General features: G+C 35.9%; 45 protein-coding genes and 1 pseudogene. 16 read left to right on the plus strand and 30 right to left on the minus strand.

Annotation, left to right across the window (positions count from 1 at the left end):
- Positions 1-80: 80 nt before the first annotated feature.
- Both ptsG and glcT read right to left on the minus strand, forming a co-directional pair.
- Positions 81-2120: a glucose-specific PTS transporter subunit IIBC gene (gene ptsG, locus QNJ52_RS06735; protein WP_219494753.1), complete on the minus strand. Its 2040-nt coding sequence runs from the start codon at positions 2118-2120 to the stop codon at positions 81-83.
- A 114-nt stretch (positions 2121-2234) separates the two neighbouring features.
- Positions 2235-3086 carry a glucose PTS transporter transcription antiterminator GlcT gene (glcT, locus tag QNJ52_RS06740; RefSeq protein ID WP_219494752.1) on the minus strand — a complete coding sequence of 284 codons (852 nt, stop codon included), beginning with the start codon at positions 3084-3086 and terminating at the stop codon, positions 2235-2237.
- A gap of 98 nt (positions 3087-3184) precedes the next feature.
- Between glcT and QNJ52_RS06745 the strand changes: the two genes are divergently transcribed.
- The gene (locus QNJ52_RS06745; RefSeq protein WP_219494751.1) at positions 3185-4156 is read left to right on the plus strand and encodes a DUF1002 domain-containing protein; all 972 of its coding nucleotides are present in this window, start codon (positions 3185-3187) and stop codon (positions 4154-4156) included.
- Positions 4157-4188: 32 nt separating this feature from the next.
- Here the strand turns inward: QNJ52_RS06745 and alsT are convergent, their stop codons facing one another.
- The 3 genes from alsT to parE all read right to left on the minus strand — a co-directional run bounded on the left by alsT (position 4189) and on the right by parE (position 10175).
- Complete coding sequence (gene alsT, locus QNJ52_RS06750) at positions 4189-5625, minus strand: glutamine transporter AlsT (RefSeq protein ID WP_283722179.1); 1437 nt, start codon at positions 5623-5625, stop codon at positions 4189-4191.
- A gap of 130 nt (positions 5626-5755) precedes the next feature.
- Positions 5756-8167, minus strand: a complete 2412-nt coding sequence (parC, locus tag QNJ52_RS06755; protein ID WP_219494750.1) for a DNA topoisomerase IV subunit A — start codon at positions 8165-8167, stop codon at positions 5756-5758.
- Complete coding sequence (gene parE, locus QNJ52_RS06760) at positions 8160-10175, minus strand: DNA topoisomerase IV subunit B (RefSeq protein WP_481817293.1); 2016 nt, start codon at positions 10173-10175, stop codon at positions 8160-8162. The genes parC and parE overlap by 8 nt, the downstream gene beginning before the upstream one ends.
- Before the next feature lie 217 nt (positions 10176-10392).
- On the opposite strand from parE, the gene plsY reads away from it, so the two are divergent.
- Entirely contained in the window at positions 10393-10980 is a 588-nt protein-coding gene (plsY, locus tag QNJ52_RS06765) for a glycerol-3-phosphate 1-O-acyltransferase PlsY (protein WP_219494827.1), read from the plus strand.
- 109 nt (positions 10981-11089) lie between these two features.
- Here plsY and QNJ52_RS06770 read toward each other — a convergent pair whose 3' ends face one another.
- The 3 genes from QNJ52_RS06770 to QNJ52_RS06780 form a co-directional block, all read right to left on the minus strand.
- Positions 11090-11527: an acyl-CoA thioesterase gene (locus QNJ52_RS06770; protein WP_219494748.1), complete on the minus strand. Its 438-nt coding sequence runs from the start codon at positions 11525-11527 to the stop codon at positions 11090-11092.
- 86 nt (positions 11528-11613) lie between these two features.
- Positions 11614-14322, minus strand: a complete 2709-nt coding sequence (gene acnA, locus QNJ52_RS06775) for an aconitate hydratase AcnA (RefSeq protein WP_219494747.1) — start codon at positions 14320-14322, stop codon at positions 11614-11616.
- 173 nt (positions 14323-14495) lie between these two features.
- On the minus strand, positions 14496-16046 hold the full coding sequence (locus QNJ52_RS06780; protein ID WP_219494746.1) for a glycine betaine uptake BCCT transporter: 1551 nt from the start codon (positions 16044-16046) through the stop codon (positions 14496-14498).
- A gap of 194 nt (positions 16047-16240) precedes the next feature.
- Between QNJ52_RS06780 and mscL the strand changes: the two genes are divergently transcribed.
- Positions 16241-16603 carry a large conductance mechanosensitive channel protein MscL gene (gene mscL, locus QNJ52_RS06785; protein ID WP_219494826.1) on the plus strand — a complete coding sequence of 121 codons (363 nt, stop codon included), beginning with the start codon at positions 16241-16243 and terminating at the stop codon, positions 16601-16603.
- A 28-nt stretch (positions 16604-16631) separates the two neighbouring features.
- Here mscL and QNJ52_RS06790 read toward each other — a convergent pair whose 3' ends face one another.
- From QNJ52_RS06790 to QNJ52_RS06810, 5 genes are all read right to left on the minus strand, one after another.
- On the minus strand, positions 16632-17255 hold the full coding sequence (locus QNJ52_RS06790; protein WP_219494745.1) for an SCO family protein: 624 nt from the start codon (positions 17253-17255) through the stop codon (positions 16632-16634).
- 92 nt (positions 17256-17347) lie between these two features.
- Complete coding sequence (locus QNJ52_RS06795; RefSeq protein ID WP_219494744.1) at positions 17348-20374, minus strand: AAA family ATPase; 3027 nt, start codon at positions 20372-20374, stop codon at positions 17348-17350.
- Positions 20361-21479 (minus strand): exonuclease SbcCD subunit D, encoded by a 1119-nt coding sequence (locus QNJ52_RS06800; protein WP_219494743.1) that lies wholly within the window; start codon positions 21477-21479, stop codon positions 20361-20363. Before QNJ52_RS06800 ends, QNJ52_RS06795 begins: the two co-directional genes overlap by 14 nt.
- A 78-nt stretch (positions 21480-21557) precedes the next feature.
- Positions 21558-21776: a DUF2922 domain-containing protein gene (locus tag QNJ52_RS06805; RefSeq protein WP_120786749.1), complete on the minus strand. Its 219-nt coding sequence runs from the start codon at positions 21774-21776 to the stop codon at positions 21558-21560.
- Positions 21777-21799: 23 nt separating this feature from the next.
- On the minus strand, positions 21800-22000 hold the full coding sequence (locus QNJ52_RS06810) for a DUF1659 domain-containing protein (protein ID WP_041635982.1): 201 nt from the start codon (positions 21998-22000) through the stop codon (positions 21800-21802).
- Between the two features lie 93 nt (positions 22001-22093).
- Between QNJ52_RS06810 and QNJ52_RS06815 the strand changes: the two genes are divergently transcribed.
- Positions 22094-22579, plus strand: a complete 486-nt coding sequence (locus tag QNJ52_RS06815) for a DUF2621 domain-containing protein (protein WP_012656908.1) — start codon at positions 22094-22096, stop codon at positions 22577-22579.
- 10 nt (positions 22580-22589) lie between these two features.
- Here QNJ52_RS06815 and QNJ52_RS06820 read toward each other — a convergent pair whose 3' ends face one another.
- The gene (locus QNJ52_RS06820) at positions 22590-23069 is read right to left on the minus strand and encodes a CcdC family protein (RefSeq protein ID WP_283722180.1); all 480 of its coding nucleotides are present in this window, start codon (positions 23067-23069) and stop codon (positions 22590-22592) included.
- An 11-nt stretch (positions 23070-23080) separates the two neighbouring features.
- On the minus strand, positions 23081-23755 hold the full coding sequence (locus QNJ52_RS06825) for a cytochrome c biogenesis CcdA family protein (protein WP_147404560.1): 675 nt from the start codon (positions 23753-23755) through the stop codon (positions 23081-23083).
- Positions 23756-23907: 152 nt separating this feature from the next.
- Between QNJ52_RS06825 and QNJ52_RS06830 the strand changes: the two genes are divergently transcribed.
- Positions 23908-24441 (plus strand): hypothetical protein, encoded by a 534-nt coding sequence (locus QNJ52_RS06830; RefSeq protein ID WP_219494742.1) that lies wholly within the window; start codon positions 23908-23910, stop codon positions 24439-24441.
- 85 nt (positions 24442-24526) lie between these two features.
- Here QNJ52_RS06830 and QNJ52_RS06835 read toward each other — a convergent pair whose 3' ends face one another.
- The 4 genes from QNJ52_RS06835 to QNJ52_RS06850 form a co-directional block, all read right to left on the minus strand.
- Positions 24527-24757, minus strand: coding sequence for a YneF family protein (locus tag QNJ52_RS06835; RefSeq protein ID WP_041635981.1), 231 nt, complete (start codon positions 24755-24757; stop codon positions 24527-24529).
- A 102-nt stretch (positions 24758-24859) separates the two neighbouring features.
- Positions 24860-26845: a transketolase gene (tkt, locus tag QNJ52_RS06840; protein ID WP_219494741.1), complete on the minus strand. Its 1986-nt coding sequence runs from the start codon at positions 26843-26845 to the stop codon at positions 24860-24862.
- Between the two features lie 23 nt (positions 26846-26868).
- Complete coding sequence (locus QNJ52_RS06845) at positions 26869-27105, minus strand: DUF896 domain-containing protein (RefSeq protein ID WP_219494740.1); 237 nt, start codon at positions 27103-27105, stop codon at positions 26869-26871.
- An 84-nt stretch (positions 27106-27189) separates the two neighbouring features.
- Entirely contained in the window at positions 27190-27411 is a 222-nt protein-coding gene (locus QNJ52_RS06850; protein ID WP_219494739.1) for a hypothetical protein, read from the minus strand.
- A gap of 144 nt (positions 27412-27555) precedes the next feature.
- Between QNJ52_RS06850 and lexA the strand changes: the two genes are divergently transcribed.
- Positions 27556-28176: a transcriptional repressor LexA gene (lexA, locus tag QNJ52_RS06855; protein WP_219494738.1), complete on the plus strand. Its 621-nt coding sequence runs from the start codon at positions 27556-27558 to the stop codon at positions 28174-28176.
- A 315-nt stretch (positions 28177-28491) separates the two neighbouring features.
- Positions 28492-28701: a PspC domain-containing protein gene (locus QNJ52_RS06860; protein WP_219494737.1), complete on the plus strand. Its 210-nt coding sequence runs from the start codon at positions 28492-28494 to the stop codon at positions 28699-28701.
- Positions 28702-28727: 26 nt separating this feature from the next.
- Here QNJ52_RS06860 and QNJ52_RS06865 read toward each other — a convergent pair whose 3' ends face one another.
- A complete protein-coding gene (locus QNJ52_RS06865; protein WP_219494736.1) occupies positions 28728-28868 on the minus strand; it encodes a hypothetical protein in 141 nt (46 codons plus the stop codon).
- 123 nt (positions 28869-28991) lie between these two features.
- On the opposite strand from QNJ52_RS06865, the gene QNJ52_RS06870 reads away from it, so the two are divergent.
- Positions 28992-29696, plus strand: coding sequence for a ZinT family metal-binding protein (locus tag QNJ52_RS06870; RefSeq protein WP_219494735.1), 705 nt, complete (start codon positions 28992-28994; stop codon positions 29694-29696).
- Between the two features lie 336 nt (positions 29697-30032).
- Here QNJ52_RS06870 and QNJ52_RS06875 read toward each other — a convergent pair whose 3' ends face one another.
- The 4 genes from QNJ52_RS06875 to QNJ52_RS06890 all read right to left on the minus strand — a co-directional run bounded on the left by QNJ52_RS06875 (position 30033) and on the right by QNJ52_RS06890 (position 32203).
- Positions 30033-30413 (minus strand): VOC family protein, encoded by a 381-nt coding sequence (locus QNJ52_RS06875; RefSeq protein ID WP_219494734.1) that lies wholly within the window; start codon positions 30411-30413, stop codon positions 30033-30035.
- 8 nt (positions 30414-30421) lie between these two features.
- Positions 30422-30835 (minus strand): hypothetical protein, encoded by a 414-nt coding sequence (locus tag QNJ52_RS06880; RefSeq protein WP_219494733.1) that lies wholly within the window; start codon positions 30833-30835, stop codon positions 30422-30424.
- A 119-nt stretch (positions 30836-30954) separates the two neighbouring features.
- Complete coding sequence (gene rpsN / locus QNJ52_RS06885) at positions 30955-31224, minus strand: 30S ribosomal protein S14 (RefSeq protein ID WP_041635978.1); 270 nt, start codon at positions 31222-31224, stop codon at positions 30955-30957.
- 13 nt (positions 31225-31237) lie between these two features.
- On the minus strand, positions 31238-32203 hold the full coding sequence (locus QNJ52_RS06890) for a metal ABC transporter solute-binding protein, Zn/Mn family (protein WP_283722173.1): 966 nt from the start codon (positions 32201-32203) through the stop codon (positions 31238-31240).
- Between the two features lie 179 nt (positions 32204-32382).
- Here QNJ52_RS06890 and QNJ52_RS06895 point away from each other — a divergent pair, with 179 nt between their 5' ends.
- The 4 genes from QNJ52_RS06895 to QNJ52_RS06910 all read left to right on the plus strand — a co-directional run bounded on the left by QNJ52_RS06895 (position 32383) and on the right by QNJ52_RS06910 (position 35750).
- A complete protein-coding gene (locus QNJ52_RS06895) occupies positions 32383-33576 on the plus strand; it encodes a GTP-binding protein (RefSeq protein WP_283722174.1) in 1194 nt (397 codons plus the stop codon).
- Positions 33577-33604: 28 nt separating this feature from the next.
- Entirely contained in the window at positions 33605-33754 is a 150-nt protein-coding gene (gene rpmG / locus QNJ52_RS06900; protein ID WP_283722175.1) for a 50S ribosomal protein L33, read from the plus strand.
- A 176-nt stretch (positions 33755-33930) separates the two neighbouring features.
- Entirely contained in the window at positions 33931-35370 is a 1440-nt protein-coding gene (locus QNJ52_RS06905; RefSeq protein ID WP_219494728.1) for an amino acid permease, read from the plus strand.
- Positions 35371-35432: 62 nt separating this feature from the next.
- Positions 35433-35750: a hypothetical protein gene (locus QNJ52_RS06910; protein WP_219494727.1), complete on the plus strand. Its 318-nt coding sequence runs from the start codon at positions 35433-35435 to the stop codon at positions 35748-35750.
- A gap of 136 nt (positions 35751-35886) precedes the next feature.
- Here QNJ52_RS06910 and QNJ52_RS06915 read toward each other — a convergent pair whose 3' ends face one another.
- Genes QNJ52_RS06915 through QNJ52_RS06930 form a run of 4 tightly spaced genes read right to left on the minus strand, consistent with a single transcriptional unit; the run spans position 35887 to position 39902 of the window.
- Complete coding sequence (locus tag QNJ52_RS06915) at positions 35887-36696, minus strand: Cof-type HAD-IIB family hydrolase (protein WP_219494726.1); 810 nt, start codon at positions 36694-36696, stop codon at positions 35887-35889.
- Positions 36697-36722: 26 nt separating this feature from the next.
- Entirely contained in the window at positions 36723-37625 is a 903-nt protein-coding gene (gene thrB, locus QNJ52_RS06920) for a homoserine kinase (protein WP_219494725.1), read from the minus strand.
- Positions 37625-38686 (minus strand): threonine synthase, encoded by a 1062-nt coding sequence (gene thrC / locus QNJ52_RS06925; RefSeq protein WP_219494724.1) that lies wholly within the window; start codon positions 38684-38686, stop codon positions 37625-37627. The genes thrB and thrC overlap by 1 nt, the downstream gene beginning before the upstream one ends.
- A 1-nt stretch (position 38687) precedes the next feature.
- A complete protein-coding gene (locus QNJ52_RS06930) occupies positions 38688-39902 on the minus strand; it encodes a homoserine dehydrogenase (RefSeq protein WP_283722176.1) in 1215 nt (404 codons plus the stop codon).
- Between the two features lie 191 nt (positions 39903-40093).
- On the opposite strand from QNJ52_RS06930, the gene QNJ52_RS06935 reads away from it, so the two are divergent.
- The 3 genes and pseudogenes from QNJ52_RS06935 to QNJ52_RS06945 form a co-directional block, all read left to right on the plus strand.
- Positions 40094-41440 (plus strand): aspartate kinase, encoded by a 1347-nt coding sequence (locus QNJ52_RS06935; RefSeq protein ID WP_219494722.1) that lies wholly within the window; start codon positions 40094-40096, stop codon positions 41438-41440.
- A gap of 117 nt (positions 41441-41557) precedes the next feature.
- Positions 41558-42085, plus strand: coding sequence for a hypothetical protein (locus QNJ52_RS06940; protein WP_219494721.1), 528 nt, complete (start codon positions 41558-41560; stop codon positions 42083-42085).
- 95 nt (positions 42086-42180) lie between these two features.
- Positions 42181-42432, plus strand: a pseudogene (locus QNJ52_RS06945) (IS3 family transposase); the annotation flags it as partial.
- 153 nt (positions 42433-42585) lie between these two features.
- Here the strand turns inward: QNJ52_RS06945 and QNJ52_RS06950 are convergent.
- Together QNJ52_RS06950 and QNJ52_RS06955 are read right to left on the minus strand one after the other, a co-directional pair.
- The gene (locus tag QNJ52_RS06950) at positions 42586-42936 is read right to left on the minus strand and encodes a hypothetical protein (RefSeq protein ID WP_219494719.1); all 351 of its coding nucleotides are present in this window, start codon (positions 42934-42936) and stop codon (positions 42586-42588) included.
- A 101-nt stretch (positions 42937-43037) separates the two neighbouring features.
- A complete protein-coding gene (locus tag QNJ52_RS06955; protein WP_219494718.1) occupies positions 43038-43541 on the minus strand; it encodes a hypothetical protein in 504 nt (167 codons plus the stop codon).
- Positions 43542-43809: 268 nt separating this feature from the next.
- Here QNJ52_RS06955 and QNJ52_RS06960 point away from each other — a divergent pair, with 268 nt between their 5' ends.
- Positions 43810-44199 (plus strand): hypothetical protein, encoded by a 390-nt coding sequence (locus QNJ52_RS06960; protein ID WP_219494717.1) that lies wholly within the window; start codon positions 43810-43812, stop codon positions 44197-44199.
- Positions 44200-44272: the final 73 nt, after the last annotated feature.

Consider the following 44272-nt stretch of genomic DNA (forward strand, 5'->3'; position numbering starts at 1 on the left):
ATTTATACAATATAAAGAAATTTAACCACATATAACAAAAAAAATCAAGGAACATCGTTACAGATGTTCCTTGATTTTACTTATTTAACTGAAAGTAAACGTTCTCCAGATTGAATTTTTCCATAGTTGACATCATGGATCATTTGATTATTCAAATTAGTGAAGATAATTGGTGTAATATCACTATCCGCATTTGCTCTGATATAATCCAGATCTACTTTTAACAACGACTGACCTTTAGTGATTTTATCACCAGGCGCTACGAGCATTTCAAATCCGTTACCTTTTAATCCAACGGTTTCTAATCCGAAGTGGATTAAAACTTCAAGACCGTTCTCATCTTCAAGTCCAATCGCATGTTTCGTCGGGAAATCCATCTTCAAGACTCCATCGAATGGTGCTACCACTTCACCGACAGAAGGTATGATTGCAACCCCATCTCCCATTAGCTTCTGGCTGAATACTTGATCTGGTACTTGAGATAAATCTACTACCTCACCAGTAATCGGAGCATATACAATATGTTCCTCTATTGCTGGTACAGCTTCGATTTGTTCTTCAGCTTTAACCGTATTCATCTCTTCAGTGACAGTCGTTTGTTCTGGACGCGTTATGTCTCCTGAAATGATTCGAGCCATATCATGTTTAATCTGATCTGACTTAGGCCCAAAGATTGCCTGCATATTGTTTCCTACCTCTAACACGCCAGCTGCACCTAATGCTTTTAACTCGCCGACATCTACTTTGGACTTATCGTTAACTTCAACTCTAAGTCTTGTAATACAAGCATCTAGATGTTTGATGTTCTCTTTACCACCCATTGCATCAAGCACGTGAAATGGAAGTTCATTAGTAGACGTTTCTTTAACTGTAACTTCTTCATCTTCACGACCAGGTGTTTTTAAGTTAAATTTAGTAATACAGAATCTAAATACTGTGTAGTAAATCAATGCATAGACTAATCCGACAGGGATTACTAACCACCATGGAGTTCTGCCTTGTAACATTCCAAAAGTGAAGAAATCAATAAATCCTCCTGAAAATGTATAACCGAGGTGTAAATCCATTAGATATAGTATTAAGAATGATAATCCATCTAACACTGCATGAACAAAGAATAAAATTGGTGCTGCAAATAAGAATGAAAATTCTAAAGGTTCAGTTATACCTGTTAAGAATGAAGTTAATGCAGCTGATGCCATTAATCCTCCTACAAATTTTTTCTTTTCAGGTTTTGCTGTATGATAGATGGCTAACGCCGCCGCTGGCAAACCAAACATCATAACAGGGAATTCACCTTGCATAAATGCTCCAGCTGTTAAAGGTACTTTATCTTGTATTTGAGCCATAAAGATATTTAAATCACCATGTACAACTTTTCCGGCTGCATTCGTATATGTACCAAATTCAAACCAGAAAGGTGCATGGAAGATATGATGCAAACCAAATGGAATTAATAATCGTTTAATCATTCCAAAGAAGAATACGGCTAATGCCTTGTTTTCTTCCATCAAGAACAATGATAAACCATTCATACCACTTTGAATTACTGGCCAGATAAAGAACATTATTATCCCTAATATAAACGAACTAAATGCCGTTACAATAGGCACGAATCTTTTACCAGCAAAGAAACCTAAAAATGGCGGTAAATTAATATTATAGAACTTATTATAAGCCCATGCGGCTAAAATACCTATAATTATTCCACCAAAAACACCCGTCTGCAACGTTGGAATTCCTAAAATTGTAGCGTATCCTGGACTTTTTGTAACATTCTCAGCAGTGATACCACCAATCTGACCCATAGTTACATTTAAAACTAGATATCCTACAAAGGCTGCTATCGCTGCAACCCCATCGCCACCTGCAAGTCCTACGGCCACTCCCAAAGCAAAGAGTAATGGTAAGTTATCAAAGATAACTCCACCTGCAGCTTGTAACATTGAAGCAATTTTTACGACAATGTCATTCGCTAAAAACGGGAAAAAATCTACTAATGATTCTGTTTGTAATGCTGCTCCAATTCCTAGCAGTAACCCTGCAGCTGGAAGGATTGCCACCGGAAGCATCAATGCTTTACCGATACGTTGTAATTGACCGAAAAACGTTTTCCACATACTGTATTCCTCCTAAATAGTTTTTTGATGTAAAGTGATGCAGTGTCCCATATAAAAAGGCATGAGTATACACTGGTCCCATGTACCAGTGATAACTCATGCCTGCATTATCAGTTACACGTTATCAACTTCAGTATTAAATGCTTGAATATGCATCGTAAGATATACCAATTCCGAGTCATAGACAGGCTTATTTAAATAAGTCTGCATCATCTTCACGATCTTTACAGATGTATTGTAACACAGAGGATACTGCTGTTTCAATAGGATTTCTAATGTTTTTTGTTCCGGCATCCTCTCATCAGACATCACACGTTGCACAGTAAATGTAATATGTCTTAAAAATCTTGAATATGTAATAGAATCTCTATCAACAGTAACCTTTAGATCCTGCTCAATAATCGTTATTGCATGTTGAACAACTTCAGTCATCAGACGCATATCTCTTAACGAGTGATTGTTCACCGACGAATGGATATGCAGTGCAATAAAACCTACTTCTGTCTTCGGGAATTGTACCTGCAGTCTGTCATTCAGCATTGCTACGACCTGTTCAGCAATCAGAAACTCCTGTCTGTAGAGACTTTCAGTTTCTTTCAGGAAAGGATTGGCCACAATAATACCTTCCTGATAACGTTTTAATGCAAAAATGATATGATCCGTAAGAGATAAAAGAATATTATCATTCATCTCTCCATTCGTTTTATGATCGATAAATTCGATCACTTCTATGACTGTCTGGATTACTTCATCATTTGTTAGAGTTAATAATGACTTATATCTTTCCTGCTCAGAAGATGACTTAAGTTCAAATATCTTCTCTATACGTTCAAGTTCACTATCCTTTAAAACTGCCCCACTTTTCTTACCAAAGCCTATACCTTTGCCTATCAGGATAGTTTCTCCTTCATGTCCTTGAGTTATCACAACATTATTATTCAATACTTTAATCACATGATATTTCAAAAATAACACCTCATTCCAAAGACCTATGTCACAATAAACATGCTCATGATAATATAAAGGTATATACTAATATATATAGATTATCAGGAGGATTATATATGAAAAAACTTATTATTTTAATCTTAACAGTATTTCTTTCGTTAATGCTCATGATCCCTCAGCGTGCCCATGCGGTAACGCAAGAAGCATGGTCTGAAGCAGTGACGGTGTATGGTGCAGCATTAGAACAGAATAACGTCCTTAAAGATAAGACGAGTGACCTGCTTCAAACGGATGCCCAGGATAAAACGACGTATGTCTATGCCGAAGACTTAAGAAAGTACTTAAATCTGCAATCAAGTAACGATGTATTAAAGTCTAGTATTCGTATCAAAAAGCTATCTGCTGGTAGTGGTCTCACTTTAAATATAAACCAATCTGCCGGTAAAATCACTAAAATCACTGAGGATACTTATAAGAATGCTTTACTTACGGCAGGTGTAACAGATGCTAATGTTACTATTGCAGCCGCTGAAGATGTTACCGGTGAAAGTGCACTCGCTGGTGTCTATAAAGCATTCGAAACACAAGGTGAGCCAATCGATCAGTCGAAGACACAAGCTGCTCAGGATGAACTTAATTCTATCTCTAACATTAACGAACAAAATACAGGTGTCAATGGTTACTCTCAAGAACAGCTCAATAAAGCGATCGCTGAAGCGAAAGCAGAGATTGCAAAGCAAGGTGCCAATCTAAATACGACAGAAATCAAAAACATTGTTCTTCAGAAGATTGAGAATAATGGTCTGACAAATATCATTAATGACAATCAGATTAATATTATCGTTAACTTTATAGAAAATGCACAAAATAACGGCGTTTTCAGTGGTGAAAATAAAGATAAATTTATTGAAGGCACAAAAAATTATGTAGATGATATCAAAAATTCTGAAGGCTTTAAAAAAGCTACAGATAAAGCAAAGGAACTTGGTAATAATATTAGTGACACACTGAAAGATGAAGGCTTCTGGGACAAGATTATGAACTTCATCCAATCTATAATCGACTGGATAGCGAGCCTTTTCAAATAAAAATACTAAGCTGCAGCTGCAGCTTAGTATTTTTATTTATGATTTATTTCTTTATCTCTAAAGTGATACGGGTTATCTCCCCAAGTCTCAACGTCTGATAAATCCGCTTTAACATTCTCTGTTCTAAATACAGGATTAAGCCCTTTCTTACGCTGTTCTCCGTAATCTTTAGCAACTTCAAATACGACATGTGCTAATCCGATAAGCGCAGTAATATTCAAGATCGCCATAAGCCCCATAAATAAATCTGCAGTCGCCCAGACCGTCTCTACTTTAACTACTGCACCGAAAAATACCATGAGTACGACAATAAATCTGAAGATAAACATGACTACTTTGTTAGTCGTTAAGTATTCAATATTTGATTGCCCATAATAATAGTTACCAATCACTGAAGAATACCCAAATAAGAATACTGCTACTGTCAGGAAGAAACCACCGAAACTACCGACATGGTTATTTAGCGCAGCTTGTGTAACTGCTACACCTTGTGGTACTTTCTCCCCAAACTCTAATCCTGAGTATAATAAGATCATAATTGCAGTTGCAGTACATACAATCATCGTATCAAAGAATACACCTAATGACTGAATTAAACCTTGCTTTACCGGATGGCTAACAGCAGCTGTTGCAGCAGCATTAGGTGCTGATCCCATACCAGCTTCATTTGAGAATAATCCACGCTTAATCCCCTGCATAATAGTAAAACCTAATGCACCGCCAAATGCCTGTTCCATACCGAATGCGCCTTTTATAATACTGATTATCATCGGAATTACATCACCAATATGCATAATTAAAATAAAGAGCACAAGCAGAATATAAAAAATTGCCATAACAGGTACGACAGCAGAAGTTACATTTGCAATCCATCGTACACCACCGAAAATTACAATCGCTGTAATGATTGCTAGAACTACTCCTGTAATCCATGCAGGTGTATTATATTGTGTATTTAAACTTTCGGCAATCGTATTTGATTGCACAGTATTGAAGACAAATGCAAACGTAACAGTTATTAAAAGCGCAAAAGTTGTTCCTAACCACCTCTGTCCAAGCCCCTGTTCCATATAATATGCCGGACCTCCACGAAAGCCACCCTTTTCATCTTTAACCTTATAAACTTGCGCTAACGTCGCCTCAAAGAATGCACTTGCTGCACCAAAAAAAGCAATAATCCACATCCAGAATACTGCACCAGGTCCGCCAAGAACAATAGCAGTGGCAACACCTGCAATATTTCCGGTACCTACACGACTCGCTGCACTAATAGCAAACGCCTGGAAAGAAGATATGCCTTTTTGTCCATCATCCAATGTCTCTGGTTTCTCACCGATGACTCTAAACATCTCTGGTAACCAGCGAAGCTGTATAAATCTAGAACTTAAACTAAAGAAAAATCCAGCAAGCAATAATAATCCAATTAAAAATTGCGACCAAATCATATCATTTCCGGTAGATACTATCATCTTAAACCATTCCGGAATCCACGCATCAAAATTTACTTTTGATATATCCAAAATAAAAACCCTCCACTATTCAAAGTAAAATAAGACTAAAACTATTTTACCATAGATAGTGTAAGGGTCTACACAAACTTTATAAATCCACAGAATTTATATAAAGTTTAACAACTTCACCAAAAGCTTTCTCATCAATGATAAAGCTGCCATTAGTATAACGATCTGTTTTTCTGATTGCTTTTGTTATTCCATGTTTTTCATGGTGTTCCGATACGAGTGTATATGCCATATCTTCAGTGATGATGTATGCACCGATAATCTGGTGAGGATTATTTTTTAATTCTTTTAGTATCATCAGACCGCGTTGGGCACGTTTTCCTTCTTCAAATAATTGAATATCCATTTTTTTCATTGCACCACGTTGTGTTGCGATCAGCAATGAACTTTCTGGATAGATGATTTCCGTTGTTATGACAACATCATTATCTTTAAGATTGATTGATTTAACACCTGCAGCTTTAAGTCCTGTATCATTAAGTTCCGTTAATGAATAATGCAGACTCATGCCTTGCTTCGTAACGACAAGAATATGTTCACTGCCCGTTACTACATGAATAGTATTCACAACATCATTATCTTTTAGCTTCATATTAATGAGCGGTCTAGAATATCTTGTAACTTCAAAGTCCTTCAACGAAGATAATTTTATCATACCATTTCTTGTAGCGGCTAAAATTTTCGCGTCTGAATTGAAGTCCGTGACCGTAATCATATGAATCACGCGCTCATCGCCATCTATTGGTACAATTTGAGAAATATGCGTTCCAAGATCTTTCCATCTTATTTCAGGCAACTGATGATTTGGAATATACATATATCGTCCTTTATCTGTAAATACTAACGTTATATGCTGAAGATTGCTTTCACGATAAGCTAGTAATTGATCGTCTTCTTTCATACCAAGCTCGGTTACACCACTAGCACTAAAACTACGTGGAGATGTGCGTTTTATGTAACCTTCCCTTGTAATACTGATCACTGTTTCTTCATTGGGAACAAGGATTTCCTTAGAAATCTTAATTTCTGCAATTTTTTCTTCAATATTGCTCAGGCGCACTTCTTTAAATTCCTTTTGGATTGCTTTTAATTCCTTTTTGATCACTTTTTTCAGATGCGTCTCATCATTCAATATAAGTGATAACTGCTTGAGTCTATCTTTTAATGCTTCATGCTCTGCTTCTAATGCCACAATATCTGTATTGGTTAATCGATAGAGTTGAAGCATAACGATTGCTTCAGCCTGTGCTTCAGTAAAATCAAACTTATGTACCAGGTTGTGTTTTGCATCAGCTTTATTTGACGAATTACGGATGACTTCAATTACCTGATCTAATATAGAAAGTGCTTTGATCAATCCTTCAACAATATGCATACGCTTCTCTGCGTGATCATAGTCATATTGACTGCGTCTTGTAACAACTTCTTTTTGATGACTGATAAAACTGTTAAGCATATCACGAACCCCTAGCAGTTTCGGGCGACGATCGCTAATTGCTACCATATTAAAGTTATATGCAACCTGTAGGTCTGTATTTTTATAAAGGAAATTAAGAATGCCTTCACTATTTGCATCTTTCTTCAACTCGATAGCAATCCTTAATCCGTTTCGATCCGTTTCATCACGCACCTCGATAATTCCGTCGACCTTCTTATCTGCACGGAGTTCATCAATACGCTTAACAAGATTACTCTTATTCACTTCAAATGGAATTTCTGAGATAATAATCTCTTCTCTCCCACCACGTAGTTTTTCAATATCTACTTTTCCGCGAACCTGTATCTTACCTTTTCCTGTCTCGTATGCCTGTTTAATACCTGATTTACCCATTATTATGCCGCCTGTCGGGAAATCGGGTCCTGGTAGTACCTGCATTATTTCATCAGTAGATATATTCGGTTTATCTATGACTTTTAACGTCGCATTAATCACTTCATCCAGATTGTGCGGGGGTATATCCGTAGCATATCCAGCTGAAATACCAGTCGACCCATTAACGAGTAGATTCGGGTAGTTCGCCGGTAATACCATCGGCTCCATCGTAGTATCATCAAAGTTCTGTACAAAATCAACGGTCTCTTTATTAATATCTTCAAGCAAGATGTTAGCAAGCTTAGATAACTTAGCTTCAGTATAACGCATTGCTGCAGGCGGATCGTTATCGATACTTCCGTTATTACCATGCATCTCAACAAGGACATGTCTCAGTTTCCAGTCCTGACTCATACGGACCATTGCATCATACACGGATGAATCCCCGTGCGGATGATAGTTTCCGATGACGTTACCAACCGTTTTTGCGCTTTTTCTGTAGTTCTTGTCGTATGTATTTCCTTCTGCGTACATCGCAAATAAAATACGGCGTTGAACGGGCTTAAGCCCGTCACGTACATCCGGAATCGCTCGATCCTGTATAATATATTTACTATAGCGACCAAAACGGTCACCGATTACATCTTCAAGCGGAAGACTTTGTATATTCTCATTCATTATCCTCACCCTTTTCATCATCCTGAATTGTTTCGATATCCTCTACTTCTGTTAAGCGTTCGACTTCATCGTTTTCCAGGATGCTTACATCTTCCTGCATACCGAACTCAACATGGCGTTCAATCCAGTCACGTCGTGGTTCAACCTTGTCTCCCATTAATGTTGAGACACGTTTAGCACTTCTAAGTTCATCATCGATTTCAACACGAATTAAAGTTCTCGTCTCAGGATTCATCGTCGTATCCCATAGTTGATCTGCATTCATTTCTCCAAGCCCTTTATATCGCTGTAGAATAAAGCCCTTACCTACCTTCTTTTGAACCCCTTTAAGTTCATCATCTGTCCAGGCATATTCAATGACTTCGTTCTTCCCTTTACCTTTAGAAACTTTATATAACGGTGGTAACGCAATATAAACTTTGCCAGCATCAATCAAAGGTTTCATATATTTAAAGAAGAATGTCAGAAGCAGCACTTGAATATGTGCACCATCTGTGTCCGCATCTGTCATTATAATGACTTTGTCATAGTTTGCATCTTTAATTTCAAAATCATTTCCGACACCTGCACCAATCGTATGAATAATGGTGCTGATTTCTTCGTTTTTTAGAATATCTTCGAGCTTTGCTTTTTCTGTATTGATAACTTTACCACGTAACGGAAGAATCGCCTGAAACTTACGATCCCGCCCAAGTTTAGCAGAACCACCTGCTGAATCTCCTTCGACTAGGTAAAGTTCGTTACGGCTCGTATCCTTACTTTGTGCAGGTGTGAGTTTACCTGACAATAATGTTTCTTTACGTTTATTCTTCTTACCATTTCGCGCTTCTTCACGTGCTTTACGTGCAGCATCTCTTGCCTGAGCTGCTTTTACCGCTTTCTTCACTAATTTCTGACTTAATACTCCGTTTTCCTCAAAATAGAATGGAAGTTGTTCACTTAATACACTATCCACTGCACTACGCGCTTCACTCGTTCCAAGCTTCGACTTCGTCTGTCCTTCAAACTGCAGTAGATTCTCGGGAATCTTAACCGAAATGATTGCAGTCATCCCTTCACGAATATCATTACCATCGAGATTCTTATCCTTAGCTTTCAACTCTCCGATTTTTCTGGCATATTCATTGAATACTCGTGTGATAGCAGTCTTCATCCCAACCTCATGTGTACCACCATCTTTCGTTCTCACATTATTAACAAATGAAAGAACGGTCTCTGAGTACTGATCGTTAAACTGAAATGCGACTTCAATTTCGATATCATGTGACTTACCGCTAAACTTCGCCACTTCGTGTAACGTTTCTTTACCTTCGTTGACAAAGTTGACAAAATCTTTTAATCCATCCTCGTAATAGAACACTTCCTGACGTTCCTCATTATTTCTAAGATCAGTGATCTTGATTTTAAGGTTGTTGAGTAGAAATGCAGATTCACGTAACCTTTCACTTAACGTATCAAAATTAAATTTAACTGTCTGTTTAAAGATAGATGGGTCAGGTTTAAATGTCACAGTCGTCCCTGTCTTTTTTGATTTCCCGATTTCTTCTAACGTTGTAGCGGGTACTCCACCATCTTGAAAGCGCTGCTTGAATATCTTTCCATTATTATATATTGTCACCTCGAGCCAGCTGCTTAAAGCATTAACAACAGAAGCTCCAACTCCGTGCAGTCCTCCAGTTGTCTTATAGCCCCCTTGACCAAATTTCCCTCCTGCATGCAGCACAGTAAATATTACCTCTGGCGTTGGCTTTCCGGTCTTATGCAGCCCTGTTGGCATACCACGACCATTATCTGTTACTGTTACAGAGTCATCTGCATTGAGAACAACGTTAATTTCATTACCGTGACCATTCAATGCTTCGTCAATTGAATTATCAAGAATTTCATATACAAGATGATGTAATCCTCTTGAATCCGTAGATCCTATATACATCCCTGGTCTTTTTCTAACTGCTTCAAGACCCTCTAAGACTTGAATGGATTCATCATTATACTGATTATTTGCCAAGTGCTTACCTCCTACAAACATACGTTCGAAAATTTATATACATTCATTATTTTAAATGAAACCCTTAAAAATGCAAGCTTTTACAAATCGTTATTATTTAAGTTTACATAATAATATTATTTATTTTTTATAATATTTTTCTACACAACTATTTTTGTATGCGTTATAATAGATATAGTTATGAATTACTATTAGTACCTACCCATAAAGGAGAAAAATTATGCAGATTGCATTATTACTAGCAATTGCCTATCTACTTGGTGCAATTCCAACAGGTTTGATTGTAGGCAAACTATTATTTAACAAAGATATTCGTAAGTTTGGCAGTGGAAATTTAGGTGCAACCAACACTTTTCGAGTATTAGGTAAGAATGCCGGTATATTTGTCACGATATTCGATGTTGCGAAAGGGGTTCTTCCTGCAATATTTCCAATTATATTTGACCTTGATATTCATGGTATATGGTTTGGACTTGCAGCAATAATTGGTCATGTTTACCCTATTTACTTGAAATTTAGAGGCGGAAAGGCAGTAGCAACAAGTGCCGGTGTGATTCTTGGAGTAAATCCATTGATCTTCCTTATCATCGCTGTAATATTCTTTGCCTTACTGTTTACAACACGAATGGTATCGTTAACAAGTATTTTGACGAGCATCGGAAACTTTATTACTACATTATTTTTCGAAGATATCATTTTGAAGATCATCTCATTTCTGATTATGTTGATTATTATTATTCGTCACAGCAGCAATATCAGGAGAATTATTTCAGGAACAGAGCCTAAGATACAGTTTAAAAAATAATATATCCCTTTTATAGCAGAATTAAAAATCCGAACACTGTAGTCAAACGATAGACTCCCCACAGTGTCCGGATTTTTATATTCCAACTTTTCTTAATTAAGCTGTATAATCAATTGATATTATCGTTATCATCAGATGAAAGTTCAATATATTTCTCATGCCATTCAGGATAGTAACGATCAAGTCGGATAGGGATTTCACTACCTCTTTTTATAACGACATGCGTTGTTCTACCAGTCGCTGCGATGGCTCCATCCTCTTTAACAATCTCGTATGCATAAATGGTCTTAAGCTTACTATATCGTTCAATCCATGTTCTTACAGTAATTGTCTCTGGATAAGTAATCGATTTCCTATATTGTACCGATACATCCACCACCGGAGAGATTAATCCTTCATCTTCCATCGCTTGATAGCTAAATCCTGCTTTCTTTATAAAATCCGTTCTTGCAACTTCAAACCAGATTAAATAGTTCGCATGATAGACGACACCCATCTTATCCGTTTCAGCGTATCGAACCTCAATATCTTTTTCTGTTATATACATTCATCTGACTCCTTATTTATACTATTGTATCTATCATACACCAGTTTCAATAAAAAAACAGGGACAAAAAAGTCCCTGTCAACCTATCACTCAGCTAATTTGCCTCGTAGCACCATTTGAAGGATACCACCGTGACGGTAGTAATCGAGCTCCACTTCTGAATCAAAACGAGCTAAAGCATTAAATTCTACTTGAGTACCATCTGTTTTAACTGCTGTTACCTTAACTTCATCACGAGGTTTAATACCTTCATGAATATCTACAGAGAACTTCTCACTGCCATCCAGACCTAATTTTTCTGCTGAATCCCCTTTTAAGAACTGTAAAGGTAGTACACCCATCATGACTAAGTTAGAACGGTGAATACGCTCGTAACTTTGCGCGATTACAGTTTTCACACCTAAAAGATTAGTACCTTTTGCAGCCCAGTCACGACTAGAACCCATTCCATAATCATTACCTGCTAATACAACCAGTCCTGTGCCATCTGCCTGATATTTCATACAAGCATCAAAGATAGGCATAACTTCACCTGTTGGCCAGTAAGTAGTATATCCACCTTCCGTACCAGGTGCAATCTGGTTTTTAATACGAATATTTGCAAATGTACCACGCATCATTACTTCATGGTTACCACGACGAGAACCATATGAGTTGAAGTCACGGATTTCTACGCCATTCTCACGCAGGTACTTTCCTGCTGGCGTATCTTTACCGATAGCACCTGCTGGAGAGATGTGGTCAGTTGTTACTGAGTCACCAAATTTACCCATAACGGCGAGATTTTCTAATGGTGCAATGCTTCCTGGTTCTTTTGATAAACCCTGGAAGAATGTTGGATTTTGAATATATGTTGAAGTTGGATCAAAATCATATAATGGTTGATCAGTAGACTCAATCTGGTTCCACATTGCATTTGAATTAAATACATTCTCATATTCTTTGCGGAATAATTCTGGTGTTACTACTGAATTTACTTCATTTTTAACTTCATCAATTGTCGGCCAGATATCTCTTAAGAATACATCTTTACCGTCATGTCCTTTACCGATTGGATCGTTTTGAAGATCGATATTAACAGTACCCGCTAAAGCATAAGCGACAACGAGCTGCGGTGAAGCTAAGTAGTTCGCTTTAACTAAAGGATGGATACGGCCTTCAAAGTTACGGTTACCTGATAATACAGATGTCACTAATAAATCTTCATTAGAAATTGTCTCTTCAATTTCAGGCAATAACGGACCTGAGTTACCAATACATGTTGTACATCCGTAACCTACAGTATTAAATCCTAATTGATCCAAGTACGTTTGAAGTCCTGAATCTTCTAGATATCCTGTTACAACCTTAGAACCCGGTGCAAGTGATGTTTTTACGTAGGCAGGGACTTGTAATCCTTTTTCTACTGCTTTTTTTGCAACAAGGCCAGCACCTAACATAACGTAAGGGTTTGAAGTATTTGTACATGATGTAATTGCTGCAATTGCAATATCACCCGTTGTCATTGTGATAGACTTTCCGTCAGCTAAAGTTGTTGTGGCAGTTTTGTCAAATTCAGCTTTATCTAAGCCGTGACCTTGGTTACCAGCTTTAGCAGTAACAGATTTAACGAATTCTTTTTTCATATTGCTTAATTTAATCAAATCTTGTGGACGTTTAGGTCCTGATAATGATGCTTCAACCGTAGATAAATCAAGAGTTAATGTATCAGTATATGTTGGATCTTCTTTATCTGTTGTAAAGAACATATCATTCTTCACTAAATATTCTTTAACGAGCTCGATATGTGCTTCATCGCGACCAGTCAAACGCATATAATTTAGCGCTTCTTCATCAACAGGGAAGAAACCACAAGTCGCACCATATTCTGGTGCCATATTGGCAATTGTCGCGCGGTCTGCAAGTGGTAAATTCACTACGCCCGGACCAAAGAATTCAACAAATTTTCCTACTACACCTTTTTTACGTAATTCCTGCGTTACACGTAATGCTAAGTCAGTTGCAGTTGTACCTTCAGGAAGCTCTCCAGTAAGTTTAACTCCAATTACTTCTGGTACTGGGAAGTATGAAGGTTGACCAAGCATACCCGCTTCAGCCTCAATACCACCAACACCCCAACCAAGCACACCGATACCATTAATCATCGTTGTATGAGAGTCCGTTCCTACTAAAGTATCAGGAAATGCAACTTGTTCACCATCTACATCACGCACATGAACAACGTTTGCTAAATATTCTAAGTTAACTTGATGCACGATACCTGTTGCTGGTGGTACTGCACGGTAGTTATCAAATGCTTTTGTCGCCCAGTTCAAAAATTGATAACGTTCTTTATTACGTGCAAATTCAAGCTCCATATTTCTTTGTAACGCTGTTTCGTTACCATATGCATCCACTTGCACAGAATGGTCAATTACAAGGTCCACCGGTACTTCTGGATTAATCTTTGTTACATCTCCACCTACATCATCCATCGCTTTACGAAGTGATGCTAAATCAACGACAGCAGGTACTCCTGTGAAGTCCTGCAAAATAACACGTGATGGCTTAAATGGAACCTCTGCGTTAGGATCGTTCTTCTTCCCCCACTTAACAAGATGTTTAATATGTTCTTCGTTAATCACTCGCCCATCGTATTGACGAAGAACAGACTCAAGTAACACACGGATAGAATAAGGAAGCTTCTTAACTTGTCCAAGCCCTAGTGATTCTAGTGACTTTAAACTGTAAAACGTAAAAGTCTTACCGTTTAACTCAAATGTCTGTTTTGCAGTTTGCTGTAAATTTGAATTCATATGTGTTCCCCCTATTTATTGATAAAGCCTTTACATATTCATTCTAATCAATATTTTATAAGAAGTAAATATTATCACATTCCAAATTAGCTATACTTAGCTATAAGTTTTACTTATAAAAAATACCTGTCGACAATTCACAATTGATTTGTCGACAGGTATTTTAAAATTTATTATTTTTGGTTATTTTGATTTTCTTGATATGATTTTCTGAATTTCTTATCAGGTTTTAACGTGAGGCCTATTCTCATACGTTCTGCATTGCCATCTTTATATAATGATAACAGCATCAGTATAAGTACAAACGAAAATGGAAAAGCTACGATGATCGCTGCACTTTGTAAGGCACTCAGTCCCCCAGCATATAAAAGTACCGCAGCAATAATTGACTGTGCCAGTCCCCATATCACCTTGATGTTGTTTGCGGGCTCAAGCGATCCATTTGTAGATTGCATACCCAGTACAAATGTCGCTGAGTCAGCTGATGTAATAAAGAAAGTACAAATTAGAAGTAATGCTATTAATGATAATCCCATCGCCATCGGCATATGCTCGAATATTGCGAACAGCTGTGTTTCAACAGCAAGGTCACCAATTTCAGGGAATTTCTTAAATATCTGTATCCCACTTACACCGAAGACACTAAACCACAGCATACTGATAATCGTAGGAACGAGTAATACACCGATTAAAAACTCTCGAATTGTTCGTCCTTTAGAAACTCGCGCAATGAATATACCAACAAATGGACTCCAGCTCATCCACCAACCCCAATAGTAGATTGTCCAGCCGTTCATCCACTCACGTTTCGACTGGTCTAAAGGTGCAGCATCAAAACTCATAGACAAGAAGTTCTGCAGCAAGTTCCCTAACGATGTTGAAAATATATTCATAATTAACACTGTTGGACCTAAAAAGAGAACTGCAACAAGTAATAATGTTGCTATCCCTATATTAAAATTACTTAAAATCTGTATCCCTTTTGATAGACCACTCCAAGCACTCATTAAGAATAATATAGTAACAACGACAATGATTATTAACTTTACGTTAATCGTATTTGGTACATCGAACAAGAAATGCAAACCACCATTGATCTGCTGAGCACCCATTCCTAATGAAACTGCAACCCCAACTACAGTTGCAAATACTGCAAGTACATCAATGATTGTTCCTAAAATACCATCTACTCTATCGCCAAGCAATGGTCTTAATGTCTTTGATAATAATCCCGCTTCACCTTTTCTGAATTGAGCATATGCAAGGCCTAAAGCGACTATTCCATATGTAGCCCATGCGTGAAATCCCCAATGAAAGAACGTATAGCGAAATGCATCCATCATCGCTTCATCTGACTGAGCATCAGCTGTTGGTGATTTTATAAAGTGGCTTAATGGTTCTGCAGCACCATAGAATACGAGTCCGATACCCATCCCTGCGCTAAATAACATCGCAAACCAAGATATTGTACTAAATTCTGGTTTATCTGATGGCTTACCTAATTTTAGTTTACCGATAGGGCTAAGAATCAGAAACAAACAGGCAAATACAAATATCGACGTAATCATTACATAATACCAACCGAAATATTTTGTAATGAATGCATTAATCTGGCTCGTAACCTCACCAAATCCCGACGGACTTATTACACCTAACAAAACAGTAATGATTACAAGTGATAACGCAATAAAAAATACAGGTGTCAATTTTTTTCCTGATGTCATAAAATACTCCTTCCAAATTAAAATTTTAAAAAACAGTTCTAAGTATAACAAACTATAATTAATTACACAAATAGAAACGTTTTTTCAAATCCTAATTTTTAAAGTAGGCAACTATAAATAATTTATGAAAATGAATTGATTTTTAAAATGTTACAATGTAAACTAAATATAGTAGGAGGTGACTATACATGTCTATATTAAAAGAATTCAAAGAGTTTGCTGTAAAAGGAAATGTACTTGATTTAGCTGTCGCAGTTGTTATTGGGGGTGCATTTGGTAAAATTGTTTCTTCATTAGTGGCTGATGTAATTATGCCGGTCATTGGTCTTATTTTTGGAAATACAGATTTTGCATCAAGCTGGGCTTATAAAGGAATCAAATACGGTGTCTTCATTCAATCAATCATCGATTTCTTAATCGTTGCAGGTGCAATCTTCTTGTTTATTAAACTTATCAATAAGATTACGCGTAAAAGCGACGTTGAAGAAGTTGAAGAAGCAGTCGAAGAGAATACAGTGTTATTAACTGAAATCAGAGACTTATTACGCTCCAAATAAAAAACTTCACCATCATGGTGAAGTTTTTTTATTTTTTATACGGTCCTTCTTCGATCATCGTTTTAACGTCTTCCACAATTTCTGACTTCGGAAATTTTTTATCTCCAGTATCTTTTCCCGCATAATCTTTTATTATCATCCCATTCTGATCAACAAGATAAAACGATGTACCATGTGTAGCCTGTGAGTTATTGGCTGTAGGTGGAACGACGATAGTTTTGAAGTTCTCTTCTGCAAACTGTCTGATAAACTTCTCATCATACTGTGTCACAGCTTTCCAAATCCCTTTTGGAGGATTATGCTGATTGATATAGTCACTAAGTTTCTTTGGCGTATCTTTCTTAGGATCGACACTAAAGCTGATGATGCCATAATCATCATGACTGACGCCATCCTTCTCAAGCTGATCGACAACCTGACTCATATTATAAGTCATGGGTGGACAGACTGTTTCACAGTTAGTAAAGATAAAATCCACTAGCCAGACCTTTCCTTTAAGATCTTTATTTGAAATTGACTTACCGGTTTCATCCGTTCCACTGAACTCAGTCATTGTATTGCCATATAAAGACTTTGGTTCTAATCTTGAATTACTGCACGCTGATATTATTAATGCTAAAAATAATATTAAGAAAATATTTAACTGCTTCATAGTGACCTCCTTATGTATTCATATAATACTATAGCAAACTGACTATCAATTAAAAGTCCATACTTCATATAAATTTGACATAGTTGTTACAATTACTTCAACTGAAATTCTGTATCACTATTAAAACCGTCAGTTCTAACCTTTAATATCGCAGGCATATTTTCCTGGAGCGATTGTACATGACTAATTATACCGATCAGTTTTCCGGTCTGCTGGAGTTCGATCAGAACTTCAATTGCTGTCTCAAGCGTATCACTATCTAAACTTCCGAAACCTTCATCAATGAACACCGACTCCAGATTGATTCCACCTGAAATCTGCATGACGTAATCACTTAAGCCTAGCGCTAATGATAAAGAGGCGATAAATGTTTCACCTCCAGAAAGCGTTGTAATATCCCTCACATTATTTGTGTGATAATCGAAGACTTCAATTTCAAGCCCACTTTTTTTTCTGGAGTGAACCTCCTTTTTCCTTACGAGCTTGTATCGGTTATGGGTCATCTGAAGTAACCTTTCATTAGCTAACAGAAGTATTTGTTCCAGATAGTATACGAGCACATAATTTTCGATTGATAGTTTTAAAGTATTCTTTCCGTTCAGTACTTCGAAAAGTCTGATCTCAGAACCTATATCCTCCATCTGCTTGACATAACTTTTATGTACTACTTCCAGCTGCATTATAATATTGTTCATCAGCTTTAACTGACTACGCTCATCATTGATTGCTTGTTCAAACGCTTTCGCTTTAGACGATAGCTCAGCATATTCATTTGACAGCTTTTCAATATCAGGGGCTTTTTTTCCGCCAATCAAATCCTCTAAGGTCTTTATCGTATTTTCATGAAAATGAATATCTTTATAATAACTTTCAACAGCACTCTGCAACGTTTCTAGTTCTTGCTCTATATCTTTGTCCATATATTCATCCACTATTTTATCCGATATATGAAATGAGTTTTTTGTTGATTCTAATTGGCTTAATAATTTTTCGTTATAGATAAGATGGGTATTATATTTATCCACGATATTCTCTTTTGATCGGATGAGTTCTGAACAAGAGGCAATCGTTTCGTTTAGATGATTCAGATGCTTATCATAATTTTCATAGAGATCCCTTTTCTCATCAAACTGAGCCTTGAAATCATCATAATTCTTAAACCCTGTGAATGATACAAATGTATGATATCGCTCTTTTTTACCATTGCGTTCATTGATCTTTTTCTCATTTGCATCGATAACGTCTTTTAAGGAGATAATGGAGGCTTTGTTATTTTTAAGTTCATTACTCAGGTCCTCGTACTCGTGATCGATATGATTTAAATGGTCATTGAGCGTTTCAAGTTTCTGCGTTAACATCTCTTGTTCATGAATAAGCAGTTCACCAGTATTTTGCATATCTTCATGTTTATAAGTAACTTTAAACTGCTCATATGCAAGTAACTTATCGGTGACTGCCTTCATCAACGCTTCAATCCACTCTATCTTAGTTGCATTGGCCTCTTGTTCACGTGACAACGTCATCCTTCTTTGTACAAGGTTATGGTATTCATGATGAACACCATCCGTTTTCTCGGTGACGATATGATTACACACCGGACAATTTTGACCTATTTTCAATTGTGCACGAATAGAGTCCACTGCATCAATATCCAGCAGATCATCTCCGAAATTAAAACGTTCGATAAGTGATTCACATGACAATAGTTCTTCTGTTAGCATGTCCTGATTTTCTTTAATCGCTTGCAATGCTTTATAATGTGAATCATATTCGTTGATCAATGAGATAATCGTTTCATTATCACGAATATGATTCTGAAGCTTCACCTTTTCTTCATATAATTTTGTCTTTTCTTGAATCAACGCTTCTAGGGAACTTTGAATGGTCTCATTTGCTTGATGTGTACTTGATAGCTTATCGCTCAATGCTGTCGTTTCATTTTTCAGTTCATTTAGCGTATTGACATCTTCTTCTAGACCATGGTATTTTTCATCGACAAATCTTTCCTGTTCTATTAATTGATGATTGAGCCGCTTCATTTCTTCATCATCTTGCATAACTTCGTTTAATGCACTTTTCAGTTGCTGAAGCTTATCCTTATTTTCACTAATCTGTTGTTCTTCATCCTTTTTTTGCACGCTTAAATGCGCATCATCTTTCTTCAATTTCTCCAGCTGACTGATACAGGAAAGGTAGGATTCGAACTGCACGAGTTGCTGAACCGTTTTTTGTGTATTCTCTATTTCTTCACGCTGTTCATATAACATTGCTAGCTGATGTTTATGCTGCTTGACAGATTGTATATTATTATTTAATATCTCCGCCGCTTTCAAGGCGTCTCCTTTAAGCTTCAGTTCATTTGATTTATCATTTAATTCTGATATGTTCTGTGAAAAGACCTTTTGTAACGCTTCGTAATACAAGTTAGCTGTACGGATCTGTTCGTCGTAAGTAACCATATATGGCGGAAACCCGACACCGAGCTGCTGTATATGGAATTCAATCTCTTTTTCCTTCATTCTTATAGCATCGATTTTATCATCAACATTCTCCTTTAATCGCTTGACCATCAGCTCAAGATGCTTCGTATCGAACAGTGTTCTTAATATCTCATTCTTACTTTCGCTATCTGATACAAGAAAATTTTTAAATTCCCCTTGCGGCAGTATAAGGATTTGTCTAAACTGATCTGCCTGCAGCTTGACGATATCTACAATCAGCTGGTTTGTCTCGGTCTTTTTATTGGTACTGATTAAGCGCTTCTCATTGTCATGGATTTCATAAACTTCTAATTTAGATGTGATCGGCGTCTTATTCCCTGCCTTTATGTGTGGTAAATTGCGAATAATTAAATATTGTTTATCCTTGATGGAAAATTGAAATTTAATCATCGTCTCTTCTTCATCGTATGCGTGTTTATTTCTCATCGCCTTATGATTTCTGGAAGAAGTGGACGCCGTGCCATAAAGGGCATACATCATCGCATCAAAAATGGTAGTCTTTCCTGAACCTGTCTTACCACTAATAAGAAAAAGTGTATGGTTATTCAGCTGCTTAAAGTCAATCGTTTCATTTTTAAATGGTCCAAAATGCTGAATCTCTAACTTAATCGGTCTCATCCATTAACCTACTTTCATTAATAAGCTGTTCTATTAATAACGTCTGCGTTTCATCCATCTCACTATCCGTCATATCTAAATAAAACTGTTTGACAAGTTCCAGATGTGAGAGCTGCTGTACTTCTCTTTGTTTATAATGAATATCCCTATTGTTTATCATTGGCTTTAATTCTAATAGATACGGATATACTTGCTTAAGCTTGAACATCGGATCATTGATATGCTCCATGTCACTTAACTCAAGCTTTAAATATGAATTCCTATCTACAGCTAACTTCATTTTAATTGCATCTCCAAACGTTCCAGTAGCATATTCCAGATCTCTCGGGGGTGACAATGTAATAAAACTAACCTGCTGCTTTTTAAGATCAAAAATTCTGTAACCCTTTCTTTGATGCACTTCATCGAACGAATATTTCATGATACTTCCACTATAGAACACTTTTTCATCACGTATTGCGTCAGGTGTATGAAGATGTCCGAGCATTACATAATCGAATGCATCAAAAAGCTTGAGCGAGACATTCTCTATTGTACCTACGATGATTTCTCTTTCGGACTCAGTTGTCATACCTCCTGTAACAAATAGATGGCTTACTAAAATGTTTATTCTGCCTTTATCGATACGCTGTTCAATTTGTTCAATGATTCTCTTATATGTATCATGATGCGTGCGAATACTATCGTCTTCAAAGTAGTGTCGTGCAACAACCGGTTCTACGTAAGGGACAAGATAAAAGTCAACTCCATCGATCGAAACCGGATTCAAAGCATCATCAATTGTAGTGCCGATATGCATCTCATGCCCTTTATACCAAGCCTTACCATAGCCAAGACGTTCTGCGCTATCATGATTACCACTGATCAGCAGTACAGGAATTTTCTGCACCTGGTTCACTTCATAGATAAAGGTTTCAAACACCTTCATTGCCTCCCTGGAAGGGATTGAACGATCATAGATATCTCCAGCAATCACTAATACATCAATTGACGCTTCCCTGATATCTTGAACCAGCCTATTCAATAATATCGATTGCTCTTCTAATAAATTCTGCTGATTAATTGTCTTGCCAATATGCAAGTCCCCTAAATGCATGATTTTCATGTGCTCACCTCATACATCATTATACTAAAAAACACATCTCATTGCTGAGATGTGCTGATAATGACAGGGAGATCATTATTATTTATTTTCAAATAAAATCTGTTCCGTACGATCAATTAGTTTTGCAGATTTAATCGCTTTTAATGCACCTGAATTTGTCGTGATATAATTTTGACTGATCAAAGATTCCATTACTTGTAATACCTCTTCAGATGTCACCCCTTCTTTAGGTCTTATGATTGACATCGTATAATTCTTTCCGATTTCTGTAACAAAATTAAGCTGAAGTGTTTTCATCTTATCTCTCCTTTCTTAAATTTTTATATTTCTTTCTTTTCAATCTTATTCACAGATACATAAACCTCACCAGTAAGTCTTGAAACTAATAGCGCAAAAGCACGCGCTTCTTCATCTGTGATGTTCAGAACGACCTGATTGAATCTACGTGTTTTCATAATAGATTTACCTTCTTCTGTAACTTCTTTAACAAAAGCAAGCTCGAGAATAACATCCTTTATCATTGTTTCACCTCCTTTACGCTATATATATCGTCATATCTTTATTAGATAGACATTACATTTTCAGTTCTATATAATATGTGATGAGGTGATGACGTGAATGAATGGTTTATTATTTTAATTTTTTTATGGACAATACTCTTTATGGGGTTGCTTACTATCGGTGGGTTCTTTATGTTCAGAAAGTTTCTAAAGAGGCTGCCGAAAGACGATGGTAAAAGTGAACTGGACTGGCAGGAATACTATATCAATAAAGCCCTTCCGTTATGGAATGACGATGCACGCAACCTTCTGAATGAACTTGTCAGCCCTGTACCAGATTTGTTCAGACAAGTTGCTAAGGAAAGAATCGCCGGACGAATTTCGAAGATTGCACTTGATGAAGGTGCAGAAGATATTGAACTTGATCATATTTTAAGGGGATATATCATTGCGACTCCAAAACGCGATCATCCTTTTATGAAGAAAAAACTCAATCAATTGAATATTGACTATACGCCATATGAGCATTATTTTAAATATGCTGATGACGAAAAGCAGAAGTTCTCAATCTTCGAGCATTCTGAAATCGCAAAAAAATAACAGCAGTGAGCTAATGCTCACTGCTGTTATTTATTGTACGCGCAATTTTCATATACTTTCTATACATCACAATACGCCACGGGACTATCATACTGAAGGCTAGCAGGAAGAACATTCCTGCTAGTTGACCCGGATGTATTGAACTGCTCAGGAAAAATTTCATTGCTGAGCGGATGACAAGAAGAGATATGAGAATCAAAGGAAATAATCTAGATCGTTTCATATATATCTGCTGGTCTTTCACTTCAAAATTTGATGTAAAAATTAAAAATATGGAAAAAAACATCCCTACAACTACAGCTTCTATTATCTCCATAGTTGTCAATCTAAAATAGGGAAATATGTACATAAGTGCACCTGTAGACATAAAAAATGGCGGTAAAATAATCTTCTTAACATTCGTCGGATAATTCTGTGCTTTCATCCTGACAACAATAACAGCCATACCCATAAATAATGCAACAAGCATAGAAACGATAAAATACATGATTTAACCTACTTTCAACTAAAGTACTGATTGATAACCGTCAGCTTATCAAAGAATAGCAATAAGCCCATGATTATCATTATAACCCCTCCAACTTTAGTTAACAACTGACTATATTTCTTTAGTACATTAATTTTAGTGATAAAGAATGTCAGCAGGAAAAAAGGAATACAAAATCCTAATACATACATAATCATATATATAAGCGCGAGTGATTGATTTACAGCTGCCATAGAAAAAATTACACCAATAATCGGACCCATACAAGGCGTCCAGCCAGCAGCAAATGCAATACCTACTAAAAACGACCCTAAAAATCCTGCTGGTTTATTTTTAAATTCGAATTTATGGTCTTTCATCAATAGTTTAGGATTAAAGATACCTAAAATGATCAATCCGAATATAATGCAGAGCAATCCACCGAGCATACGTATTGTATTGTCATATGACAGTAAAAAGTCCGAAAATATCCCGATACCGACACCTAGAGAAATATAGACGACTGAAAAACCTAGTAAAAAGAATATCGTATGTAACAGTGCATTTCGATTCAACTTCGAATCTTGCAGATCATTATAACCAACACCGGTGATATAGGATAAGAATGCTGGATATATCGGTAATACACATGGAGACACAAAGCTTAATAAACCTGCACCAAATGCAACCGCTATCGTAATATCATTCATCAAAAAAAACCTCCATTCCATTCTATTTTAGCAAATATTCACTTCAAATTAAGATGATTTTTATGAATTAAATGTGACAAAAAGTTGATAAAAAATAAATAATAATTGAATAAAATATGATATATTTAAATAAATAACGAGGAGGAAGTTCAATGAAAAAACCGATAGTGTCAATTAGCATTATGCTGGGTCTGATTAGTCTTACAGCCTGTAATAGAGAGAGTCCACCAGAGATTACTACTTCAGTTAGTGATGAACCTTCTAATGAAATAATACAGCACCATAAAATAAAGCCTGATAATAAATTAACTGAAAAAGCAGAGAAAAAAATTACAGCTGTCAAAGAACGCGTAAAATCTACTGAAACAGCGGTTGATTCCGAAACCGTTACTACAGAAGTACCTACAACTGAAGCACCAGCGACTGAAAGCCCATCAACAGAAGCACCAGCAATCGAATCTTCTGAAGAAGCGGCTACAGAAGCACCGGTTATTGAAGCACCAATACAAGAAGCACCTGTAGAACCACTTCCTGAACAGACATATCCTGCTGAACAGCAGCCAGTTACTCAGGAACCACCAACAGAACAAGCAACTGATATTCCTGTTACTGAAGAAATAGCTGAACCTGAGACAACAGATTCTGCTGAAACTCTTCCTGCTGAATCTACAGAACCAGTCCAATAAATGATTTTAAAAATTAAAACATTAAGACCCGTGAGTGATTCATACAATCATTCACGGGTCTTGGCGTCTCATTAAAGACCTTTATTTATTTAAGATTTTGATTCATATTTCTATTCATCATCTGCATCATTTGATTAATTTTCTTTTGAGATGGTTTCTGACCCATTTGCATCATCATCATACGAAGCATTTCTTCATTGATCGGTGGATTTTTCTTCAAGTAATCCATCATATATTTTCTTGCCAGGAAGAATCCTAAAGCAGCACCTGCTGCTAATGCAAGTAGTACAATCAATATCCAAATCCAAGTAGCCATTTGTTCACCCACTTTCTTATACCATTAAAATTTTACTAAAAACAAACTTTTTTTTCAATATGTTTTCTATAAATAATAAAAGGCTGATATACAGCCTTTTATTTACTTCATATTCAAAATGTTATTTACAACATTTTCTACAGTAAATCCATATTTCTCCATAACTAATTCTCCAGGTGCACTTGCACCAAATTTATCAATACCAATTACAAGTCCATCCAGACCAACGTATTTGTACCAACTATCAGAAGCAGCCATTTCAATTGCAACACGCTGCTTAATTGAAGATGGTAATACTTCTTCTTTGTATGATTTATCTTGTGCATCAAATTTTTGAGTGTTCGGCATTGATACCACTTGAACACCTTTACCTTGTTTTTCTAACACTTTTGCTGCATCAATCGCTAAATTCACTTCCGAACCAGTTGCGACTATTAATATCTCCGGATGCTCAGACTGATATACAACATAACCACCACGTGCAACTCCCGCTTCTAGTTTGTCCTGTTCAATATCAATCGCAGTTAAGTTCTGACGCGTAAGGACAAGTGCAGTCGGTGCATCAGTTGATTCAAGCGCAATTTTCCAGGCGGCACGGCTTTCATTACCATCGGCCGGACGAATCACATTTAAGTTAGGAATCGCTCGTAAACCAGCCAGCTGCTCGATTGGTTCATGTGTCGGCCCATCTTCACCAACTGCTATTGAGTCATGTGTAAATACATATGTGACTGGTAAGCCCATTAACGCTGATAATCTTACTGCCGGCTTCAAATAGTCACTAAACACAAAGAATGTCGCACCGTATACTTTAAGCCCACCGTGAGCAGCCATACCATTTAAAGCAGCACCCATTGCAAACTCTCTGACACCAAACCAGATATTCTTTCCTTCAGGCGTTTCAGCCGAAAAGTCTTCTGTATCTTTAACATTTGATTTATTAGAAGATGCTAAATCTGCAGATCCCCCAAAGAATGAAGGAACTGTTTTTGCGATTGCCTGGATCATATCACCACTCGTTGCACGGGTAGCAGCTGATGTACCAGCCTCATATACCGGTAAAGCCTCCGCATAGTCAGAATTTAATTCACCAGCTATCGCTTGTCTAAGCTGTTGTGCTAGTTCAGCATTTTCTTTTTCTAATTGCGCAAATTTCTCATTCCATAACTGCTCTTTTTCATTTGCACGTTTTAGCATCGTCTGCTGGAATATTTCATAAACGGCTGGATCTACATGGAATTTCTTATCTGCCTCTAAACCGTATGCTTCAAATACAAGCTTACGCTCATCTCCTCCTAATGGAGCCCCGTGGATGCCATTCGTTCCTTGCTTATTCGGAGAACCATAACCAATAATTGTCTTAACTTCAATGATCGTAGGTCTATCACTTGATTTCGCTACTGAAATAGCTTTATCAATGGCTTCCATATCATTACCATCGGACACTAAAATATGTTCCCAGCCATAGCTTTCGAAACGCCCTTTAACATCTTCAGAGAACGCTTTATTCAGCTCTCCATCTAAAGAGATATCATTCGAATCATATAAAGCAATTAATTTATTAAGTTTTAAGTGACCTGCAAGACTTGCAGCTTCGTGTGATATACCTTCCATCAAGTCTCCATCTGAAACTAATGCATACGTATAATGATCAATAATATCTGACTGCTGATTGAAAGTTGCAGCAAGATGTTTTTCTGCCATCGCCATACCGACACTCATCGCAAATCCTTGCCCTAGTGGCCCTGTTGTGATTTCTACACCTTTAGTATGACGGTATTCTGGATGTCCCGGAGTTTTAGAGTCCCATTGTCTAAACTGCTTAAGTTCCTCTATTTCTAGTCCACCAGAAACATGCAGCAATGAGTATAACAAAGCCGAACCGTGTCCTGCTGATAGTACAAATCGATCTCTATCGAAGAAATGATGTGATGACGGATTGAAATTAAGATGACGTGTCCATAAAGTGTAAGCCATAGGTGCCGCACCCATAGGTAACCCCGGATGGCCCGAATTCGCTTCCTCAATCTGATCGATACTTAAAGCTCTAATACTATCTACTGCCAATTGATCTTTTTCATTAAACATATAAATGCTCCCATCTACAAAATTTATTTTCTGATATTATTTAATCTTTGAATGTCTTTCACCTTGTCAGGTGTTACATCATTACCTTCAGGGTCTATGACGGTCGTGTTCTCAATCGTTTTCTTGAAAGACTGTCTGAAGGACTGTAAATATTCTTTACGTAATAAAGTCTGTTCTTTACCTTCTTCCTCCGTAAGACCTGCTGTCTTTTTCTTCTGAGCTAGTTCATTAATTCTCTTCATCTTATTTTCATCTAGCATAACTCTCATTCCTTTCATTATAAAGATACCAAAAAAAACGAGTGAAACCAACTGGCTACACTCATAATACATTAAATATTTTAATTAATTTACAACACCAAGTACCTCACCATTGGAAACAGGATCATGATAAGAATCGGAATGCGGTAATCTGCCATTGTCTTGTTCTCCTATCTGTTCGGTAAATCCAGGTGCTTCATTATAATAAATAGCTTGCGATTGTTCTATATAAAGTACCGAAAAAAGCGTAATCATTAAAAACAAGATACAATATAGTATAAATTCCTTAGAAATTCTAACGGTCATATCAAATTCCTCCTAGAACATTTGTTTGTATTCACACTTTATCAGAACGTGTGTTCTATGTCAATAAAAATACGAACAAATGTTTGTTACATGCGAACGTGTATGCTATAATACGTGTAACACCACATATAAGGAGTGTTTAAAATGAGAGAACTCACTAAAAGACAAGAAGAGATATATGATTATTTAAAACATATTGTATCAACTAAAGGATATCCACCGAGTGTAAGAGAGATTGGAGAAGCTGTCGGACTTGCCTCAAGTTCGACTGTGCACGGCCACCTTTCTCGTCTCGAGGAAAAAGGCTATATTAAACGAGATCCAACGAAGCCCCGTGCCATTGAGATTATACACGGTGAAAATTCACAAGATTATTCTGAGGCTACAATTCATGTACCGGTTATCGGAAAGGTTACTGCAGGGGTCCCGATTACTGCAATCGAAAATGTTGAAGAATACTTTCCATTACCTGCACACTTCACTTCTAGCCATAACAGTGACATATTTATTTTAGAAGTCGTTGGGGAAAGTATGATTGAAGCGGGCATTCTTGATAGAGATAAAGTAATTGTAAGAAGACAGTCCATCGCAGAAAATGGAGATATTATCGTTGCGATGACAGATGAAGATGAAGCGACAGTTAAACGCTTTTTCAAAGAAAATAATCGTTACCGTCTACAACCCGAGAATCTGACAATGGAACCGCTTTACCTTGATTCAGTCACTGTTCTTGGTAAAGTTGTAGGTCTATTCAGAGAATTTTAATATTAGGCCATACGTTTTGCTACATGTATATAATTTTTAATACCAATATCACAACACCCGAGCCAGTTAGAATAAAACTTTTCTAACTGGCTCGGGTGTTGTAATATTATTTATCAATTGGATCCTACTTGCCTAATATCGTTTTAACTTGTTCAAGTATATCTTTTTCATTTTTCTTCTCTGTTGTTTCCATGTTACTATCCCCTTAAATAATCTATCTTTACTATACCCATAATACTATATGTTAAACATTTTAGTATATCATTGGAATAATCTACATCTATTTGCTATATTTAAAAAAAGGAGTGATAGATAATGAAAAAACGTCTTACAAGGTCAACAACTGATCGCTATGTTGCTGGAGTTCTTGGTGGTATTAGTGAATATTTTAATATTGATTCTAAAGTAGTTCGAATCACATTCATTTTAGTCTCATTTTTTACAGCGAATATACCTACATTTACAATCTATATCCTACTCGCCTTATTTATGCCAAAAGATACAGATGTTCTGGATAACTACTAAATAGAGCTGGAAGCCTTCACCCTGCTCTATTTTTTTCTGTTTGAAAATCCGAATAATGCTAATCCACCAATCAGTAGTAGAAGCGTTACTTGATCATTCAATATTTGGAATCCATATCTTAAGACAAATAATAGCAGTACATAGCTAAAAATCAAAGTTAGTTTCATATAGACAAATTCCTCTTTCAATATATTTAAATTCATTCTACCATAAATTTAAAATTTACCATTGACGAATCATGTGGGTTGAAGTAATATTTAAATCGTAATAATTACGATTGGAGAATACATATGAAAACACAATTGATTATCGGTACAACTGTCTCACTTGCTATATTGCTCACTGGATGTAGTGACACCACTGAAGATAAAGCAGCTGTAAAAAAAGAACAGAAGATTGAACATCATAAAGACAAACAGGTACATAGTCACAAACATGAACATCATCTGACAGATTCAGACAAAAAAATCTACGAAGGGTATTTTGAAGATGACGCTGTAAAAGACAGGCGGTTAACAGACTGGGAAGGTGACTGGCAGTCTGTGTATCCCTTCTTAAAAGATGGATCTCTTGATAAAGTATTCGAACATAAAGCGGAAGATCAGAATAAGTCGAAGAAAGAAGTAAAGGAATACTATAATAAAGGATACGAGACTGATGTCGCCCATATCAAAATTGGTGAAAAAGACATCATCTTTACAAAACAAAATAAAAAACATCGTGCTAAGTATGAATATGATGGCAAAGAGATTCTGACTTATGAAAAAGGAAATCGCGGCGTTAGATACATATTCAAAAAAGTATATGGAGATAATGAGGCACCCAACTATGTGCAGTTCAGCGATCATATCATCGCTCCTGAACGTGCACTTCATTTCCATATCTATATGGGGGATGATCGTAAAGCACTCCTAAAAGAACTTGAAAACTGGCCAACATACTATCCTGATGACCTATCTGCTAGAGAAATACAAGAAGAAATGCTGGCACATTAAAAAGAAGAGAGGATGACGAGAAATTAATATTCCCTGTCATCTTCTCTTCTTTTTAATCGTATTTAACCGTTATCAAAGTCTATTATATCCATATATTAAAGGTATGCATAAACAATATTATTGCCGTCAACAATACAAATAATCCAGTATAGAGCATTCGCATCTTTATATGTCCAATCAGCATACTCATGTATAAACCAAGAAGTGTAAGAACATAAAGCAGCAGGCGGACATAGAGATTAATCTGTCCCCTTCCGTGTATCGAAGGAAGAAAATATAACAGCAGAATACTTGCGGTAAAAATTAATATTACAATTTTCTTATACATAAATTACCTCACATTACCATCACATTGAAATAATGACCATCAAGATCCGTGAATATAAACCCATAATAACCATTTTTTACCGTAGGCTTACTTACTGCATTTCCGCCCGACTGAACAATACGTTCATATAACTCATCGACATTGTGTTTTTCAGGCAGATCAAAGGAAATGATAATCTCAGGGTGATCAGCGTAACCTTTTAATGGTGTCTGCATAAACTGCTCAAGTATATCCTGCTTAAATATACATATCGTATTATCACCAATTTTAAAGGCACCTAATGTTTCATTGTTACTTCGTTCATCAATGATTTCAAATCCGATATTACGATAAAAGTTTAGAGCACGTTCAACATCAGTAACAGCAAAATTTAACCAGTAACTTTTCATAATATCTCCTAATGTAGATTGATTAAGGGCACACTTGATTTTATCACTTGATTGGATATAATCAGCTGTTTTAATTCATCAGCGATATCAAGCTGATCGAGGTAATCAAAATCAAGCCACGCATATGGATGTCTTACTTTAAATTCAGATTGATTGCGTGTATTGAAAACAAAAGCAGTATCATTAACCATCGTCTCAAAAATCAATCCTTTAAACGGCTTTTTCTCCTCAACAACAAACAAGATACCTCCTACTTTGATTTCTTTATTTAACTTACGCGCAAATTGCTCAGCAGTCTGTTTAATTGTATATTGACCTTTTTTTACGACACCTGGTAATTTCATTCGCTTGTTGCCATTGTCTTGAATCAATATTTTATCTTCAGTCGTGATTAAAAGTGATGCAGTTATTTTTTCTTTCATGATTTACTCCTAGATCATAATTTCATTTTATTATATCAAACATATGACATAATAAAAATTATAACATAAAAATAAGGCTAAGACTTTTTATGGCCTTAACCTTTCTAATTAAGCATGTACTACCAGCTCGATTTTTTTATACCAGGTAGCTGTCCTTTATGCGCAAGTTCTCTTAGTGCGATACGAGAAAGTCCGAATTTACGATAAACGCCTCGCGGTCTTCCTGTAATATGACATCTGTTCGTAAGTCTTGAAGGTGATGAATCTCTTGGTAACTTGCTTAAACCGACGTAATCTCCAGCAGCTTTCAACGCTGCTCTTTGTTCTCTATATTGTTCTACCAGCTGCTGCCTTTTTAGTTCTTTTGCTATTTTTGATTTTTTAGCCAAAATATCGCTCCTCCTATTTATTTAAAGCTTCATCAATAGCTTTGACATTATCTTCCATTAATTGCTGATACGTAATATTCCCTTTATCGTCTTTTGTTAATACAGCCATATTGTGAAACCTTACCGTTTTTGCATTCGTTTTATTCTTAATAATATCTGTCGTTTTGGATGGTATATTCTGCTCATATAAAATCACCGATGCTTTAGACTTTTCAATATTATTAATCATATTGATAATATCACTTTGGGAAGGTTCTTCATTGTTCATACCAGATACACCTTCTTGCATAAATCCATAGCGGTGTGCAAGATAACCTAATGAATCATGAGAGATATATACCGTATCATGTTTTTTATTCTTCGCAATATCTTTCATCTTGTTATCAATGGCATCAAGATCTTTGATCAGCTTGTTATAGTTCTCTTCATAGGCCATCTTATGCTTTTTATCTTTAGCAACGAGCTCATCTTTTATCGTCTTTGCAAAAGATTTATTAAACACTGGGTCTAGCCATATATGCGGGTCATGTACGCCATGATTATGATCTTCATGTTCATCACCATGTTCATGTTCATCACCATGTTCATGTTCATCACCATGTTTATGTGATTCACTGGCAAGCAAATCAGATTCTTTGATTTCATGTACTAATGACACGACTTTAGTTTTATCTTTTGCAATATTAGCAATCTTAGCACCAACCGGGTCCAAGTCTTTACCTGAATAGATAAAGATATCAGATTTCGCTACACGTAAAGAATCTTTTTGTGTAGGCTCAAAAGTATGGATATCGATTCCTTTCGGATAAATTGATTGCACCTCAACGTGCGATCCACCAATTTGCTCAATAATACTCTTATATGCAAATACTGTCGTATAGACCTTTAGTTTACCCTCCTTTTGAACTGTATCTGCTGAACCACAAGCCGATAACAGCATCACTACCATTACCACTAATAGTGAAAAATACTTCTTCATTTCATCATCTCCTATTTCGTAATCGTTACGTTTTAATATTCTATACTTCTTTATTTACAAATGCAATAGATAGAAGCAAGATTATCTGAAGAATTATCTTTTTGATTTTTTACTTTACAAATGGTCATAAAAGCGATAACATATTAAAACGTAATGATTACGAATTGGAGGTTATACATTTGAAAGTCCCTATTACGGTATTAAGCGGATTTCTAGGAAGCGGGAAAACAACATTGCTTAATCATATATTGATGAATAACGAAGACAAACGCGTTGGTGTCATCGTAAATGACATGTGCGAGATTAATGTTGATGCTGACCTAGTAAATATGTCACGTACCGATGAAAAGATGATACAGTTACAAAATGGTTGTATATGTTGCACGTTACGAGAAGATTTGCTGGTTGAAATTAATAAGCTCATTACAACTTCAGAATTAGATTATATTGTTATTGAATCTACTGGCATCTCTGAACCTTTACCAGTAGCTCAAACGTTAACATTAAACGATGAAGTGCTAGGTATAAACTTAAGTGACAATACAGTGTTAGATACGATGGTTACAGTTGTTGATGCGAACAGATTCTGGGATGATTATGCATCAGGTGAATCGCTGCTTGAACGCCAGATGGCAAATGATGAGCATGATACACGTGAAGTCATTGACTTATTAATTGATCAAATTGAATTTGCAAATGTTATTCTATTAAATAAAACGGATTTAGTGCATGAGGAAGATGTTAAGGAACTACGTGCATTAATCCATCAGTTAAACCCGGATGCACTAATTTATGAGACAGATCACTCAAAAATCCACATGGATAAAATTTTAAACACGAAGTTATTTGACTTTGAAAAAGCATCTCAAAGTGCCGGATGGTTAAAAGAATTAAACGATGAGCATACACCGGAAACTGAAGCGTATGGTATCGGCTCATTTGTATATAGAAGAAAGCGCCCTTTCCATCCTGAACGTTTTATGCATTTCCTAGAAAACTTTTCATTAGATGTTATACGTTCAAAAGGATTCTTCTGGTTGGCATCCCGTAATGATATGTGTGGATTAATCAGCCAGGCAGGTAACTCGATGCAGATTCAAGGTGCTGGTGAATGGATTGCAACGTTAAGTACGGATGAGATAGCTCTGGAAATGATAGAAGATCCTACACTTAAGGAGAGATGGGATGCATTCGGTGATCGCCAGACTGAAATCGTTTTTATCGGAATCGAAATGAATCAACAGCAAATTGTATCTGACCTTGATCACTGTTTATTAACAGACGAAGAAATGAAGATGGACTGGACAATATTTAATGATCCTCTGCCTCAGTTTACGGTAGCAGAAACAAATCCTGATATCATATTAGACTAAAACAAATGAATTTATAGGAGTGAACAAAATGAGAGTAAATATTACTTTAGCTTGTACGGAATGTGGCGATAGAAACTATATCACGAAGAAAAATAAAAGGAATAATCCTGAGCGTCTTGAATTGATGAAATACTGTCCAAGATTAAAAAAATACACCTTACACCGTGAGACAAAATAATAATTATTAACAATTTTTCTGGACTACGAAGAGTCAACACTTATTTTCATAGTCCAGTTTTTACTCGCATTTACACTTTAACGTTTAAAAGCATAAACGCATTAAAACTTTTTCTTGATAAATTTTCTTAATTATCTTACAATAGGGATTATATTTTTAGGAAGATAGGTGATTATATGGAACATAAGAAGATGGATAGAGATTTAAAGACTCGCCATATTTCAATGATAGCAATCGGAGGTTCGATTGGTACAGGATTATTCATGGCAAGTGGTGCAGTTGTTGCACAAGCTGGACCCGGTGGTGCATTAGTCGCATATGCTGTTATCGGTATTATGATTTACTTTTTAATGACAGCACTTGGAGAACTCGCAACATTTTATCCCGTGTCTGGTGCATTTAATGCTTATGCAACCCGTTTTATTGATCCAGCTGCAGGGTTTACAGTTGGTTGGTTTTACTGGATTATTTGGAGCTTAGTAACAAGTGTCGATATATTATCTGCTGCTAAAGTCCTAAGTTACTGGGAGATGTTCGGTGGCATTCATCCTTTTATATGGAGTCTTATTTTTCTAGCATTGATTTTCATGTTGAATGCATTTTCTGTTAAATCTTTCGGAGAAGCTGAATACTGGTTCAGTATTATTAAAGTAGCAACCATCTTCTTATTTTTGATCATGGGGTTATTACTTATTTTTGGAATTATTGGTGGTGAGCCTATTGGATTTAAAAACTTTACGGTTGGTGATGCCCCTTTCCATAATGGTATATTCGGATTACTGGGAGTATTAATTGTCGCTGGATTCTCATTTGGTGGAACTGAAGTCGTGGCTGTTACAGCGGGCGAGTCTGAGAATCCAAGTGAATCTATGCCAAAAGCAATTAAGCAAGTCTTCTGGAGAATTTTATTGTTCTATATCGGTTCTATATTTATTATTGCTTGTATTATCCCATATACAGATCCTCAGCTCATTAATGAGAATAGCGATGTGTCTATGAGCCCATTTACTATCGTATTCGATAAAGTAGGTATCCTGTTTGCTGCTTCTGTAATGAATGCAGTGATATTAACTGCTGTGCTTAGTGCAGGTAACTCTGGATTGTACGCAACAAGCAGACTATTATTATCATTAAGTCAGGATAATAAAGCACCGAGGTTTGTTGGAAAACTAAATAAAAATAATATGCCATTTAATGCATTAATAGTAACAACAGGTTTCGTTATACTCACATTAATCTATGCAAACATCAATGCAGGAGGTTATTTCAAACTATTAAACATGGTGGGATCGCTTGTTCTAATCGTATGGCTTATCAGTATAATAAGTCATATGCGTCTAAGAAATGCAATTATAAAACAAAATAAAGATATCGACGCTTTACTTGCATATAAAGCACCCTTATTCCCATTAGGACCGATTATCGTAATTTGTACCATTATTTTCTTGTTAGTTGGTCAGTCATTTGGGGATATTAAGGCGATGAATTATGTTAAGGTCGTTGAATCATATATTCCTATTATCGTTGCAATCATAACTTATTTTAGCTATAAATTAGTTAAACGTACAAAAGTCATTAAACTTGAAGATATCAATCTTGAAAAGCATACGTTATAAGACAACAACCCTATACATTGTATAGGGTTTCTTTGTATAATATGTATAAAGGAGTGGTGATAATGAGTAATGGACAAATTAACCTATTTGATGACGTACTAAAAACTGATGAAAAATTTGTAATTGTAGTGCAGGGTGTCTATGAAAAACATAACCAGATTATTAAAAAGATTTTACGTGAATATCCAGGACTAGATCGCACAGCAATGATCCGATTATTCGACCATCTAAAGGATACGTACCTTTATGAGCCGTTTGAAGACGATATGGTATTCTACGATATTACTGTCTATACAAATGAAGATTATGCTGCTGATAATATATTTGCACATACAAAAAGACATCGCAATGCTTCAGAATGGACACATACAGCAAAATAATTGTTGCTGCTTGTCAAAAAAGAGGCCAGAAAATTCTGACCCCTAGATTTATCAAGATTATAACATCATTGCTTCGTACTCCATAGATTACATAATTTTCAAGATGCTTCATTATCATCAACATATCAATGAAGCATCATTTTTTATATAGATATGTTTCTATTATTTGTGCGATTCCATCCTCATCATGACTGAGTGTGATGACATCTGCAGCTTCTTTAATCGTATTATTCGCATTCCCCATCGCCACGCCCAGTCCTGCAAATTCAAGCATATCTTTGTCATTATTGCTGTCACCAAATGCAATAATTTCTGACTGCTGAATTCCAAGCTGCTCCGCCAGACGTTGTAACACCTTTCCTTTTGAAACATCACGATGCATAAATTCAAGGAAGAATGGCTTTGAGGTCGTAGCGTGGATGTCAGAACCAAAACTTCCTTCCAGCTGCTTGTTTAAAACCTCAATATGTTCAATATCTCCGACGCCCATCACTTTAGGCACATCTTCTGTAATGACAGTTTGCAGATTGTCTACTTTAATCATTTCTAAACCTGTAAGTTCACCTTCTACTTGTTCGTAGGCTGACTGACCTTCATAATAAATTGTGTTGTCCTTATATGTCAGTGCCATTACATTTTCCTTTCTTAAAAATCGTAAAATTTCACTAAAATGCGCTTGCTGAACATATGTTGCATCTACAACTGTGCGATCATTCATCCTTGTTACAACAGCCCCGTTATAGCTGATAATATAGGATTGATGTGTGTCCAGCTGTAGTATTTCTGCTGCATCTATCATGCCACCTGTCGGCCTGCCGGATGCCAGCACAACCATAGCACCATTATTCTGTGCCTCTATCAATGCCTTGATCGTTGAAGGCAATATTTCGTTCTTAGATGATAGTAATGTATCATCCATATCGAGCACTATCAGTTTATAGTTCATTTTCTCACTCCTAAAAATTGATAGTATTAGTTTACCATACGACCTTCTTTTTCAAAGGTAATTACGCCTTCCTGATCGGGTTCTATGCTTTTTACGTCACAGTCGGGTAACTTTAGTAGATTGAAACGATTTTCATCATACTGCTTAGGATGAGATACAATAAAGATCGATGGCCCTGCCCCACTTAAAAATGCAAAGCAGTCCTCAGTGATAACATCCTTCACCATCTGATAATGCGGCACAAGGTGTGCACGATACTGTTCGTGATAAAGATCACTTGTCATCATCTTCCCCATTGTCCTATAATCTTCAGAGTAAAGTGCTGCTATAAGCATATTACCTATTGCACCTGCACGAACTGCATTTTCAAACGATATGTGGTCGGGAAGGACATTTCTTGATGCTTCAGTTTTCAGTTCATAATTAGGAACTACAACCATGATCGGCCACTTAATCACAGGAACATCTAATGTCACCGTTTCATCGGTTACATTATTATAATATCCTGCAACAATACCACCTTTAATACTCGGTGCAACATTATCTGGATGTCCTTCAATTCGAGAGAGTATACGAATACGTTCTTCTCTTGTTAAATTTAATTGATAGAAATGATTGATAATTTCAAGGCTTGCAATGAGTGCTGAACCACTACTTCCCAGGCCACGCGCTAATGGGATATCAGAATACATTATAACTTTAAACTTTTTTTCTTCTAGATTAAACTGCTGCATAAACAGTCGACACATCTTCCTGATGTAATGATCATCATTATCATCCAGTTCAGATAGTACATCACCGAGATGCTGAATTTCCCAGTTTTCACTTTCTTCTACTTCAAGTTCAAGATAGATGTTTACAGCCATACCGATCGAATCAAATCCTGGTCCTAAATTGGATGTTGACGCTGGGACTTTTATATATAGCATTATACTCGCTCCTCAATGTATCTAATAATCGCTGATTCATCGTTCTTTAGCACAGCAGGCTGTATTTCAATTGAATCAATCGCAGTCTGCGGGTCTTTAAGCCCATTTCCCGTTAATACTGCAACAATCGTCTGCCCCTTTGACAGACGACCTTCACGTTTTAACTTTAACAGACCAGCAATACTTGCATTGCTGCCCGGTTCAGCAAAGATACCTTCTTTCTTTGCAATTAAGTCATATGCTTCTAGTATCTCATCATCTGTTACAGCATCTATCATTCCTTCCGATTCATCACGTGCTGCTTCTGCGAGCTTCCAGCTTGCAGGATTCCCGATACGAATCGCAGTAGCAATCGTTTCTGGCTGCTCGATAATACGACCTTTTACAATCGGTGCAGCACCTTCTGCCTGGAAACCATACATTTTTGGTAAACCAACGTTATGATTTGCATCATATTCTTTAAACCCCTTCCAGTATGCCGAAATATTACCAGCATTTCCAACAGGAATCGCTAACACGTCTGGAACTTGTCCAAGCTGTTCAATTACTTCAAAAGCAGCTGTCTTCTGACCTTCTAGTCGATATGGATTAACGGAGTTTACTAGTGCGATATCATCACGTTTTTCTGCAACATGTCTTACAATCTTCAATGCTTCATCAAAGTTACCTTCGATAGAAACGATATCAGCTCCATAAACGATTGCCTGAGCCAATTTACCCATAGCAATCTTCCCTTCCGGAATTACTACAATCGTTTTCATTCCGGCTCTTGCAGCATAGGCAGCTGCTGAAGCTGAAGTGTTCCCCGTAGAAGCGCAAATGACAATTTCTTTCCCCTCTTCTTTAGCTTTTGCTACAGCCATCACCATACCGCGGTCTTTAAATGAACCTGTAGGATTCGCACCTTCATATTTCACATATACTTCATTTTCAAGAACCTCTGAAAGATGAGCACAATGTATCAATGGCGTACCGCCTTCATTTAATGTGAGTTTCGGTGTTGCCTCACTTACGGGTAAAAAATGTTTATATTCTGCGATTAACCCTGACCATCTGTTCATTCTATACACCTTCAATTCTATAAGTTTTATAGTTTAATTGCTGATCTTCTAGATATTCATAATTTACTTCTCGGTCTGTTTCAATTGCAAGCATGCCATCCCTTACAATATGTCTTTCAACTGAAATTTCATTCAGTATTGCTTCAATATTACTATCTGCATACAAATCGATAATCAAAAGTAAACAAGAAGGCTGTTCACGCGTCTCCTGCTTAATTTCAAGATGCAGCGGCAAGTTGTGAAGATCAGTCCCTATGAGTTCTATTACGTTCAGGATATCACTGACAACAGCACTTCCTGTTGCAAGACTACCGGCTCCTTTACCGTAATACATTGTATCTCCAACAGCATTTCCATCAATGTAAATTGCATTATATTCGTATTCGACATGCGATAACTGATGATCAGATGGAATGCACATCGGCTCTACATATAGAGATACATCATCACCATTCATGACACCACTACCAATCAATTTAATGCGATATCCAAAAGCTTTGGCAATATCGATATGCGATAACTTCACTTCTCTGATCCCTGTATATCGACAATCCTCAAGTTTTCTGAATTGATTAAAAGCAAGATAGCTCATAATGGTTACTTTTCTGGCAGCATCTATACCATCTACATCTGCTGTAGGATCTGCTTCAGCAAAACCTAATTCTGTAGCAATTCGTAATGCTTCTTCATAAGATTGTCTTTCATGTGTCATCTTACTCAATATAAAATTAGACGTTCCATTGAATATTCCCATAAACTTGCCGATACCGTTCGCGTTTAAGCCATAATTCAAAGCATTTACTACAGGAATACCTCCAGCGATGCTGGCTTCATATTTTAAAGAGACACCGTTATTATGGGCCGCTTGCTCCATCTCTTCTAGATGCTCTGCAAGCAGATCTTTATTTGCAGTAATTACATGCTTCTTCTGATTCAATGCATAGAGTAATATCTCTTTCGTATTTTCTATTCCACCCATTACTTCGACATACATATCTATCGTATCATCATTTTTGATATCTTCTATATTATCAGTGAGTTGATAATGTGCGGTCTCGATACTTCTTGGCTTTGTTACATCAGAAACAAGTATCCATGTAATTCGAATATCCGTATTCAGCTTCTCTTTTATCTGTTCATGGTTCTCCTTAAGGATCTGAACGACACCCGTACCCACCGTTCCTAGACCTAATAACGCAATATTAATTTGTTTCATTATCTCACTCCCGATTATGTTTTTACCAAGAATACAAATGTATTCTTGAAAAGGATTCATAAATATAGTATAACTAAAACATCATCAATGTAAAGATTTATAGAATAATTTATGAAAATGATCATATACTCTATATTCTATTACACTTTAAAGATAAAATAACAATAACATTAAGCGAAATGAGTGATTTTATGAAAGTTTGTAAATTTGGTGGTTCAAGTGTGGCCGATGCTAAACAGATTAAAAAGATACTGAATATTATTAATAATGATGCAACGAGGAAATACATTGTCGTATCTGCACCCGGAAAACGTCATAATAAGGATGTTAAAGTTACAGATTTGCTTATTGCTCTGGTAGAAGCTGTTACATATAAAAAAGATTATCAGGAGCTCATCTCACAAATACTTGAACGATTTCTACAAATAGAACGAGAGCTGAATATACGTCACTCATTAATCGAGACTTTCCGTACTCAGCTCAATGACTATATTATGCGCTATCAAGATCAGCCCGAGCGACTGACAGATGCTTTGAAGAGCTGCGGAGAAGATTTCAATGCGCAGCTTATAGCAAGCTACAACAACGAACAAGGAATAATGACGACTTATTTATCTCCAGGAGATATTGGGCTTATCGTCAGTGATGAACCCTCTAATGCCATCGTATTAGAAGAAAGCTATGAAAAAATAAAAAATAATCTTGCTCATGCTGAAGGCAAAGTAATCATTCCTGGATTTTTTGGTGTTAATAAGAACGGAGATATCAACACCTTCTCTCGTGGAGGCAGTGATATTACAGGGGCAATTATCGCCAGCAGTTTAAGCAGTGATGTCTATGAGAATTTTACAGATGTATCAGGTATTTTCTCAGCAAATCCCAATATCGTTGATCATCCTGCTTCAATTATACAGTTGACATATGAAGAAATGCGAGAACTCTCCTATGCTGGTTTCAGTGTGTTTCATGATGAGGCATTACTTCCTGTCTATCGTTCTCAAATACCTGTAAACATCAAGAATACGAACGACCCAGATCACCCAGGAACACTCATTACGAATACACGACAATCTACAGGTGTCGTTGGTGTAAGTTGTGATACAGGGTTTGCCAGTATTAATATGAAGAAATATTTGATGAACAGAGAAATTGGATTTACACGTCGTCTCTTATCAATTCTAGAAGATATGAATATTTCATATGAACACATGCCTTCTGGAATCGATGATATTAGTATTATATTACGCGCCCACCAGCTTGAAGGAAAGGAAGCAAAGTTACTAGAAAAAATAGAACACGAATTAAAAGTAGACGCTCTTTCAATAGAAAAGAATATCGCAATACTGATGGTTGTAGGTCTAGGTATGAAAACACTTGTAGGTACCGCTAATAAAGCAACAGAGGCATTTAAGGCTCGCAATATCAATTTAAAGATGATCAATCAAGGCTCATCAGAAATAAGTATGATGTTTGGCATCGAGGATAAAGATGCAGACCAAGCGGTAATTGCCGCATATGAGGCATATTTTACGCATTAACAAAGCTCATATATAGAGGAACCGATTCCAATTAAGTATAGACGATTCACATATTTCTATTAACTCAAGTGGTAAAATATCTTCTTTCTACCCTAATTAAAAATGGAGGGCTATGTTTTGAGAGTTACAAGCTTTGCTTATAATATACATTTGAATGACTTAGAATATAATTACAAAAATAACCAATTAACATCTGAAGGGCGAAGACTTTCTCTTATTCCAATCGGTGCAGATTTTAAAAAAGTTGAATTGTTTAGTAATGAAGATAATGAAGGATATTTTGAAGGTAGTATTTGTATTGAAGACAGTGGAAATATAATTGTAGACAAACAAGTTCAGACTGGTGACTTATATATGCTATGGTATGATTTATATCAAGCAACTATTATGAATGAGTATATAATTTCATATTTAGATGTAGATTTTGAAATTTATACATTTAAAAAAGAAAATAATATTGTTCTTACAATTTTAGAAGAAAAAGATAAACGTACAACATATTCATTACCTTTAAATGAATTCAATCATGCTGTAAAAGAAGGATTAATTGAATTTTATAATCACTTGAATCATGATTATATGCGTAATGACTTTGATAGTCCATACTACTTTAAACTTAAAGATATTTATACTGATATTTGTTAGTTATATCTTATTTACTAGTAACCCCAAGAGAAACAGACATATTCGTTAATGAATATGTCTGTTTCTTTATTAGTTATGCGACCTTACGACACGTAGATTGTTTAAAGACTTTTGAAATCAAGCGTTCATTAAATGCTAAAGACTGTCCATATGATAACGCTGTTGCAGAAGCAACGATGAAAGCACTGAAAACCGAATTTGCAAAACAGATGAAATTTGAAAGCTTAGAACAGTTAGAAACAGAATTATTTGATTATGTGAATTGGTACAACAATTTTAGACCACATTCTTCATTACAGTATTTAACACCAATGGCGTTTAAAGTTCTACACATGAAAAGTGTCTAAGAACCTGTTGACATTCCATTGGTTTGATTTTTAACCAACACTTTTTATGGATCAAGTAAGCGTTAGCGCGCTAGGAAAATAAAAAAACTGCGAAGCAGAGTCGTACGCACTCTACTTACACAGTTTATTTTACATTCCTGCATAACCAGTTAATTAACTTCTTTTATGTGGATTATTATCAAAATTATAGTTTATATTTTTAAACTGTTCTATAACTTTTCTTTTTTCTAACTTTCCATCTTTAATATCTATAGGGCTGTATACTGTAGGATCAAACACCTTACATCCACTTTTAATCCATTCTTCTCTCGATAATTGGTGTGCCTTTTCTACAGCTTCTTTATCATTTAAAGTCTCATAGTTTATGCCTGGATTATCATAATCATCGACACCATATTCAAAACCACAACAAGCACATATGACATTGCTACCCGCAAAGTCTTCGTAATATGGAGTTTCATCTAAATCTAGGTAACCACAAACACAACAAGTAAATATATTCATATTATTCTCCTACTGTTTATTAAAATATAAAATACCCCTACTATTTTTTAAGTAAACAAATGCAAGATATTAATGAAGTTTTATATGTTCTATGCTTCTTTTCACATACTACTCCAAGTCCACAATACATTTGTTACAAATATTACTTTTTCTTCGTCTTTTCTTATGTAATAAAGTATATCTAACTTATCATTTTCACCTAAATTAATATAATCTACAAAGTTCATTTCCGTTATAGAGACCATGCGCTTGAACTTCAAATCAAATTTACTTTCTATTTGTTTGAGATAATTAGGAATTTTTTCTAAAGATTCCTGCCTGAGGTTTAAATTAAAATCATTACTATCGTCACTTATAATTATATGACTATTCAAAATATTTAGTTCATCTATCACATACATAAAATTTGCATCCTTTGGAATAGAATGTTTAGTATTTTCAATTAGAACATTGATAATTTGATATTCTTTCCCATTGATATCTTCATTCATAAAACCTATTTGCGGAACATATAATTCTATATATCCATTATATTTAATAAAATTTTCATGATAATTATCCAAGGTTGATTTAAATATTCTCTTAAGTCCTCTATGTTTTTTCATATACTCTCACCTTTTATAATTTTATTCTACCTTTTATAATATTTCTACATGACAACAAACCTATTTTATACTATTTTTAGTAAATTGTGTTAAACTACATTATAATTATATAAAATTAATAGGAGTTTTATTTAGTCAAATACACAGGTAGAAACACAGGTGCTAAAATTCTATAAAATAAAGCGACAGGTACAATATTAGTAGTAAAAAATAATCATGTCGTAACTTCATATATACAAAAAAAGAATGTATAAAAGGACACAAAAATATGGAAAAAAAGTTCGTACTTAAAGATAGAGACTATAAAGAAAATAATATAGCTCTTATATTAGTAAAAAAGGAAGAAAGAGATGTATGTACTGTATATAACTTGATAATAAGTTATGACAATAGGAATGTTTCAAAAGAAATCGCGTTATTCGAAGAAGATATACTTTTAATGAATACATATAAGCTTGAAAATACTCTCAACTTTCTATATTTTACAGAACCAGACTTATCTTTCACAATAATTGATTTAGAGGACGGTATTCTTGTTTACATTAATTTGGACTCCGGAATTGAATACTCAAATATAGCTACAGATTCAGGATTATCAATAAGACTTAATATCACTTATGATTCTTTTACAAGATTCTTATCATCCATTACACTTTAATTAAACCTTTATTATAGGACATTTATCCTATAACATTAGAACTTACACAAGCTTTGAAATATTGATTCCATTT

Origin of the sequence: Macrococcus sp. S115 (assembly GCF_030067655.1) — a bacterium.
Classification (GTDB): Bacteria; Bacillota; Bacilli; order Staphylococcales; family Staphylococcaceae; genus Macrococcoides; species Macrococcoides psychrotolerans.

Coding starts and splice junctions, on each gene's coding strand:
- ptsG (WP_219494753.1), bottom strand. CDS start 2,120: ATGTGGAAAACGTTTTTCGGTCAATTACAACGTATCGGTAAAGCATTG.
- QNJ52_RS06745 (WP_219494751.1), top strand. CDS start 3,185: ATGAAAAAACTTATTATTTTAATCTTAACAGTATTTCTTTCGTTAATG.
- alsT (WP_283722179.1), bottom strand. CDS start 5,625: ATGATAGTATCTACCGGAAATGATATGATTTGGTCGCAATTTTTAATT.
- parC (WP_219494750.1), bottom strand. CDS start 8,167: ATGAATGAGAATATACAAAGTCTTCCGCTTGAAGATGTAATCGGTGAC.
- QNJ52_RS06770 (WP_219494748.1), bottom strand. CDS start 11,527: ATGTATATAACAGAAAAAGATATTGAGGTTCGATACGCTGAAACGGAT.
- acnA (WP_219494747.1), bottom strand. CDS start 14,322: ATGAATTCAAATTTACAGCAAACTGCAAAACAGACATTTGAGTTAAAC.
- QNJ52_RS06780 (WP_219494746.1), bottom strand. CDS start 16,046: ATGACATCAGGAAAAAAATTGACACCTGTATTTTTTATTGCGTTATCA.
- QNJ52_RS06790 (WP_219494745.1), bottom strand. CDS start 17,255: ATGAAGCAGTTAAATATTTTCTTAATATTATTTTTAGCATTAATAATA.
- QNJ52_RS06795 (WP_219494744.1), bottom strand. CDS start 20,374: ATGAGACCGATTAAGTTAGAGATTCAGCATTTTGGACCATTTAAAAAT.
- QNJ52_RS06800 (WP_219494743.1), bottom strand. CDS start 21,479: ATGAAAATCATGCATTTAGGGGACTTGCATATTGGCAAGACAATTAAT.
- QNJ52_RS06805 (WP_120786749.1), bottom strand. CDS start 21,776: ATGAAAACACTTCAGCTTAATTTTGTTACAGAAATCGGAAAGAATTAT.
- QNJ52_RS06810 (WP_041635982.1), bottom strand. CDS start 22,000: ATGATAAAGGATGTTATTCTCGAGCTTGCTTTTGTTAAAGAAGTTACA.
- QNJ52_RS06825 (WP_147404560.1), bottom strand. CDS start 23,755: ATGAATGATATTACGATAGCGGTTGCATTTGGTGCAGGTTTATTAAGC.
- QNJ52_RS06830 (WP_219494742.1), top strand. CDS start 23,908: ATGAAAAAACCGATAGTGTCAATTAGCATTATGCTGGGTCTGATTAGT.
- QNJ52_RS06835 (WP_041635981.1), bottom strand. CDS start 24,757: ATGGCTACTTGGATTTGGATATTGATTGTACTACTTGCATTAGCAGCA.
- tkt (WP_219494741.1), bottom strand. CDS start 26,845: ATGTTTAATGAAAAAGATCAATTGGCAGTAGATAGTATTAGAGCTTTA.
- QNJ52_RS06845 (WP_219494740.1), bottom strand. CDS start 27,105: ATGCTAGATGAAAATAAGATGAAGAGAATTAATGAACTAGCTCAGAAG.
- QNJ52_RS06850 (WP_219494739.1), bottom strand. CDS start 27,411: ATGACCGTTAGAATTTCTAAGGAATTTATACTATATTGTATCTTGTTT.
- lexA (WP_219494738.1), top strand. CDS start 27,556: ATGAGAGAACTCACTAAAAGACAAGAAGAGATATATGATTATTTAAAA.
- QNJ52_RS06860 (WP_219494737.1), top strand. CDS start 28,492: ATGAAAAAACGTCTTACAAGGTCAACAACTGATCGCTATGTTGCTGGA.
- QNJ52_RS06865 (WP_219494736.1), bottom strand. CDS start 28,868: ATGAAACTAACTTTGATTTTTAGCTATGTACTGCTATTATTTGTCTTA.
- QNJ52_RS06870 (WP_219494735.1), top strand. CDS start 28,992: ATGAAAACACAATTGATTATCGGTACAACTGTCTCACTTGCTATATTG.
- QNJ52_RS06875 (WP_219494734.1), bottom strand. CDS start 30,413: ATGAAAAGTTACTGGTTAAATTTTGCTGTTACTGATGTTGAACGTGCT.
- QNJ52_RS06880 (WP_219494733.1), bottom strand. CDS start 30,835: ATGAAAGAAAAAATAACTGCATCACTTTTAATCACGACTGAAGATAAA.
- QNJ52_RS06890 (WP_283722173.1), bottom strand. CDS start 32,203: ATGAAGAAGTATTTTTCACTATTAGTGGTAATGGTAGTGATGCTGTTA.
- rpmG (WP_283722175.1), top strand. CDS start 33,605: ATGAGAGTAAATATTACTTTAGCTTGTACGGAATGTGGCGATAGAAAC.
- QNJ52_RS06905 (WP_219494728.1), top strand. CDS start 33,931: ATGGAACATAAGAAGATGGATAGAGATTTAAAGACTCGCCATATTTCA.
- QNJ52_RS06910 (WP_219494727.1), top strand. CDS start 35,433: ATGAGTAATGGACAAATTAACCTATTTGATGACGTACTAAAAACTGAT.
- QNJ52_RS06915 (WP_219494726.1), bottom strand. CDS start 36,696: ATGAACTATAAACTGATAGTGCTCGATATGGATGATACATTACTATCA.
- thrB (WP_219494725.1), bottom strand. CDS start 37,625: ATGCTATATATAAAAGTCCCAGCGTCAACATCCAATTTAGGACCAGGA.
- thrC (WP_219494724.1), bottom strand. CDS start 38,686: ATGAACAGATGGTCAGGGTTAATCGCAGAATATAAACATTTTTTACCC.
- QNJ52_RS06930 (WP_283722176.1), bottom strand. CDS start 39,902: ATGAAACAAATTAATATTGCGTTATTAGGTCTAGGAACGGTGGGTACG.
- QNJ52_RS06935 (WP_219494722.1), top strand. CDS start 40,094: ATGAAAGTTTGTAAATTTGGTGGTTCAAGTGTGGCCGATGCTAAACAG.
- QNJ52_RS06950 (WP_219494719.1), bottom strand. CDS start 42,936: ATGAATATATTTACTTGTTGTGTTTGTGGTTACCTAGATTTAGATGAA.
- QNJ52_RS06955 (WP_219494718.1), bottom strand. CDS start 43,541: ATGAAAAAACATAGAGGACTTAAGAGAATATTTAAATCAACCTTGGAT.
- QNJ52_RS06960 (WP_219494717.1), top strand. CDS start 43,810: ATGGAAAAAAAGTTCGTACTTAAAGATAGAGACTATAAAGAAAATAAT.